The sequence below is a fragment of the Mariprofundus micogutta genome (assembly GCF_001895085.1).
In the GTDB taxonomy this organism is placed as follows: Bacteria; Pseudomonadota; Zetaproteobacteria; order Mariprofundales; family Mariprofundaceae; genus Mariprofundus; species Mariprofundus micogutta.
The window spans coordinates 1-57,671 of the sequence record NZ_BDFD01000016.1; the positions used below are offsets into that span (position 1 = coordinate 1).

Here is a 57,671-nt window from a genome sequence, read left to right on the forward strand (position 1 = left end):
AATGTGCTTCATGGCCTGAGTTCTCCGTTCTGTGAATTTGCTGTCTGGATAACTACAAATTTACCATAATCGTTGGGAATTCAGGCCTGTTTTCTTGCTGCTAATTCCTTAACCGGACAGCAGTGATGAATTCTATTGACCGCGTGCGCTTTTCTGATTCAATCCGCATATATGTCCAAACATCTTCATATTCTCGGCGTCTGCGGTACAGCCATGGCAGCAATCGCGGCTCTGGCCAAGGCACAGGGTTGGATAGTTACAGGTTCTGATGCCGGTGTTTATCCGCCGATGTCCGACTATCTGGCTGAACTGGGTGTGGAGATTGCAGCTTTTTCTGAAGAGAATCTGAATCCGGCCCCTGATCTTTGTGTGATCGGCAATGCCATGAGCCGCGGTAATGTCGAGGTGGAAGCTATCCTCAACAGAGGCCTGGCTTACTGTTCAGGGCCTCAGTTTGTTGGTGATCATGTGTTGCCGGGGCGCCATGCTGTTGTTGTTGCAGGCACACACGGCAAAACCACATCGTCATCACTGATCGCACATGTGCTGGAAGTGGCGGAGCAAAGTCCCGGCTTTCTGATTGGCGGCGTGCCGGAGAATTTTGGTGGTGGTGCGAGAATCGGAAACGCTGCGCCTTTCGTGTTGGAAGGTGATGAATATGATACCGCTTTTTTTGATAAACGAAGCAAGTTTCTGCACTACCATGCCCGTACCCTGATCCTGAATAATCTGGAATATGATCATGCAGATATCTTTCCGGATCTCGATGCGATCAAAACCCAGTTTCATCATCTGATGCGCACCGTGCCAGCTGATGGGGTAGTGATCGCCAACGCCGATGAGGCAGATATTACGGATGTGATTCAGCGCGGCTGCTGGTCGCCGGTTATTAGTTTTGCCCGCTTCGGTCATGCTGAGGCAGAGTGGCAGTGGCAGGTTTTGAGTGAAGATGGATCATTATTCAGATTATATCGGGATGGCAGCCCTGTACTGGAAGCAGCATGGGACATGATAGGTGTTCACAATGTGGCCAATGCCTGTGCGGTTGCAGCAGCAGCCACCTCAATGGGTGTGGAGATTGAGACTATCAAAGAGGCGTTTGAAAGTTTCTCCGGTATTCGTCGGCGTATGACGCTGGTGGGCGAAGCTGGCGGTGTGAAAGTATTTGATGATTTTGCCCATCATCCGACTGCAATTACCGGTATGGTAAGTGCTGCTCGCGCAAGCATGAAAAAGAACGGGGCAGACGGAAAACTGTGGGTGATAGTCGAGCCGCGCTCCAATACCATGCGGACCCGTATCCATCAGGAACGATTGCCACTCTGTTTTGATGCCGCAGATCATGTGGTGTTTGCGGCACCTTCTGACCGTAATCTGCAACCGGAAGAGGTGCTCGACGCTGCTGCTGTTTGTCGGGAAATTGGAAGCAAGGCCTCGCTCATTGAGGATGTAGGTTCCATCGTCGACTTTGTTGCTGATGGCGCAGCATCCGGCGACCATGTGCTGGTGCTTTCCAATGGTGGCTTTGAAGGTATTCATAAGCGTTTGCTGGCAAACTTAAGCTGAACGGCGCATTGAATTTTGTGTTCACGGCCATACTTGGCTAGTATGAGCGCGCTTTTTCGTAATGATTATTCTGGAGGGGATATGCCAACAACATTGAACAAGATAGCCACACAGGGTGACAATGGCTCAGCCATGATGCCGATTATCCAGGGTGTAGGCCGTGCAGCGATTGAAATCGCAGCTGTTCTGCGCGGTGCCGTTTTTCGCGGTGCACTGGGTGAAGCTGGCGGTGAAAATGTACAGGGCGAGCAGCAGCAGGTGCTGGATGTTCTCTCCGATGAAATCTTTCTTGATGAAATGCGCTCCACAGGTTTTGTCTGTGCAGTAGGTTCTGAAGAACAGGAAGAGTTGCTGGTGATCGAAGAGTATTCGCATGCCGATTATCTGGTGTTGGTGGATCCGCTTGATGGTTCATCCAATCTTGATGTTGATGGTCCTGTTGGCACGATCTTCTCCATTGTGAAACGTAAAACGGCTAATTCCGATCGTCCTCATGTGTCTGATACATTGCAGTCCGGTCAGGGTGTGATTGCTGCCGGTTATGTATTGTATGGCCCGTCTTTGATGATGGTTTGCTCAGTAGGTGCCGGTGTGGATGGTTATACATTTAACCCTGCTTCAGCCCGTTTTGAACTGAGTCATGGTGATATTCGTATTCCTGAAACCGGCGGTTACTACTCCGTGAATGAGTCCAACAAAGATAAATGGCTGGATGGCATGGGCGATAATCTGGACCGCATGAAAACAGAAACAGGCCTTGGTATGCGTTACGTGGGCGCGATGGTTGCAGATATGCACCGTACGCTGCTGAAAGGTGGCGTTTTCCTTTACCCTGCTGATGAAAAGAACACGACCGGCAAACTGCGTCTGTTGTACGAAGCAATTCCTATGGGTTTTGTAATGGAGCAGGCTGGTGGTAAAGCGATGAGCAACGGTATTGCAGTTCTGGATATCGAACCTGAAGCGTTGCACCAGCGTGTACCTGTATATTTGGGATCGAATACCAACGTTGATTCTCTGCTTGGCTAATCTTGGCTGAAAGCAAACAATTTGTAGAAACATATTTAAGGGAAATCGGTGTGCAGACACCGGTTTCCCTTTTTACTTCAGAGCAATCTGCTTCTGATCAATCCGCTTCCGGGCAGTCGAATCTCAGGCCTGAGATTTTAGTGCAGCAAACAGATTCGAAAGTACATTCTCCTGCAGCGGATGCTTCCGCTATAACTTCTCCGGCAAAGCAGAATTTCGAGGTCAAGGCCGACGTTCCGGCTGTAGCGAAGTCTGTCTCCGGTGGTCTGTCAGATCTGGCGGTAAAAGCGTCAACATGTCGTCTCTGTAGTTTGAGCCAGGAACGTAATCAGGTGGTCTTTGGCGTGGGTAACCCTGATGCCGATCTGGTGTTTATCGGTGAGGCTCCGGGGCGTGAAGAGGATTTGCAGGGTGAGCCTTTTGTCGGGCGCGCTGGTCAGTTACTTGATCGTATGCTTGCAGCAATGGGGATGGGTCGGAACGAAATTTATATTATGAACACAGTAAAATGCAGGCCGCCAAATAATCGTGACCCTAAACCGGATGAGGTGCAGGCATGCAATTTATGGTTTGAGCAGCAGCTGGATATGCTGCGGCCGAAAATGATTTGTCTGCTTGGCCGTGTTGCGGCACAAACTGTGCTGAAGTCGGATGAACCTCTGGGGGCACTGCGCGGACGCTGGTATGACTACCAGGGGATTCCTGTCTGGGTGACGTACCATCCGGCTTATCTGCTCAGATCACCCGGCCAGAAGCAGAAGTCCTGGCAGGATCTGCAGGCTCTGTTATCCGGTTTTCAAAAGTTGAATTAATACCTGCAGTTTGTTTCCGCAGTCGGTATGGCCAGCGATCCGAGAATCAGTCGCTAACGCATCTCAAAAGTTTAAATCAAAGAACCGGCAACATAGAAACCGGCCAAAGAGATTAAAGAAATAGCGATATCAAGTTCAATCATAGGTTCACCCTCCACAGTGTTAGGGCTGATGCTATGAGGAATCATGGTTTTTGATGTGTCCGAAGTCACATTAGTGATTGTTTTGAATAGAACGTATTGAACTGCGAGCGAGATTGATAACGCTTGAGCTTGCCCCGGACGGGGCGAATAGGGTTCGCTGAATGCCTGTGAGGTTTAAGCTATATTTGAGCCGATATACAGACAGGCCAGAGCCAGAATCGTGTAAGCAATATCAAATTTGATCATCGTTTCCTCCTTGTTGTGACTTGGTCGGCAAACGTTGTGGGCTGCAATAAGGCTGTTCTGTGATCCGGGTCACAAAAACACGGGTTGCCACACTATTTAATGCAGAATCTTAACATTTTCGGGCTATGTGACAGGTTTGTATAGAGAAATCAGGGTCTCAGTGATCTGTTTTCAGCATTAATCAAGTAGAGACTGAATGGCCGCCAGCAGGGCAGGGGCAGCAGTTTCGGTGCGCATGACGCGCGGGCCGAAGGTGAGTGACTGAAAACCTGCGCTTGCAAGTATTTCTATATCACGCGGGCTCCAGCCGCCTTCGGGCCCGATGGCGAGTGTAATATTTGAGGCTGAGGCCATATTGCTGCGTTGTTCCGGCCAACTGGTGTCTGTTTCGGGATGCAGGGTGAAGGCCATGCCTTTGGCATCGACATCACTGAGCTTGTTCAGCCACTGCACTTTCGGAACGCTGGTTCTTTCACTCTGCTCGGCAGCTTCAATAATAATTTTCTGCCAGCGCTCAATGCGTTTGCCCAGCTTGTTGGCATCCAGTTTTAAAGAGCTGCGTTCTGAACGGATAATTGTAAAGCTGGCAGCTCCCAGTTCGGTAGCTTTTTGCAGCACAGTTTCAATTTTTTCGTTGCGGCAGGCAGCCTGAACAATATGTACAGATACAGGCATCTCGCGTGAAATGTCTGCAAAAGATTCCACATGGATGCTTGATTCCTGTTTGGTGAGTATCTCAATCGTACCCTGATATTCACCACCAAAGCCATTGAATAACACCACAGGGCTGCCGGGGCCAAGTCGCATAACCGTGCGCAGGTAATGGCCCTGGTCAGAGGGAAGCCCGATGCTTTCGCCAATGTTGATTTCTTCTTCGATATAAAGCCTGCAATGCATGGGCAAATACGGCCTGATCGGGCCTGGTAAGGCAAGCGCTTTTGATGCGTGTGTCGGCGAACATGAGGCTTGACCCACGCTCTGCTTGCCCCATGATGCGCGCATGTTCTTCGGGTCTCTGGAATCACAAGATTGGCAGTCAGTACGTCACTGGAAAGCAGATGATGCGGGGGTAAGCCGCGATGCTGCCGCAGTTTTAACGACTGCTGGTTCTCTGACGCGTTTCCTGGAGCGCCATTTCGGTATTAAGCTTGAAGTGCGCTTGCATGATCAGTTTGTTGATATGGCACTGCTGGAAGAGGCGCAGCTGCTTGGTTGTGAGCCTGGCGACAGGGCTTTGCGGCGGCAGGTGTCCCTGATGCATCGCGGTTCAGTGCTCTTTGATGCTGAATCAGTATTGCCGCTGGAAGATCTGCCTGCCGATTTGATGCGTGACCTGGAAGAGGGTAAGCGCCCTTTGGGTAATCTGCTGCTGGATCGGGGGTTGTCGCTTTCACGCTCGGATCTCAGTGTTGTTCAGTTGCAGGCCGATGGCGGCATTAACGGCTGCTGGGCGCGCCGCTCTGTTTTGCGTTCGCCATCGGGCACGCGCGCGCTTGTGGTTGAGCTGTTTCACCCTGAAATGTGGAAGCGGCTTGAGTCATCATCTCGCCGTTATAGCGTCAGGGATCGCTAATGATGCAGTTCTCACCGGTTGGTTCGGCTTCTGACTGGTACAGACTGCTTCGTATCGACAAGCCGGTGGGTTACTGGCTGTTGCTCTGGCCTACTTTGTGGGGCTTGTTTGCCGCCTCAGGTGGAATGCCAAGTCTGAAAAACCTGATTATATTTGTTTGCGGTGTGTTATTGATGCGCTCTGCAGGTTGCGTGATCAATGATTTTGCAGATCGTGATTTTGATCCGCACGTGGAGCGTACTAAAACCAGGCCTATCGCCTCCGGAGCTATATCTCCGGCATCAGCCCTTGCCGGCTTTTTGCTGATGATGCTGGTGGCGCTGCTTCTGGTATCCCAGACTTCGATGTTTGTCATTTTGCTGGCTGTGGTGGGGGCCGTACTGGCAAGTTTTTATCCTTTTCTCAAGCGATATACTCACTTTCCGCAGGCTTGGCTTGGCATGGCTTTCGGATGGGGGGCTGTGATGGCCTGGGCTGCTGAAACCGGCTCAGTATTGGATTCTCCTGTGCCGTGGTTACTTTTCGCGGCCAATATCTGCTGGTCACTCTCTTATGATACCGCATACGCATTTGGTGATCGGAAAGATGATATCAATATCGGTGTGAAGTCCACAGCAATCTGGCTCGGTGATCGGGCCGTGGCTGCCGTAGTTGCCCTGGGTGTTATGGTATTGCTGCTGCTTGGATTTGCCGCTATCTCGCTGGGTGGCCTTTGGGTGATGCTTGGCTTGTGTGCAGCGACAGCACTGCAGCTCTATCTCTGCTTGAAATTACTGCGGTTGGGGGAGCCATGGGGATTCAGTTTTTTTCTCCAGTCGCACCGGGTTGGTGCGCTATTTGCGACAGGTTTAATACTGCAAGGCTTGTTAGCTTGAAGGCATAGTGTAGAATTGCTCCTGTTCGCCGATATGGTCGGTGTTCGCATATGGGGGCGATTTGGCTTCGACGAAGATGCTGAACCCTGTAGGGCATGTCGGGATTGCACTCTCGTTAAAAAGGCAACTTGCAATAATTGCAAACGACGACGTAGAACTAGCTTACGCTGCGTAAGTTACCCCGCTCTTGAGGTGTCCATCCATTGAGAAATCGGGGCCATTTAGATGGAATCGCTACTACAGAACGGAGACTCGTGGTCTGTAGAGTTAAATAGCTACGAATCGACCCCTTGGGCATTTTGTCCGTTTGGTTCTCAAGGGGTGCTGTTCAAATGGACTAAACATGTAGAACTGCAGGCTGATGGTTTTCGGACGCGGGTTCGAGCCCCGCCGCCTCCACCAAAAGAGCATCCAAGGATGCACCATAAAGGCCAGTAATCGTTGTGATTGCTGGCTTTTTTCTTTTTCAGTAGTCCGGCAATGTGCAGCAACATCCCATGGTAGTCGACATTTTATGCAGTAACTGCTACAGTAACAGGCGTGTTGTAGCTGTTTTTGTAGAAAAGTTACTGCATCTGGTTGGAGGTTACTGCGATGGCAAAGCACATGATCGCATCAGACATCAGCATTCGCACTGCCAAACCAAAGGATAAGGCATACCGCATTTCAGATGGTGGAGGCCTGTATATGCTGGTTCAGACCAGTGGTGCGAAATGGTGGCGGTTGGATTATTCAATTGCAGGTAAGCGCAAAACATTATCTCTAGGTGTGTATGATAAGGTGACGCTGAAAAAAGCCCGTGCTGAGGCGGATAGGGCAGGTAAATTGATCGCTGACGGCATTGACCCTAGTGATAAGCGTAAGGCGAAGAAGAAAGCTGAAGCGGCTGCAATAGACCGAGAGCAGCGCATTAAATATGGGGTTCCTCTTCAAGACTCTTTTGAAGAAGTTGCCCGCGAGTGGCACGAGAATCGAAGCGTAAAGCTTTCAGAAAAGCACGCCGACAGAATACTACTGCAATTTGTTAAAGACGTGTTCCCTTGGCTGGGTCACCTCACAATTGGCGAGATTGAAGCCCCTGAAGTGTTAGAAATGTTACGTAGGGTTGAGGCACGAGGTGCAATAGAGACTACGCACAGAATCAAGGCTAATTGCTCCAGAGTATTCAGTTATGCCATTGCCATTGGAAAGGCGAAGCGTAACCCATGTGAAGATATAAAAAGTGAGGATGTGCTGACACCTGTAGTGCATAAGCGCATGGCAACAATTACTGACCCTAAAAGGGTGGGCGAGTTGCTGCGCGCAATCACTGGCTATTCAGGTTCATTTATTACCCGCTGTGCTTTGCAGTTTGCACCTTATGTGTTTGTACGGCCTGGTGAGTTGCGTCATGCCGAATGGGCTGAGTTTGATCTTGAAGCTGCTGAGTGGCGTATTCCTGCCCATAAGATGAAGGTGAAGGAAAAGCATATTGTACCATTATCGTTGCAGGCTGTGGCTGTGTTGCGCGAAATACAGGTGCTTACTGGAAACGGAAAATATGTATTTCCCAGTGTGCGCAGTGATAGCCGCCCAATGAGTGAAAATACCGTGAATGCTGCATTGAGACGTATGGGTTATGAAAAATCAGATATATGTGGACATGGTTTTAGGGCGATGGCTTCTACACTATTACATGAACGAGGTTGGGAATCAGATGTTATTGAGCGACAACTTGCTCATCGTGAAACTAACAAGGTTAAGGCTGCGTACAATCACGCTCAACATCTGCCTAGGCGTAAGAAGATGATGCAACACTGGGCAGACTATCTGGACGGGCTACGCGATGGCGCTGACGTGGTACCAATAGGTCGTGCCAATGCATCATTGAGTGTATGAAATGAAAACTTTTCTATTCATCCTCTTTTGCCTCGCCGCACCATTCATCATATTTTACCTAATGGTTACTCAGGGCTTGATTTATCTTGTATTTGGCTATGCCGTCCTGTTTACCATGCTCATCTTTACCCTTATAGACGGCCCTGATGAGAATGAGAGCTAGAAATACGCCCCACCTCCTACACCACATAGGAATAACTAAAAAAACATTGAGGTAGTAATCATGAAACAAGAAAATGTATTTATAGTTAATCCACTCGCAAGGATTGATGAAATCAGAGATGCGCTGAATGAACGGCTGGCACATGCAAAGGCCATAGCAGACTATATTCGCTGTGATGGAAGCCAACCAGATGGTACTGACATGCAAATGGGCGATTCTGTTGTACGCGAGGCTGCATGGGCCATTTCAACATTGATTGATGATGCAATGACACTTGAATCAGCCATGATTGATAAAGTTAATCAGCCACGGTTAAAGGCAGCTTAGTTAAAAGCTGGCTGGGCGGATAGGCGGGGCCTGATCACCCTGCTGAAAAGGTTGCACACCCCTTCCGCCCAGCTTAATAATTACTGTGTGCGAGGTGTGCTAGTGGAAGATGAAATCAAACTTTCAGGCTTTGTTCGCCATCCAACTGGTGATGATTTAGAGGTTGATGACCTTCATAATTTAAAGCTTTGCATAACAGAACTGGATGATCTTGGAAGCTATAAGCTTGATGAGGATGATGCTTGTGATGTGCGCATGTTGCTGATCACGAAAAAGGATGAATTTGATCGCACAAAAAACCCAATTATAGCCATGGAGGCTTTTGTCATTTCACACAAAGTTGGATTGTTTCCGCCGATGTGGGTTCTTAACTTTTTCGCCAATGGTTTTGAAGAATACCATGAAGCTCTCGGCAAGATTTCACTTGATAGGGTGCTTGGGCTTGTAAGAGGAAAGGGTCAGACAAATGCATTCAAAGAGCTAATAAATAAAGATCGGAATGAAAATGTTGCATTAGAGGCTTATCGGCTTCGTCATCTCTTTAATATTTCCATAGAAGAGGCTGCTTTCATGGTGTTTAGAAGAATTGAACATATGGATGGTCAAAATAATTGGGACTTGACCGGCTTAAATATCAGAGCTATTTCTGAGGAGACAATAAAAGATATCTGTAATAGAGGCATAGACCCCTTCCGACAATCCGACCATCCCTATGACCTTTCAGATTTATCACTAGAGGACAAACTGAAATGGCTAGAGCCCTATCGAGGTCGCTTAGATAGTTACGAGTTCCCAGATAAAATAAAAAGCTTGGTGTGAAATGGCTTATTTCATACCTACGACGCCTTAAGCTTCCACTGATGTAGTTCGGGTTACGACGCACGCCAATGGCGTAAATCAGTCGTAGAGGTGCTACATTGTACGAGAACCCAGAACCAGAAGGCTTTATGCGGCTGCCAGAAGTGCTGCGTATTATCCCAGTATCTAAAACCCAGTGGTACGAAGGGGTAAGGAACGGCCGCTACCCAAAAGGCATAAGTCTTGGCCCGAGAACTACTGCTTACCGAGTATCTGATATTAGAAAATTAGTTGATGAGCTAGGCGGTGCATCATGAGTGCATCCACTTCTCAGCAGCGAAATGAAATCATACGTATGATTCGCAGTAAGGGCCGCATGTCCACTCTGGACGCCCGAAATAACGGCATCATGCATCCTGCAATGCGTGTGAAAGAGCTACGCAATCAGGGTCATAAGATCGTAACCAATTGGATAAACCAAACAGACCATGCAGGTATAGGCCATCGGATAGCTGTCTATACGATTGATGGAGGCAGCCATGCTTAATAAGCGAATCATCGGAAAACGAATCGATCTGGATGACTTACATTATGAAATCGAACAGCTAAAAGCTGCACTTATGGGGGTTTATGACTTTATAATCTTGTTCGAGAAGATTTATGAAGACGCTGGTCACCATTCGACTATAAGAAGCCTTGCAAATTTAGGCAGGTGCGCAGCTTCCAATATTGCTGACAAATTAGAGTTCAACCTGCGCCAGCTTGAGAGAAGGAAAGGGGATTATTTAAAGAGTGCAGCTACCCCTAACACAGGAGGTGCTACATGATGTACCCTTGGAGGACGAGCGCAGAGGTCGCTCCCAAGGTGCCGGATAAGGCTGAGTGGCATATATTCCCGCTCACTGCCGGTACTAAAATACCTATCAAAGACGTTTCATTCAAAGATGCACTACCACAATCCGAGGCCGTGAAAAGATGGCCAACAATCCTTAATGGCAACTATGGCGTAGTGGTCGGAAAGTCAGGCTATATCGTCATAGATATTGACGTTAAGGATGGGAAAGTCGGCAGGGAAACCTTCGCAAAGCTGCAGGAAAAATACGGTCGGCCAGACGATACATACATGGTCACTACACCGTCAGGAGGGTTCCATGCCTATTTCAAACGCCCTGCAGGGTGTGACTTCATCGGAAACATTGATATTGGCAAAGACATTGATATTCGATGTGATGCCGGTTACGTCCTTCCAGCCGGTGCCAAAGCAGACGGTGGCGAGTACAAAGTCATGCGTGGCGATGAGTCAGGCATTATCGAGCTACCTGAGACTTGGCAAAAATTTATCAAAGGAATCATTGAGCAGAAATCCAAGCCTGCCGCTCATGTGAGTCAGCCGGTCAGTAGCGGCCCGATACCTGATAATCAGGTAACAGATATTCGCAATGCACTTGCCTATATCTCACCGGATGATTACGACACATGGCTACAGATCGGCATGGCTTTGAAATCTACCGGTGCAGGCGAGCAAGCCTATACGCTATGGGCTGAGTGGAGTGCAAGATCACCCAAGTTTGATGCAGAGGCCCAGGTTAAGAAATGGGCGAGTATCACACCGGAAGGCGGTATCAATGTTGAGTCGATTTTTGCAATGGCAACTGACCGAGGATGGGTGAATATACCCACGCCGTCTAATGAGCCTTTTGATCTATCTGGATTGATAGCTGCAAGCAATGACGATGGTGTAACACCAGAAAGATGGGATGCTAAAAAAGAGGATGAGATCGAGCGCATACCTGATCGCCTCCAGACTACGCCATGCGACTTTGTGAATGAAACAGCTAACTACCTCAATGGTATGTCGCGTAAGGCAGTAAGGGCTGCTGCAGTAAGCACGGCAGTTTCGGTTGCGTGCGCTATCACTTCGCGCCGGTTTTACTCTGAAAATAAAAACGTCACATCCATTTACCAGAAACTCATCATGCCGTCCGGTGCAGGTAAGAATTTCACCAAAAAAGGAGTTTCATCACTGCTTGCCGATGCCGGATTAGATCAAATGTATGGAGCTACTGATTACAGTAGTGATTCAGCTATTAGGTCAGAGTTGCTTGGCTATCCGCGCCAGTTCTCAGTGATAGATGAATTTGGTGATAAGATGGGTAATGCATTCCGTGCCAAGGGCGATAGTCAAAAGAAGTCTGCCTTCATGTTATTTAAGGAGGCATATTCAGATGCAGACTCACGGACAATGCCAAAGGCCATGTCACAGCTTGGGATAGAGAAGTGCAAAAGGCAGTCATCCAGCGATAACACAGTCCATTGGCCAGCACTGAATTTACTCTGTCTGACTACGCCTGGTCAGTATCTCGATGCAATGGAGGGTTCACATATTGAGGGTGGTTTTCTAAACCGTTTTATTGGCATCGTGCTTCACTCTGAACCGGTAATAAAAAACCGTACGCCATCTGATGAAGTACCCCAGTCACTCATTGATAAGATCATTGAGGTAAACGCAGTCTATTCACCAGATGCTGAATTAACCCTTGATAGCGCTCTCATGAAACCAGTGCCTAATATTGTTGCTTTCAGTCAGGAAGCAAAAGACCTGTTTGATGCCTTCGATGATGAAATTGACACATGGGAGCATGACGAGTGGAAATCTAATTTCTCCCGCCGATGGCTTGAAAATGCCATGCGAATCAGTACCGGCTTTGCAGCCTGCAATAACCCACATGCGCCAGTGGTGACACGGAGAATCGCTGAGTGGTGTATTGATTATGTTCGGTTTCATGGTGAGCGGTTTATGAGGTTTGTTAAGGAAGGGATGTATGAAAGCCCCTACGACAAAAGGTATGCAAAGGCTCTGAAGACTCTGCGTGAAAATGGTCGAGTGAATCTAACTAGATTAGCTGGCCTTGCTGGTTTTCGCGGATTGAATCAACGAGAACGCGCAGCCCTTATTACTGACATGGAAGAAAGAGGCGATGCGGCCAAAGAGGTGGAAGCAACCAAGGGTAGAGCGAAGACCTATGTTTATCCTACCAAGACGCCCAAGTGGTCATAATGACTTTTCCAGCATAAAGAATAATGGAATTGAGAGTTTATAGCGCATGAAATAGGTGAGTATGTTTGGAAAAGATGCGGGAAAAGAATAGAGGCTGTATGTGTTGGTATATATAGATTTTTTTATTATAAATATACTTATCCAGTCATTCAAACACCCACCTCCTCTACCCCTGCCAATCACCCATTTCAGGGTGTCTTACTACACCCCCTCTGCATAAAAAGTTTGAAAAGCATAAAAAGATTCTTATGTGCCTTTCATGATGACGACATGGTTGAAAAATTTTTCATAAACGCCGAACCATTGCGGCGCGAATTACCCACGGCGCACCGATTCTTACAGTACCTTGTGATTTTATATCACAGCAAATAAAAGGAGATCAGATTGAGCTCATACAGTATAAACAAACTTGCAGAAATGACGGGGAAGGCTCCCCGCACAATTAAAAAGCGATTGACTGAAGCCAAGCTTGAGCCCGTTCGACAGGAGGGTAGGACAGCCCTGTATGGCTCAGTGGATGCCCTTGCAGCCTTATACCCGCAGGAGGCGGCCAAGCGCCCTACGGGCTCGTCTGACATTGATATTGATGTAGAGAAAGCCCGTGAGACTAAAGCCCGTGCTGATGGCCTTGAGATTAAAAATGCTGTATCGCGCCGTGAGCTTGTTCCGGTGGGTGTGGTTGAATGGCTGGTCGGTGGCGTATGCGCGAAGCTGGCAAGTGGCCTTGAGTCTCTGCCGGTGAAGTTGAAGCGCCGTTGCCCGAAACTAAACGCAACAGACCTTCACCTGATTGACTCTGAAATTACCAAGTGGCGAAACGAAATGGCCGACATGGACTTGGACTTTGATGAGTATGAAGGAAAGTAAGCTGCTTGTGCTTGCCCTCATCAGAGGTCCAATACTGAAATAAAAAACTATATTAAAACGGAGAAATTAATTTGAAAGTACAAGTAAATAATAAAACTGAGCCTCTAAGCCTTGCTCATGAACAGAAGCGATTGGCCAAAGCTAGGGCTGAGAGCATGGCTATTGAGGGTGTAAAGAAATATCAGGCAATCAAACCTGAACTAAAGAACAAGTTGGATGCAATTCTCACGGATGAAGATATGGCTAAAGTTGAACCGGTAATTGATGAGGCGCTTTTTAAGCTTGCGGCTGAAGCAGCCATGTATCAAAAGTTATTGGAGGATTGAAGGGGGGGCAAGGAATGGTTATCAATCATCCTTCTGATTTATACATTCAGCGATGGAAGTCATAGCAGATTGTAGGTGCTAAATCACATGGAATATATTCTATCAATTTTAATCCCAGGCTAATATTTATGTGCTACATTTCATAGGAGATGATTAATGATACCGATGTTATTGTCGACATATTACCTATGATGCGTAACCAAAAATTTGCATTTTTTGCTAATCAAGCATTAAGATTGCGGAATCTTATGGGGGAAAATCATGTTTAGTGAGCATAAAGTTTCTCAGATGGCGGGCTACTTTCTGTCATTGTGTGAAGGAAATAGCATGCCTCATTTGAAGTTGATGAAGCTCTTATATCTTGCTGATCGCAAATCCTTGGATGAGTATGGTTTTCCAATTTCAGGGGATAGCGTTGTTGCTATGCCCCATGGCCCAGTTCTCTCTATGACACTAGATTTCATTAATGGTGCAGCCAAATCATCATCAGGCGGATGGGAGTCGTGGATTTCAGACAGATCGAACCACAGGGTCTCGTTGCGCAGCAGTAGTCACACTCGTGGCGATTTTGATGAGTTAAGTGATATTGATATAGACATTCTTGATGAGATTTGGATTCAATTTAAAGATATGGGACGTTGGGATATTAGGGACTACACTCATGACAATTGTCCTGAGTGGGAGGACCCTAAAGGTTCATCTATGCCGATTCCTTTTCGCAAGATTTTTGAGGCACTAGGGAAGAGTAGACAAGAGGCTGTTGCTCTGGAGGCCCGCATTGAAGATGAGGTCGCAATTGAAGGTGTCTTTGCTCGATTGTGAGTCTATTTTTTCCGGTACAGCAAGCCACCCTTCTTATTCCCTCTGGCCCAAGTGATGACCCTGATAGAAAGCATCTTTTTATTTTATTAACAAACCCACATGGTGAGCCACCAAAAGCCTTAATGGTCAGTATATCTACAATTCGTGATGGGAAGTATTATGATAACAGTTGTGTTTTAAAGGCTGGTGAGCATGACTTTATCAAGCGTGATAGTTTCGTGCTGTATAGTCGAGCGCGTATCGAGCCTGCTGAAAAAATAATGAAGGGCGTTGAGTGCAATGAATTTATTTATAAGGGAATCATGAATGCCAATTCATTTCAGTCTATTTGTGACGGATTGATGAAGTCACATCACGCATCACCAAAGGTGAAAAAGTTTTTTTCTGACTCTGTGGGTTAATTAGACCCCCTAATTATTGGATGGTATTTTTTATATCTCCATCATCTATTATATACTATATAAGCGAAGCTATTATGCAGTAACTCCCACAGTAACTTTGACCACATGCACCCTAATCCGTTGTTGTTAAAGCCTATTCGAGTGACGCCGCCACCAAATACAAAGGGTCGCCCAATCGGGCGGCCCTTTGTATTTGGTGAGCGTGTTAGGGATGAGTGCCCACGGTTCGACAATTCGGCATGACAGCCGAATTGGACGGCCAAAGGCCGCCCGCAGGGCAAGGGCAGGATGCCCGTAGTCAACCCCGCCCATTCATTGAGCCGAGTTTTGATTGGGGGTATCCCCAACCAATCGGGCGGCCCTTTGTATTTGGTGGTTCTGTTGGGGTAAGCATCCTCAGTCAGCTTCGACGGGATGCTGTTTTAATGTCTGGTGTATTAAGTGTAACTGAAAGGTTTGAGCCCAATCTGCATCAAGGATGCACTGCGCTCGCCTATGCTGATTACTGTTGAATCAGGGCCGATACTGTCCCGTAGAATGCGACAATCAGTCCGATTGCAACGAGAATCGTAATATTATTTAAATGAATGGATTGATCGCGTGACTTGGACATGGCTGCCTCCGCAGGGCTGAAGTATTGGGCGTTTGTATCACTTCTGGCGGCAAGTGATGTGACAGGCGTCACAGGGGGGCAGTATTTCTTAAAGCTAGTGTGGTGGGCAGGCCCTGAAGCGCTGTTGCAAGCCATGTGATGTCATGTATTTGTAATCTATCTCACATTAACCGGAGCGATGCGCCAATAGGCTTCGCCTCAAGTCAATGCCAAGGAGGCTGATATGAATAAGCGAATGACTCAGGACGCATAAATGTAGAGCTTGATGAGCAGAGCAATGTAGCAACGGTTGCTATTGTTGTAGTGGCCCTCGGTGCATTGGGTATTATTTCAACCATTTTTTAAGCGCCTGCTGATTCACATGATGCCTGGCTTTGCCGGCTTGTAATTACCAAGGTTTTTTTGTTTCTTCTACCGATCGCTTGAAGCCTAAGGGTTCAATGGGTTTATCCTTGTCAGACCTCTTTTCGATTTATGTTTTTGCATGGGTTTGCCGCCCATGTTTTTTTACATTGTATTTCAACCGCGCTGTTTAAAGAAAATCGCTTAAGTTGTGAAATAACCTACAAATTATTGTGGTTGAAAATACCACTGTTTATGTTATTTTTCCGTAGTTTTCTTAGGGAGAAACCACCTTATATGCTTGACCGGACATAGGGCCGATGGTAGCAAGCACGTCCTTTTTTTCGGGAGAGGAACGGGGAGTTTCATAAAGTTTTAGGAGGGGAGATTCATGGGCGCGACTTATCTCGCGAATGAATATGCACCAATCTTTATCTTTATTTTGATAGCGATTGGCATGGGCGCTGCACCACTTGTACTGACAGCCCTTCTTGCTGAGCAGAAGCCGGATGCGGAAAAGCTTTCCGCTTATGAGTGTGGCTTCGAAGCTTTCGAAGATGCCCGCCTGCAATTCGACGTTCGTTTTTATCTATTAGCCATCCTGTTTGTTATCTTCGATCTGGAGAGTGCGTTCCTGTTTCCGTGGGCGATAGTGCTTGATCAAATCGGCCTGTTCGGCTTTGTTGAGATGGTGCTGTTCCTGGTGATTCTTCTGGTTGGATATATTTATGCGTGGAAGAAGGGAGCCTTGCAATGGGAATAGAGGGCGTACTTGAAAAGGGCTTTATCACCACGACGGCTGATAAGCTCATTAATGGTGCTCGTGCCGGTTCGCTGTGGCCTATGACTTTCGGTCTGGCCTGCTGTGCGGTGGAAATGATGCATGCCGGTGCTTCACGTTATGATCTTGACCGTTTCGGTATTGTGTTTCGTCCGTCTCCGCGTCAAGCGGATGTGATGGTGGTGGCTGGCACGCTGTGTAATAAAATGGCGCCGGCATTGCGCAAGGTGTACGACCAGATGTCAGAGCCTCGCTGGGTAATCTCTATGGGCTCATGTGCCAATGGTGGCGGTTATTATCATTATTCCTATTCGGTGACGCGAGGCTGTGATCGCATTGTTCCTGTGGATATCTATGTTCCGGGTTGCCCTCCAACTGCAGAGGCGCTGATTTACGGTTTTATTCAGCTGCAGGAAAAAATCAAACGTACCAATACGATTGCCCGGTAGGTTAAGATGACAGAAGAGAAGTTACAGGATGATATCGGAGTGACACAATCTGCCAGCGTTTCGGCTGAAGTGGCAGGTTTGCGTGAGAAGTTCGGCGACCAGGTTCTCTCGGCTACAGCAGGGCTTGACTGTGAGGTTGTTGTTCTGGCGCGTGAATGCATTGTGGAAGCGTGCCATTACCTGAAAAACGCACATGGCTTTGAGCAGATGATGGATCTTTGTGGTGTGGATAAACTGGCGTATCCGGGACACGCTGAAGACGCTCCGCGTTTTGAAGTTGTATATAATATATTGTCAGTCTCCCGAAACAAACGTCTTCGTTTGAAGGTCGGTGCCAATGAGCGCGACCTGGTGGATTCTGTGACTGAAGTGTGGCCAACAGCAAACTGGTTTGAACGTGAGTGTTTTGATATGTACGGCGTGATATTCAATCATCATCCTGATTTGCGTCGCCTGTTGACTGATTATGGCTTTGAAGGTTATCCGTTGCGTAAAGACTTCCCGTTGACCGGGCGAGTCGAAATGTTCTTTGATGAATCCCAGTGGCGTTGTGTTTATCGGCCGAATCAACTGGAAGAACGTGTGCTTGTTGAGCGCACATGGCCGGGGGTAGACCGTGGCTGAGATTAAAAACTATACGCTAAACTTTGGTCCTCAGCATCCTGCCGCACATGGTGTGTTGCGTCTTGTGCTTGAGCTTGATGGTGAGGTGGTTGAAAAGGCTGATCCGCACATTGGCTTGTTGCATCGTGGTACGGAAAAGCTTTTTGAATATAAGACCTATTTGCAGAACGTGCCTTATTTTGACCGTTTTGATTATGTGTCAATGATGGCCAATGAGCATGCTTATGCATTGGCGGTTGAAAAACTGCTCGGCATCGAGGCGCCTGAGCGCGCCCAGTATACCCGTGTGATGTATGCCGAGCTGACTCGTATTTTGAATCACTGCATGTGGCTGGGCGCTGTTGCACTCGATATCGGTGCGATGACCGTTTTCCTGTACTGCTTCCGTGAACGTGAAGATATTTTTGATTATTATGAAGAGGTGAGTGGCGCGCGCATGCATGCTGCTTATTTCCGTCCGGGTGGCGTATCCAAGGATCTGCCTGATGGTCTGCTGGATAAGATTAAAGGTTTTACCGAGCGTTTCCCGACCTATGTCGATGAATATGAAACCTTGCTGACTGAGAATCGCATCTGGAAACAGCGCAATGTGGATATTGCTGTGGTGGATCAGGATACTGCACTGGGCATGGGCTTTACCGGGCCGATGATCCGTGGTTCCGGCATTGCATGGGATCTTCGTAAAACGCAGCCTTATGACGTCTACGATAAGATGGAGTTTGATGTTCCTGTGGGTGCAACCGGTGATTGTTATGACCGTTATCTGGTGCGCGTGGAAGAGATGCGCGAATCCAATCGCATCATCAGCCAGTGTGTTGAATGGCTGGAGAAGAACCCGGGTCCTGTAAAGGTTGAAGATTACAAGCTGACAAACCCGAGTCGTGGTGAAATGAAGGGTGATATGGAAGCCCTGATTCATCATTTCAAATATTTCCAGGAAGGTTTCCATGTGCCTGCAGGTGATGTGTATCAGGCTGTTGAACATCCGAAGGGTGAGTTTGCTGTATATATTGTTTCTGATGGCTCAAACAAGCCATACCGTATGAAAGTGCGTGCCCCTGGCTTTGCTCATCTGGAAGCACTGGATTACATGTGTCGTGGTCACATGATTGCCGATGTTGTGGCGATCCTGGGGACACAGGATATCGTATTTGGGGAGGTTGACCGATGAGTGCGGATGCAGTTCGCTTCAGCGATGAACGGTTGGCTGAAATTGAGGCGCTGGTAAAGCGCTATCCCGGAGCGCAGTCGGCTCTGATGCCTGTCTTGTATATGGCGCAGGAAGATTTCGGTTATATTTCCATGGATGCTCAGAAGATGATTGCTGAAGTATTGGGTCTGCGTCTGATGCAGGTTCGTGAAGTGGTTACTTTTTATACCATGTTCAAAGAGCAGCCTACCGGCAAATATCTGCTGGAAGTGTGTACCAATGCAGGCTGCATGCTCAATGGTGCCTATGAGTTGGCTGATCACATGTGTGAAACACTGGGCATCAATATGGGTGAGACTACGCCGGATGGCATGTTTACCATTGCTGAAGTGGAGTGTGCCGGTGCCTGTGGCGGTGCGCCGGTTGTGCAGGTGAATAACATTTATCATGAGAAGGCAACACCTGAGTCGATGGATGCACTGATCACGCAAGTGCGTGCAGACGGAGGTGTGGCATGACCATTTCCTCTGATCCAAAACAGGTAACCCAGATCTGTTTCGACCGCATTAATATCCCTGATCAGCATAAATTATCTGTGGCACGTGAAAATGGTGCTTATAAGTTTTTGCCGACTGTCTTGAATGAGATGGATTCAGCTAAAATTATCGACGAGGTGAAAACCTCAGGTATTCGCGGCCGTGGCGGCGCGGGTTTCCCGACTGGTCTTAAGTGGTCATTTGTACCGCGCAATACAGGCAAACCTACCTATCTGCTGTGTAATGCGGATGAGGGTGAGCCCGGTACGTTTAAAGATCGCGATATTATGCGCTTTGATCCACACCTGCTGATTGAAGGCATGATCATGGCCGGTTTTGCACTCGATGTGCACGATGCCTATATTTATATCCGTGGTGAATTCCTGCATGAAGCGAAAGTGCTGAATGAGGCAATTGCTGAAGCGTATGAAGCAAATCTGTTGGGCGACAATATTCTTGGCACTGGTTATTCCATGAATCTGACAGTGCATCGCGGTGCCGGCGCCTATGTGTGCGGTGAAGAAACAGCCCTGATCGAGTCGCTGGAAGGTAAAGCAGGTCGTCCTCGCTTTAAGCCGCCGTTCCCTGCTGTGGAAGGCTTCTATCAGTGTCCGACCGTGGTGAATAATGTGGAAACGCTGGCGACAGTTCCTGCCATTCTTGAGTTTGGCGGCCAGTGGCATGCATCAATCGGTATTCCTAATAATACAGGTTGCAAAATTTTCTCGGTTTCCGGTCATGTGAATAAACCCGGAAATTATGAAGTTCCGATGGGTACATCATTAAGGTCGCTGATCGAAAATCAGTGCGGCGGTTTGCAGCACGGCACTGTGCCAAAGGTGATTATTCCGGGCGGTTCGTCCACACCGTGGTTAACCGCTGAACATTATGATGTGCCGCTAACTTATGATGATATTATGAAAGCTGGTTCATTCCTTGGTTCTGGTGCGATTATCGTGATGGATGAGACTGCTGACCTGGTGGCGCTGACCCGTCGTCTGGCACATTTCTATGCGCATGAGTCGTGCGGCCAGTGTACACCTTGCCGTGAAGGTACGGGTTGGTTGGAGCGCGTGGTTAAGCGTGTGGAAAATGGTCAGGGTAATGCGGATGATGTGACTGTACTTCAAGATGCTGCAACACATATGGCCGGGCGTACAATCTGTGCGTTGGCGGAGGGTGCGGCAGCTCCTGTCTTGTCGCTGCTCAAGTTCTTCCCTGAAGATGTGCAATCCCGTCTGGCGGAGAAAGCAGAATGACACAGTTGTTTATTAATGACAAAGAAGTCGAAGTAGCACCAGGCACCAGTATTCTGGAGGCCTGTCGTGAGCATGGGGCTGACGTCCCGTATTTTTGTTACCACCCGGAACTGTCTGTTGCAGCGAATTGTCGTATGTGTCTGGTTGAAGTTGAAGGTTGGGGTAAACCTGCCGCTTCATGTTGCACGCCTGTTTCCGAGGGTATGAAGGTCATCACTGAATCCGAATCGCTGTCAAAAGATCGCGAGATGGTGATGGAGTATCTGTTGATTCATCACCCACTGGATTGTCCTGTATGTGATCAGGGTGGTAGCTGCAAGCTGCAGGACTATGCTGTTGAGCATGGTGCATCCAAGGGTCGCTATGCGGAACACAAGCGTGCAGCTGTGAACTATGAGTTAGGGCCGTTTGTAAATACCTGTATGACCCGCTGTATTCATTGTACCCGTTGTGTGCGTTTCGCTGATGAAGTTGCAGGCACAGGTGATATCGGCATTCTGAACCGTTCAGATCATATGAATATCGCCGGCATTGTTGAAGAGGCGCTGGAATCTGAATTATCAGGTAATCTGCCGGATATCTGCCCTGTTGGTGCACTGCTGGACAAACCTTCACATGATGTTTCCCGTCCATGGGAGATGTCTCATCATAAGAGTACATGTACTCAGTGCCCGAATGGCTGTGATATCAGTATTGAATCACGTGGCGATGAAGTGATGCGCATCCGTCCGATTGAAGATAGCCCTGAACCCTGGATCTGTGACCGTGGACGTTATGTTTATGATGGTTTCCGTTCCGATAATCGTATTTTAAAACCTACTGCGCGCCGTGATGGTGCATTGTCCGAAGTATCCTGGGATGAGGCATTTGAACAGGCCAGTGCTCTGCTGAAAGGCAAGCGTGTTGGCATCCTGTTCTCTCCGGACTGGAGTATTGAAGGGCAGATGGCCATCCGCCTGACGCGTGATGCTCTATTCCCTGATGCCAAGGTCGCGTATGGCCTGCATCGTCGTGACATGCGCTCCTTTGCCTTTGAAGAAGGCTTTTCGATGACTACAGATCAGATCGAAAATGCTGAGCAGGTTGTTGTGCTTGGTTCTGATCTCAGGCAGCGCTTGCCGTTGCTGATGCAGCGTCTGCGTAAGCGCGGTCATGCAGGAAAACCTGTTTCCCGTATTGGCGCAATGAATTATCGCACGAATATGGATATCAACAGTGATGCACTGGTGCGTCCACGCGACTGGCCTGCAGTGATTGCCCGCGCCATGGAGCAGGTCAGTGAAGTGGGCAAAACAGCTGCCGGTTTCGATAGCTGGATGGCTGCGGTGTCGGGTCGTCATGAGGCTGGCAAGGTTCTTGCCGATGCCCTGTTGGCGGACTCCTGTGCGCTGCTGGTGGGTGAAGAAATTCGCGCCCATGAAGATGCAGCGGCCCTGATTCATGGTCTGGACCTGTTGATGCGTGCATGTGGACATGCAGAAGCTGATAATGATGGGCGTAATCTGATTCCTGAAGGCATGAATCGTCAGGTGCTGTCTGCGACGCATGGTGATGTTCGTGTGAGTGCAGGCGATATTTTCGCTGCAGCGTCATCAGGAGAACTGGATGCGTTGATTCTTATCGGTAGTGATCCGATTGGTGATGGTGTGTTCCCGTCAGCGGCCAAGGCTGCGCTTGCCAAGGTTCCGCTGGTTCAGATTGGTTCTATTTCCGGTGAGATGGCTGAATATGCCGCGGTGCAACTGCCTGCGGCTGCTTATTCCGAAATCGAAGGTACCTTCGTGAATATGGAAGGGCGCATTCGTGTGGCGAGCAACCCGATTAAATCTCTGGGTCAGGAGCGTCCACTGTGGAAGGTGATGATGCGTATGATTCAGGTGATGGGTGGCGACGTGCCGGTGGTTAACCTGGATGAGTTGCGTGCAACTGTTGCCGAGCGTTTACCGGAGTTGGCCGATGTATGGGCAGGCGGTGAAACGGATAATGTTCTAATCAAGCCGCGTCGCAATCGTGGTATTGATTTTGTGCCTGTAGAGTGCAGCGATAACTTTGATCTGGATGTGGTGAGCCGCTACTCCATGTACCGTGAAGGTATGTGGGCGCGCGCATCAGAGCTTCTCAGTGAAGCTGGTCGCATTCACGCGCTGGATGATGTGTTGGTGCATCCTGATACCTTGGCTGCTAAAGGTTTGACTGCAGGCGAGCACAAGGTTCGTACTTTCCTGGGTGAATCCACATATCATATTGGTGTGCGCGAAGATGTGAGTCCGGGCGTACTGTTTGTGGGTAAACGTGGTGTTGCAGGTGACCTTTCCGATGTCTCCGGTGCATCTATTGAAGGGGGTGCGTCATAATGAGTATTACTGATATGGCCATTCAGGCCGGTATCTGGGCGCTGGAAATTCTTGCGATTGCTGCCCCTGTGGCGCTTTCAGTTGCCTATATTACCTATTTTGAACGACGCATTATCGGTTGGGTTCAGGTTCGTCAGGGTTGCAACCGTGTCGGTCCCGCAGGTTTGTTGCAGCCACTGGCTGATGGTCTCAAGCTGTTTTTGAAAGAGACCATTATCCCGGCAAGAGCCAATAAAATTCTATTTGTTGCGGCCCCTTTGCTGTCGCTGGTGCCGGCTCTGATTGCATTTGCCGTTGTACCGTTTGGTGAGACTTCATTGTTCGGTATCTGGGAAAAGCCACACATCATGGCTATATCCAATCTTAATGTCGGATTACTGTATGTTATGGCAATCTCATCACTGTCGATTTACGGTGTATTGATGGCAGGCTGGGCATCCAACTCGAAATACCCGATTGTTGGCTCAATCCGTTCTACCTGTCAGATGATCTCTTATGAAATTTCTATGGGTTTTGGTCTGGTGACAGTAATGATGCTGGCTGGTTCTTTGAATCTGGCAGATATCGTGCACGCACAGGCCGGCGGCATTCTGCATTGGTATATGATCCCTCTGTTTCCGATGCTGATCGTGTTCTTTATTTCCGGTTGTGCTGAAACGGGCCGTACCCCGTTTGATTTGACCGAAACCGAAGAGCTGGTTTCCGGCTATCATACTGAATATTCAGGCATGTGGTTCGCCACATTCTCACTGGCTGAATACGGTGCCATGATTCTTATCTCGCTGTTGACCTCGATTCTGTTCCTGGGTGGCTGGTATGCGCCGATTCCGGCTCTTGATGTGATTCCGGGTACGGTATGGCTGCTAGGCAAAACAGCATTCCTGATCTTTGTCTTTATCTGGTTCCGCGCCACTTTCCCGCGTTACCGTTATGACCAGATGATGAGGTTGGGCTGGAAAATTTTCCTGCCGTGGACTCTGGGGTGGATTTTCGTCATTGGCCTGTTTATCTATACACCCGGGTTAGATGGCATCATTAACTTCTGGCTGGCGTGGAGGTAATCGGATGCTGAAACGTGCTTTTAAAACCTGGTTCTTGTGGGAACTGCTGATCGGATTGTCCGTAACCGGCCGTTACCTGTTCAAGAAAAAAATTACTGTATTGTATCCGGAAGAGAAAACACCGCTTTCTCCACGATTCCGTGGACTGCATGCTTTGCGTCGTTATGAGTCCGGCGAAGAGCGTTGTATTGCCTGCAAGCTGTGCGAAGTCGTTTGTCCTGCAACCGCGATCTGGATTGAATCGGAAGAGCGTGATGATGGATCGCGTCGTACGACCCGTTACGACATTGATTTCAGTAAATGTATTTACTGTGGCTTTTGCCAGGAAGCTTGTCCTGTAGATGCAATTGTAGAAACGCAGGAGTTTGAATATGCCTGCGAACAACGCGATGGCTTGTATTACACCAAGGATATGTTGCTGGCCAACGGTGATCGTTTAGAGAAGCAAATCGCAGCGAATCTTGCTGCTGATGCGCGTTACTCTTAAGTGTAGATCAAGGGGGAGAGATGCTCGAAACCGCATTTTTTAATCTGTTTGCTGGCCTGTGTATACTCTCAGGAATAGGCGTGGTGCTATCGAGAAATACCATGCATTCAGTCATGTTCCTGATTCTCTGCTTCTTTAATGCATCAGGTCTCTTTTTCCTGCTCGATGCAGAGTTCCTGGGCATTATTCTGATTCTGATCTACGTCGGTGCCGTGATGGTGCTGTTCATGTTTGTGATCATGATGCTGGAAGTGAATGTGGCTAAGCTGCGTGAGGGTATTACACAGTATTTACCACTGGGTGGCATGATTGCTGTGATTCTGCTGGTTGAATTTGTTGCCGCTGCAAGTTCCGGTGTGTTCGCAGATGGTGCGATGGCGACTGCTGCGCATCTCGGTCAGGAAGTCAATAATACCAAGCAAATTGGTCAGGTGTTGTACACCAAGTATCTGCTGGGTTTTGAGATTGCAGCGATTATTCTGCTGGTGGCACTGATCGGTTCAATCGTGCTGACCTTGCGTGGACGCAAGGATGCCAAGTACCAGAATATGACTGCGCAGGTGAAGGTGCGCAGAGAAGACCGCGTTCGCAAGGTGAGTATGTAATGGTTGGATTATCTCAGTACCTAATTGTCGCTGCCGCTCTATTTTCTCTGGGCGTTATCGGACTATTCCTGAATCGTAAGAATGTAATCTCCATTCTTATGTGCATTGAATTGATGCTGTTGGCTGTAAATATCAATCTGGTGGCCTTTTCACACCATCTTGGTGATCTGGCCGGTCAGATATTTGTGTTCTTCGTGCTGACTGTCGCGGCATGTGAAGTGGCTGTAGGACTGGCGATTCTGGTGTCGTTCTATCGTCTGCGCCGCTCGATTGAAATTGAAGATATCAACACGTTGCAGGGTTAAGGGGGATTAAGTGCAAGAGATGACACTCAATACGACTGAATTACTCGCGATCCCTGCGCTGCCGCTGCTGGGAGCTATGGCGGCCGGCTTGTTCGGCTGGGCCCTGAAAGAGAAATTGTCACACATTGTAACATCCGGATCGGTGATTCTGTCCGCCATACTATCAGTGCATGTGTTTATCCAGGTGCTCAATGGTGCATCTTTCCACGGTAACTTCTGGACCTGGATGATTGCCGGCGACTTCATGGTGCCTGTAGGCATGCTGATTGATCCGCTGACTACGATTATGATGATGACCGTTACGATAGTTTCGGCCTGTGTTCATATCTACACCATCGGTTATATGCACGGTGATCCGGGTTATCCCCGTTTCTTTGCCTATATTTCCGCCTTTACCTTCTCCATGCTGGTGCTGGTAATGGGCAACAACTTCTTCACCCTGTTCTTCGGTTGGGAAGCTGTGGGGCTGTTCTCTTATCTGCTGATTGGTTTCTGGTATCAGCGTGAATCAGCCAACTTTGCTGCGATGAAGGCATTCGTGGTTAACCGCGTTGGCGATTTCGGTTTTGCCATCGGTATTCTGGCAGTCTGGTATTACTTCGGTTCTGTAGAATATAAAACTGTGTTTGCCATGACACCTGATTTTGTCTCCCAGAATATTACACTGGGTTTCATGGGCTGGGAGATCTCAGCAATTACCTTTATCTGTCTTGCACTGTTTGTTGGCGCCATGGGTAAATCCGGTCAGGTACCTCTGCATGTGTGGCTGCCTGATTCCATGGAAGGCCCGACTCCTATTTCCGCACTGATCCATGCTGCAACGATGGTGACTGCGGGTGTGTTCATGGTGGCACGTTTGTCACCTATGTTCGAGTTCTCGGAAGTGGCCCTTGCTGCTGTTGTGATTGTCGGTGCAACAACGGCATGGATGTGCGCAACGATCGGTCTGGTGCAGAATGACATTAAACGAGTGATTGCCTATTCGACCTGTTCGCAGCTTGGTTATATGTTTGTTGCCTGTGGTGTATCGGCTTATTCGGCGGGTATCTTCCATCTGATGACACATGCCTACTTCAAGGCTCTGCTCTTCCTGGCCGCAGGTTCCGTGATTCATGCCGTGATGGCTGAGCAGGATATTCGCAAGATGGGTAAACTTCGGAAATATATGCCAATTACCTATATCACGATGTTATTGGCTGCTCTGGCACTTTCAGGTGTGCCGCCCTTTGCAGGTTTCTTCTCGAAAGACCTTATTATTGAAGCGACGATGATGCGTGAGTTTACTGAATTCGGCTGGGTGGGCACGTTTGCAGCATTTGCGCTTCTGTCCGGTGTATTCATGACAGCCTTCTACACCTTCCGCATGTTCTTCCTGACATTCCATAACTCGGATCGTGTGGATGAACATACCAAAGCTCATCTGCATGAGTCTCCCAAGGTGATTACCGTGCCATTGATGATTCTTGCATTTGGCGCAGTGGTTACAGGTATCTGGGGTGTGACGATGCTTGATGTCGCAAACCCTGAAATCATTAACGGATACTTCCGCGATGCTATATTTGTGCTGGATGAACATAACCCGCTAATGGCTCTGGCTGCTGAGGGGGGTGCTCATGGCGCAATAGCATTGATGCTTCATGCCCCGTTTACCCTGCCGTTCTGGCTGGCGCTTGGCGGCATTGGCCTGGCGTATTTCATGTACTTCCGTGAAACGAAAATGCCAGCGGCTATTGCTCGCGCGGCCGGCCCTGTTTACACCTTCCTGCTGAACAAGTGGTACTGGGATGAACTGTACGACAAGATCATTATTCGTCCGACACGCAATCTCGGCACATTCCTGTGGCAGAAGGGTGATCTGGCCATGATTGATAAGGGTGCAATTCACGGCGGTATTATTGATACCATTAAATCAGGGGCTGCACGTATGCGCATTATGCAGACCGGTATGGTGTTCCATTATGCATTTGCCATGGTAGTGGGTGTCTTCGGACTGCTCACTTACCTGATGCTGTCGGCTTAAGGGGGAGAAGGCGGAAATGGATTTACATAACGTTCTGGATTTTCCAATCCTTTCACTAAGCATTTTCCTGCCACTGGCAGGTGCACTGGTGATCTGGCTGTTTGTGCGTGGTGATAACGCTGTGCGCTGGGCTGCGCTGGCAGTTTCCGTAGTCACATTCCTGGTCACGTTGCCGTTGGCGTTCTCTTTTGATACCACGACATCACATATGCAGTTCGAAGAATTCCACCCGTGGATTGAGGCATTCAACATCAATTATCAGTTGGGTGTGGATGGTATTTCCATGCCATTCATTCTACTGACAAGTTTGCTGACCATTATCTGTATCGTTTCAGCCTGGCAGTGTATTCAGAGTCGTGTGAAAGAATATATGATCGCCTTCCTGGTGCTGGAAACAACGCTGATTGGTGTGTTCGCAGCACTGGATGCCGTGCTGTTCTACTTCTTCTGGGAAGCACTGCTGATTCCAATGTATCTGATTATCGGTATCTGGGGTGGCAAGAATCGTGTTTACGCAACACTGAAGTTCTTCCTGTATACACTGGCCGGTTCCGTATTGATGCTGATTGCATTGTTGGCCATGTATTTCAAGGCAGGCGAAACATTCAGCATGCTGGCCTTCATGGATTATCCGTTTGATCTGGAATGGCAGATCTGGATTTTCATTGCCTTCTTTATTGCTTTTGCAGTGAAGGTGCCGATGTGGCCGGTGCATACATGGCTTCCTGATGCGCATACTGAAGCGCCAACTGCAGGTTCAGTTATTCTGGCCGGTATCCTGCTGAAGATGGGTGCATACGGCTTCCTGCGTTTCTCGTTGCCGATGTTGCCCGATGCTTCACAGTATTTTGTACCGTTCATGGTTTGCCTGTCACTGGTAGCGATTGTTTATATCTCACTGGTTGCCATGATGCAGACAGATATGAAGCGGCTGATTGCCTATTCATCGATTGCACATATGGGTTTTGTAACACTGGGAACATTCATGTTCACGCAGGCCGCCGTTGAAGGTGCTGTGATCGGTATGATCTCTCATGGTTTTGTTGCCGCAGCACTATTCCTTTGTGTCGGTGTCATGTATGACCGATTGCATACACGTGCGATTGGTGATTACGGAGGCGTCGTCAATGTGATGCCGGTGTTTGCCGCTGTCATGCTGTTCTTCTGTATGGCGAATGTGGCACTGCCAGGCGCATCTGCATTTGTCGGTGAAATCATGGTTCTGATCGGCACTTTTGAAGCGAACCCTGTATATATGGACGTATCCACCAAGTGGGTTGCCATTGCAGCTACGACATCAGTGGTATTGTCAGCATGTTATACGCTGTGGATGTACAAGCGCGTGATTATGGGTGATCTGGTCAAAGATTCAGTCAAGTCGATGAAAGATATGACTGTACGCGAATTCGGATTTTTTGTTCCATTGATGGTACTGACCCTGTGGATGGGTTTCTACCCATTACCATTCCTAGATTTTCTGCATGTATCGGTTGCACATCTGATCGAACAGGCAACAACGAGTAAGCTGGATGCGGCTGCAGCACTGGTACAGGCTTTGCCTGCTATCGATGCAGTCCATCATTGAGGAAGTAATTCATGGCTAATGTGACTTTTCCGTTTCCGTTCCCAGAGCATCTGATCACGCTGCTGCCTGAGATGATCGTGGCTGTGCTGGCTATGGCGCTGCTGCTCATCGACGTGTTTATCACCAAGGGAAGTAAAATCACTGCCTATCTGGCAATTCTGACGACAATGATTGCAGCAGTCGCGACATGGAGTCTGCAGAGTTCCGAAGTGCTTGTAGCGTTTTATGGTATGTTTGTCTTCGATGCATTTGCTGTTTATAGCAAGATGCTAATTTTCGCAGGTACAGCTTTCGGTATGATTCTGTCTCTGGAGTACATGAAGAAAGAAGTGAATATCGGTGAATATTACATCCTAATGTTATTTGCCATGCTTGGCATGATGCTGATGGTTTCAGCCAATAACTTTATCATTATGTATCTTGGTCTTGAGTTGATGGCGCTATCTGTATATGTGCTGGTGGCTTATCAGCGAGAGGTATTGCGCTCAAATGAAGCAGCACTGAAATATTTTATTCTTGGTGCACTCTCATCCTGTATGCTGCTTTACGGCATTACCTTCCTGTACGGCGTGACCGGCAGCTTCAACTTCGCTGAAATGGGACATGCACTGCAGAACGCTGACGATAGCAGCCATGCAGCTGTCATGCTTGGTCTGGTGTTCATGATTGCCGGGCTTGGTTTTAAAGTATCCATGGCACCATTCCATATGTGGACACCGGATGCATATGAAGGGGCACCAACACCTGTCACTGCATTTATGTCTGTTGCACCAAAAGTGGCTGGTTTTGCTATCCTGATGCGTGTCGTTGCCGATCTTCTGCCAGCTGTGCAGCACGAATATGAAACAATTCTGACTATTCTGGCTGTATTGACGATTGTCGTCGGTAACCTTGCAGCCATTGCTCAACGCAATATCAAGCGTATGCTGGCTTATTCAACAGTTGGTCATGTCGGTTTCATCATGATGGGTCTGATTGCCGGTACCGCTGACGGTTTTTCCGGCATTCTGATTTATCTATCTATCTACCTGGTTATGACCATGGGTGTCTTTGCGATTATAATTCTGATGAATCGTGAGGGTATTCAAGGTGAGTTACTGGACGATTTTGCCGGCCTGTCAAAAGTACGGCCTGGATACGCACTGGCTATGGGGTTGCTGCTGTTCTCAATGGCGGGCATTCCGTTTCTCGGTGGTTTCTGGGCAAAATATGCAGTATTTATGGCAGCTGTAGAGGCTGGCCACCTGTATCTGGTTCTGTTTGCTTTGCTGTTCTCTGCAGTCGGTGCTTTTTACTACCTTCGCGTTGTGAAATACATCTACTTTGATGATGAGCGTGTGGCATTTAACTTTGTTGAAAGCAAGCCGATTCAGTTCACTGTGATTGTCGCAGCGATCGGAGTTGTCTTGATTGGTGTTTTCCCAAGTCCACTTATGGACCTGTGTAAGCAGGCTCTGGGTGGTTTGGTTTAACTCTTTGTCTCATCACGCTATAGACAAATCGTAGCGAAAATGGTGGAGTGTATTCAAGTATTAACTGACTCGCGGAGTGTATATTGTTCGCTTGTCATGAGGGTGGTCTGTCGTTATAATGCCGCTCGCACGAATCGAGGGGAGAGGGCTCGCATAGTACAAGCGACTCACAACCAAGTTCTTGAGGATATATGGCTCTGGAAGAATCAACTGCATTTGCAACTGTTTTCCGGATTCAGATCATCGCAGGCGCATTCGGTTTAGCATGTCTGGTTTTAACAGGGCAGTCCGAGCATTTTTTATCCATGCTCTATGGTCTGATCCTTATGATCGGAAATGCATGGTGGCTTGCATCCAGGCTTGAGGGGACTCGAGATCTGAGTGTGGAAGCCGGGCAGCGATCTCTGTATGCGGGGGCTGCATTAAGGTTTGTTGCACTGATTGCAGCACTGCTGGTGTCTCAGGTTTTCGGCCTGCACTTGTTAGTGGTTGCGCTTGGTATGTTTGTAGCACAGGCAGCTGTGTTTGTAGCTGCGATGATGAAGTTTAAGAAAGAGAGTAAAGGAGAGGGACTTGGCTGATCAGAGTCACGGCGACGGCGGAATTGCCGGCCATCTGCAGTATTGGACACTCAAAATTGATGAGTCCAATCCATTCATGCAAATTCATCTTGATACCATGCTGGTTACCATTGTGGTTGCTGCTGGTATGTTTATCTTTGCCCTGTGGTTAAAAGGCAGGCTTGTTGAAGGTGCTCCGTCCGGCGCACAGAACTTCATGGAATCAGTTGTAGGTTTTATTGACCAGACCGTGAAGGATAACTTCCCTGTTCATAACCCATTGATTGCTCCGCTGGCATTTACAGTGTTCTGTTTTATTGCCCTGATCAATACGATCGACATTCTGCCGGCCTTCCTGTTGGGCAATATTGCTCACCTGTTCGGTGTTGAGCATTTCCGCCCGGTTCCAACGAACGACTTGAACCTTCCTGCGGCTATGGCTGTGTCTGTATTTGCTCTGGTTCTATACTACGAATTCAAGCTTAAACCGGTTCATTTCTGTAAAGAACTGGTTATGGAGCCATTTACATCACTGGTGCCAGGTTTCCTTAAGCCGATTGTGATGCCGATTAATTTGATTCTGAAGCTCGTTGAAGAGGTGGCTAAGCCATTGTCACTCTCCTTCCGACTGTTCGGTAATATGTTTGCTGGTGAAGTAATCTTCCTGTTGATCGCATTCCTGCTGCTTGGTGGTGGTGCGGTGAGTATGGCAGCAGGTTTCTTTGTTGGCTTGGCATGGACTGCATTCCACCTGTTCATCGGTCTTCTGCAGGCATTCATCTTCATGATTCTCACGGTGGTGTACTTGTCTATTGCACACCAACCGGTAGAACACTAATTTAATTTTCAACAACGATAGGAGTAATAAATATGGACGTTTCAATGATTACAGCTGCAACCGCAATTTCAGTTGGTGTTATTCTAGCCGCTGCAGGCCTAGGCTCTGCAATTGGTTGGGGTCTTATCTGCTCGAAGGCTCTGGAAGGCATCTCTCGCCAGCCAGAAATGCGCCCACAGCTAATGTTTAACATGTTCATCTTTGCAGGTCTGATGGAATCTTTCCCATTCATCATCATGGCATTCGCTCTGTGGTTCCTGTTCGCAAACCCATTCTTGGGCTAATTAAAAAGAACATTGGAATCTAAAGAGGAGGTCATATGAGTTTAGACCTGACATTTATTGGTCAGATTGTTGTATTCCTGACCCTGGTATTTTTGATGAAGAAATACCTGTACGGCCCTATGGCAGAACTTATGGAAGCTCGTTCCAATAAGATTGCACAGGGACTGGCTGCTGCCGATGCGGGCAATGAAGCAAAGGCGAAAGCTGAAGTGGAAATTGCCGAGCAACTGAATGAAGCGCGCAGCAAGGCTGCAGAAATCATCGCTGCTGCTGAGAAGCGTTCAGCTGAGCTTAATGAGGAGTCTGTTATCAAGGCTCGTACTGAAGCACAGCAAATCGTGGACAGTGCTCGCGACGAAGTGAATGCAGAGCTTAACCGTGCACGTCAGACCCTGCGTGGCGAAGTTGCTGATATTGCAATGATAGCTGCTGAGCAGGTTGTAGAAGCCGAGTTGGATGCAAAACGTCATGCCAAGCTGGTTGAAGGAATTGTCAGCAGCGGGTTCGGTAACGCATGAGCACGTCGCAGATTTCCCGCCGCTACGCACGCGCCCTGTTCGACCTGATCTCTGAAGGCACGAATGTGCGTGAAGATCTGGCAGCAGTAGCTGCAGTAGCATCCGAAGCTGAAGTGGCTGCACTTTTGGTTTCACCGGAATATCCGGTGTCACTTAAACAGCAGGTGATCATCAAGGCATCAGGTGGCAAGATTTCTGCTGAAATTGAACGTCTGGTTGCGTTGCTGGCTGAACGGAACAAGGTGGCCCTGCTGCCTGAGATAGCTGACATGGTTGATGAGATGATTCATCAGGCAGAAAGTGAACTTGAAGCTGACGTGACTGTTGCATCTTCCATGGATGAGGCATTGCAGGACAAGTTGTCCAAGGCATTGACTGCATCAACTGGTAAAAAAGTTCGTCTTTCCATCTCTGAGGATAAATCAATCCTTGGCGGGATGGTGGTCCGTATTGGTGACCGTAAAATAGATTATTCGTTGCGTACGAAGCTGGCCGGCCTCCGCCGTGCACTGGCATCCTAAGCAGCAGACTGAGTATTAGAGGAAATATAGTATGAAGCTCGATACCGCAGAAATTAGTTCGATCATTAAAGAACAGATCAAAGGCTTTGAAGCCAGTGCTGCTGACGCAAATGTCGGTCGTATCATCTCCGTTGGTGATGGTGTGGCACTGCTGCACGGTCTTTCCGGCGCAATGGCTGGAGAGATGCTTGAATTCCCGGGTGGCATTATGGGAATGGTGCTCAATCTGGAAGAAGACAGCGTTGGTGCTGTAATCTTCGGTGAGTTCACTGAATTGTCTGAAGGCGACGAAGTAAAATGCACCGGCAAGATCTTTGAAGTGCCTGTAGGCCCTGAACTGAAAGGTCGCGTAGTAAACGCACTGGGCCAGCCAGTAGATGGTAAAGGTCCGATCAACGCTTCTGCTTCTGATGCTGTTGAAAAAATAGCACCGGGCGTTATTGAACGTAAATCTGTAGATCAGCCATTGCAGACCGGTATTAAAGCAATTGACTCGATGGTTCCTGTAGGTCGTGGACAGCGTGAGTTGATCATTGGTGACCGTCAGACTGGTAAGACTGCGATTGCAATCGATACCATCATTAACCAGAAAGACACTGGCGTAACATGCGTATACGTAGCTGTTGGTCAGAAAGCATCAACAGTTGCTTCTGTAGTTCGCACACTGAAAGAACATGGTGCACTGGATAACACTATCATCGTAGCTGCCTCTGCTTCTGAATCTGCTGCGCTGCAGTACATCGCACCATATTCCGGCTGTACCATGGGTGAGTATTTCCGTGACCGTGGTGAAGATGCGCTGATTATTTATGATGACTTGACCAAGCAGGCCTGGGCCTACCGTCAAGTTTCCCTGATTCTGCGTCGTCCTCCGGGCCGTGAAGCATACCCTGGTGATGTTTTCTACCTGCATTCACGTCTGCTTGAGCGTGCTTCCCGTGTTGATGAAACATATGTTGAAAAATTCACCAACGGTGAAGTAACAGGTAAAACAGGTTCTCTGACTGCACTTCCTATTATTGAGACTCAGGAAGGTGACGTATCCGCATTCGTGCCGACCAACGTGATCTCTATTACCGATGGTCAGATCTTCCTGGAAACGAGCCTTTTCAACGCCGGTCAGCGTCCTGCCATTAATGCAGGTCTGTCTGTATCCCGTGTTGGTGGTGCTGCCCAGACTAAAGCCATGAAGAAGGTCGGTGGCGGTCTGCGTCTGGATCTGGCTCAGTATCGTGAACTGGCTGCATTTGCACAGTTTGCATCAGACCTGGATGAAGCAACTCGCATGCAGATTGAACGTGGTAAGCGTGGCATGGAAATCCTCAAGCAGGATGAAAATGCACCTCAGTCAGTCGCTGAGATGACAGCTGTGCTGTATGCACTGAATAACGGTGATCTGGATGATGTTGAAGTATCGAAAGTTGTTTCTTTCGAGAAGGCTTATCTGGCGCACCTGAACTCATCTCACGGAAATCTGGTGGAAGGTTTGAATGCAAACCCTGCATTGAACGAACAGGTTGAAGAGGGCCTGAAAAATGCTGTCGCGGACTTTAAGTCTACCGGCACATACTGAGTTAGGTAGTTAGATATGGCTTCAGCCAAGGAAATTCGCACCCAGATTAAGGCTATCCAGAACACTGGTAAAATTACCAAGGCGATGGAAATGGTTGCCGCATCCAAAATGCGCAAAGCCCAGGATCGCGTGGTTGCAGCCCGTGCTTATGCCGAAGGTGTAAGACGAGTGGTTGCGAACATCGTGAGTGCTCATAACGAGTATCAGCATCCGTTTCTGGTTCAGCGTGAAGAGGTCAAAAAAGTCGGCGTAATTGTTGTTACTACCGATAAAGGCCTCTGTGGTGGCTTGAATACCAATGCGCTGAAAGAAGCTCTGGGCCTGATGAAGGAACAGACTGCTGATATCGAAGTATTCACCATCGGCAAACGTGCGGGCATGTTTATGCGACGTGTTGGCGCCAGCATCAACGGCGTTGCAGAGGATATTTCAGATACACCTGAACTCGCTGATATTCTTGGCTTAGTTACACTTGCTATTGAGAAATATGAGGCTGGTGAACTGGATGCAGTGCATCTTGTATATTCCGAGTTCGTAAACACCATGACTCAGACACCAACGTCGATGCCATTGTTGCCTTGTCCGATTCCGGAAGGAGAGCACAACGGTTACTGGGATTATCTATACGAACCTGAAGCAAAGGATGTTCTTGAAGGTATCCTGCGCCGTTATGTTGAATCACTGGTTTACCATGCAGTGCTGGAAAACAAAGCATGTGAGCAGTCTGCCCGTATGGTGGCAATGAAAGCTGCAACCGATAATGCTAAAGATATCGTTAAGGATCTCAGCATTACATATAACAAGGCCCGTCAGGCCGCCATTACGCAGGAACTGGCAGAAATTTGTGCCGGTGCAGCTGCGGCTGGCTAAAACAGTTTAAAGATTTAGGAGAGGTCAGAAAATGAGTACAGGTACTATTGTTCAGGTGATCGGTCCGGTAGTGGACGTCCGTTTCAATGCAGGCGAACTGCCAAAAATTTACAACGCTCTGGTTATGCAAGATCCAAAGTTGACCATGGAAGTTCAGCAGCATCTTGGTGATAACACCGTGCGTGCGGTTGCCATGGGTGCTACTGATGGTCTGAAGCGCGGCATGCAGTTGGAAGACACCGGTGCAGCAATCAAGGTTCCTGTCGGTAAAGCGACGCTCGGCCGTATCATGAATGTACTCGGCGACGGCATCGACTTTGAAGGTGCTGATGTTCCTTCCGAAGAACGCTGGGAAATTCACCGCGCTGCACCAAGCTTCGACGAGCTGTCTCCTGCAGCAGAAATCCTGGAAACGGGTATTAAAGTAATCGACCTGATGGCGCCAATCGCCAAGGGTGGTAAAGTTGGTCTGTTCGGTGGTGCTGGTGTTGGTAAAACCGTTAACATGATGGAGCTGATCAATAACATTGCGAAAGCTCACGGTGGTTTCTCCGTATTCGCAGGTGTTGGTGAGCGTACCCGTGAAGGAAACGACTTCTACTACGAAATGAAAGAGTCCAACGTGCTGGACAAGGTGGCACTGGTTTACGGTCAGATGAACGAACCTCCAGGCAACCGTCTGCGTGTAGCACTGACTGGTCTGACTATGGCTGAGTACTTCCGTGAAGACGGCCTCGATGTACTGATCTTCATCGATAACATCTACCGTTACTCTCTGGCAGGTGTTGAAGTATCTGCACTGTTGGGTCGTATGCCATCTGCTGTGGGTTATCAGCCTAACCTGGCTGAAGAAATGGGTCGTCTGCAGGAGCGTATTGCTTCTACTAAGACTGGTTCAATCACATCTGTTCAGGCCGTATATGTACCTGCGGATGACTTGACTGACCCGGCACCTGCAACAACCTTCGCACATCTGGATTCAACTATCGTACTGTCTCGTCAGATTGCTGAGCTGGGTATCTACCCTGCGGTGGATCCACTGGATTCCACATCCCGTCAGCTTGATCCGAAGATCATCGGTATTGAACATTATGAAGTTGCTCAGGGCGTACAGCAGACACTGCAGCGTTATAAGGAACTGCAGGACATCATTGCGATTCTGGGTATGGATGAGCTGTCTGATGAAGACAAGCTTGCGGTACAGCGCGCTCGTAAGATTCAGCGCTTCCTGTCACAGCCATTCCACGTTGCTGAAGTATTTACCGGCTCTCCGGGTGTTTACGCCAAGAAAGATGAAACTATCAAGGGCTTCAAAGGCATTCTGGCTGGCGAATACGACCACATGCCTGAGCAGGCTTTCTACATGGTTGGTGACATTGCAGAAGCAGTTACCAAGGCTGAAAAAATGGCGGCTAAAGGCTAATGGCTTCTACCATGCAAGTGCTGGTCGCTACAGCTGAACGCGAAGTCTATCGCGGTGAAGCTGAGTTTCTTGCTGCTCCCGGAGCAGCTGGAGAACTCGGTATTCTGCCCAAGCATAGTCCTTTGCTTTCTGCGTTGACCTCAGGTGAACTCCGCATCACCAATGGTGAAAATGTTGATGAGGTGTTCGTGTCCGGTGGTTTTATGGAAGTTCAACCGGATATGGTTACGATTCTTTCTGATTCAGCTGAACGTGCTACTGATATTGATGAAGCCGCTGCTATCGAAGCTGAACGTAAAGCAAAAGAGGCACTCGATTCAAGCAAAGACGATATCGATTATGCTGCTGCTGAAGCTGAGCTGGCAATGATGACGGCTCGTTTGATCTGGCTCAAAAAGAAAAAGAAATAACAAACAGATATGTTTTAAAAAGGCCGCACTTAGTGCGGCCTTTTTTTTGTTTATAATTTCAATATAGTCACTGCAATCAGAAATAATTAGTCTATAATCAATTCTGAATTCAGATTTCCCACTATCCATTGGAGGATAACTATGAGCAAACTCCATTATCCGGATTTGCAGGTGTGCGTATTGGCTGCAGGTAAAGGCAAACGCATGCGTTCCAATCTGCCCAAGGTTCTGCATAAAGTTCTCGGCAGAGCCATGATTGATCATGTGCTGCACACTGTTGAGGCTCTGCGGCCCAAGGCCATTGCCATGGTTACCGGGCACGCTTCTGAGATGGTTCGCGATCATGTCGGGCAGCCTGTTAATCTTGATTGGGTTATTCAGGATAAACAGTTGGGAACCGGGCATGCGGTTCAGCAATGTGAACAGGTGATCCGTGATGTTCGCGATGTATTGATTGTCTGTGGTGACACGCCTCTACTGAAAGTTGAGACACTGGCCATGCTTGTTGATGAACATCGTGCATCTGATTCTGATGTGACAGTGCTTACTGCCAAACCTGAAAATCCTTTCGGTTATGGCAGGATAGTTCGGGATAGTGAAACTCGAGTATCAAGCATAGTTGAAGAAAAGGATGCAACTGGTGAACAGCGCCTGATTAACGAAGTCAGCAGCGGGATTTACTGTGTTCGCCACGAAGTTCTGTTCGATCTTCTGCATGCGATTGGCAACACCAATGCCCAGAATGAGTATTACCTTCCTGATATTGTACCTCTGGCATTGAAAGCCGGACAAAGCGTAGAAGCTGTGGCGATGGATGATGCTGATGAAATGCTCGGTGTGAATGATCGAGTTCATTTGGCGCATGTTGAAGATCTGATGCAGAAACACATTATTCAGGATTGGCAGCGTCGTGGTGTGACCATTGAAAAGCCGGACACAGTCCGCATTGAAGCCGGTGTAAAAATCGGCATTGATTCCGTTATTCAGGCGGGTTGTTATCTGATCGGTACGACCGAAATCGGTGATGAGTGCAGGGTTGGCCCGAATGCAGTGCTGGTGAATGCCTGGCTGGATGATCGTGTGAACGTTTATGCATTCAGTCATATTCATGGTGCAGCTGTGGGATCAGATGCCGTCGTTGGTCCATATGCACGTCTGCGACCTGAAGCTCGTCTCGACGAAAAAGTTCATATCGGTAATTTTGTTGAGATCAAAAAGTCTGTTATCGGTGAAGGCAGCAAGGTGAATCATCTGAGTTATATCGGTGATACAGTCATGGGATCGAACTGCAATGTTGGTGCTGGCACCATTACATGTAATTACGACGGTGCTAACAAGTTTGTTACCGAGATCGGTGATAATGTATTCATTGGATCTGATACGCAGTTGGTGGCGCCGGTGAGGGTCTCTGATGATGCTACTATTGGTGCCGGCAGTACTATTACCCGTAATGTGCCCGAAGGTGGCTTGACGCTATCAGAGCGCAACCCTCAGAAATATACAGTGAATTGGAAGCGCCCGCAGAAGGATAACGGCTAATGTGTGGAATCGTTGGCGCGATCGGAGACAGGAACGTGCTTCCTGTACTGCTTGATGGGCTTCAGAAGCTGGAGTACCGGGGTTATGATTCAGCCGGAGTGGCTGTCAGAGATGGCTCAGGAGAGCTGAAAAGGTTCAGATCCCTGGGCAAGGTGGCTGCCCTTAAAGGATTGGTAGAACAGTCTGATATTACCGGTGATCTGGGAATTGCTCATACCCGTTGGGCTACACACGGGGTTCCGGCAGAGCGCAATGCTCACCCCCATATGTCCGGCGTCAGGGTTGCAGTTGTTCATAACGGCATTATCGAAAATCATAAAGAACTTCGCGATCAGTTAATTGCCAAAGGGTATTCTTTCACATCTGAAACTGATACTGAAGTGATTGCACATCTTATGGCTGACAAACTGGAGACAGGTCAGAGTTTGCGAGAAGCTACGATCAATACTGCTGCTGAACTTGATGGTGCTTATGCGCTGGCAGCTTCCAGCCCTGAAGATGCGGACCGAATTATCGTGACACGTGAGGGAAGCCCTTTAGTGATTGGCCTTGGTGAAGGTGAAAATTTCATCGCCTCTGATGTTGCAGCGCTGCTCTCGGTTACGCGCAACTTTATCTTTCTTGAAGAGGGGGATGTTGCAGAAGTTCGTCGTGATGGCGTAATCATATACGATGCATCCGGTGATGAAGTTGACCGGCCAGTGAAGGAATCAGTACTTTCCAATTCAAGCATCGATAAAGGTCCGTATGAGCATTATATGCTCAAAGAGATTTATGAGCAGCCCGGTGTGATCTCGGAAACCCTGGAGGGGCGTATTCACAATGGGCGTCTGCTAGAAGCGAGTTTCGGGCATGAGACAACAGCGCTGCTGGATAAGGCTAAACATGTACAGATTATTGCCTGTGGCACCAGTTATCATGCAGGTCTTGTGGCTAAATACTGGTTCGAGGAAGCAGGGATTTCCTGTAATGTAGAAGTGGCCAGTGAATACCGTTACCGCAAGGCCGTTGTGCCGCAAGGCTCTTTGTTAATGACAATTTCTCAGTCGGGTGAAACGGCGGATACGCTGGCTGCACTGAAAGGTAGCCGTTCGCAAGGCTACATCGGCAGTCTGACTGTATGTAACGTTCCTGAAAGCTCTCTGGTCAGGGAGTCTGATGTATCTTTGATGACGCGTGCGGGTACCGAGATCGGTGTTGCCTCTACCAAGGCATTCACCACTCAGTTGGTGGCACTGCGGCTACTTACCATTGCCCTGGCTCGCCGAAACGGACTGACCTCTGAACAGGAAGAGGTGATGGTCAACGAACTGGATGCATTACCGAGGCAGGTTGAGGTTGTGCTGCAGTTGGCAGATGAGATCCAGATGATGGCGGGTGATTTCTCAGATAAGCAGAATGCACTGTTCCTTGGCCGTGGGCCCTTTTATCCGGTTGCCATGGAGGGGGCGTTGAAGCTCAAGGAGATTTCCTATATTCATGCTGAGGCATATCCTGCTGGCGAACTTAAACATGGACCTTTGGCGCTTGTGGATGAATCCATGCCGGTAGTCTGTGCCTTGCCGGATGACCCGTTGCTTGAGAAGGTGCTTTCCAATTTGCAGGAAGTACGTGCCCGTGGTGGTGAACTATTTCTCTTTTCTGATCATAAGGTGGAGATTGATCTGGATCGTTATCAGAATCTGATGTTGTCGGATATCTATCCTGGCACAGCGCCGATTGTTTATAGCATTCCGCTACAGCTTTTGGCTTATCATGTTGCCCTGATCAAAGGCACGGATGTGGATCAACCACGAAATCTCGCAAAATCTGTGACAGTCGAATAGGGATCAGGACTCTAACCCTTTGAGTTGTTTCACTTCCTGCTGTAGTTGAGCAACTGTTTCTTCAAGGCGGGTAATACGAGTCAGTGCGTTGTCAGGCAGGGGTGATGCGGTTGATGGCGCTTTTACTGTTACAGTTTCAATGTCAGGCATGCCGCAGAGCAGGTGAGTATAACGATCCTCGCGCTGACCGTGGGCCCTGGGGATAAGAACGACCATGGGCTCATCTCGTTCCATCAGCTTGTTCAAGCTTTGCAGGATTTCGTCATGGTTTGCGAACTCGACCATGCGGTTGGTGTTCACTTTGATCTCGTTTAATGTATGTGCGCCGCGCAGCAGCATGACGCAGACAATAGCCCGCTCTTTTGAGGAGAGGTTGAGTTTGCGAGAGAAGAATTGCTCATAACGATCTGCTCTGGCCAGGGTATTGGCGGTGACTAAACCTTCATGCCGGAGTTCATTGATGACAGTTCCAACCTGTTGGGGCGTTAGGCTCATGACCGGATTGCGGCTGCTTTTCTGATTGCACGCGGCTACCAGCGCATTGAGCGTCAGCGGGTAATAATCTGGTGTAGTCATCTGCTTTTCCATCAGACTGCCCAGCACACGCGCTTGTAGCTCACTCAGCATGGCATCGGAATCGATAGTGGTGTCGGACATGTTGGGCTCCTTGCGCTTTGTCGAAGCAGAATACACCTCCCGCACAAGCCAGGCTATTACCAGTTGAGTTTATAGCGGCTTTCGAATGACAGGAATTCACCTGAATTCGGATCGGTAAAATTCAGTTTTTTAGCCAGCAGTTGCAGGGGCCTGTCGTAGCGGGGCGGATTCTCGGGCGGATTGAATTCGGGGTAGAGTCGGTCGCCTATAATGTGGGAACCGATCAGTCCCAGATGCAGGCGCAGCTGATGTGTTTTGCCGGTGATGGGCTCAAGTTCAAGTTTTGCCAGTTTGCCACGCGTTTCCATTAAACGGATCCGGGAACGGGCATTGATTTCGCCCTCTGTATTCCGGAATCGCAGCCTTGGTTCACCGCGTTCTATGCGGCTTTCGATCAACCAATATCGCTGGTCGGAATGCGCCGGCAATGTGGCAACCGCTTCATAGCACTTGTTGATTTTCCTGTGACGGAACAGCTCGAACCACTGGCGACGGTTATGCTCCTTGCAAGTGAACAGGACAAGTCCTGCTGTTTCACGATCCAGTCGATGTACAGGCACGAGGTGGTTAAGGCCTGTTTTGCGGCGCAGGCGATGCAGGAGGCACTCATTTACATAGCTGCCGGATGGTGTGACAGGAAGAAAATGGGGTTTGTCTGCAACGAGTATGTTTTCGTTGTGGAACACGATCTGTTCTTCAAACGGGATGGGGTGTTCATTTCGAACTTCTCGGTAATAGCGCAGGCGCGCATTCACACGATATGGGGTGTCTGCATGAACAGTCCTATCTGTTTCATCATGAATTTTTCCATGATCAAGCCTGTGTTTCCAAATGTCCCGCCCCACAAAAGGGAAACGCTGGTCCAGAAAGTCGAGCAGGCACGGATAGGGCATAGCAAGATTGGGTAGCGTAATATAAGAGGGTGTAGGTGCAGTGCTGAACATGGACTGTGAATTCTGCTGTTTAGCCGGAAAAAAACCATATGACAATCTTTGACACCTGCACTTACTGTTTCTAGGCTGACATACATGAAAATTGATGGTACGACAAAGACTTATGGCATTATCGGTTGGCCAGTGAAACACTCACTATCGCCACTATTCCAGACGACATTTTTGCAGCAGAACGACATCAATGCCGCATACCTTCCATTCGCAGTGGCACCTGATTTGCTGGCAGATGCTATGAGTGGACTCTGGGCTCTCGGTATTGAGGGATTCAATGTGACAGTGCCGCACAAAGAAACGGTGTTTCAGATGGTATCGGCTGATGCGGATGCCATGCTGATTGGTGCTGTAAACACTGTAAAACGAAGTGAAGAGAAATGGGTGGCCACTAATACTGATTGGCGTGGTTTTTTGGCTGTAATCGAAGGCCTGGAGTTTGCATCAGCTGGTCAATCTGCTCTGCTGTTCGGGGCAGGAGGCACCGCCCGCGCTGTATTGCATGCATTGGCACAGAGTGAGCTGGAAACCGTATATATTTGTAATCGCAATCCTGATCGATTAGCCGGATTTATCGCATTTGCGAAAGAAAATTATCCCCACCTGAATTGCCATGAAATTGCCTGGCAGCAGGATGCTGTAACGACAGCTTGCCGGGATTCAGCGCTGCTGGTGAATACGACCAGTATTGGTTTGCAGGATGGACACAGGTTTCCGTTTGATCTTTCTGCAGGTGCCGGTGTGGCTATTGATGCGGTGTATAAACCGGATGGTCAGACCGCATTTGTGCATGCGGCTTCTGTTGCCAGAGAAGTGGTTGACGGGTTGCCGATGTTGATTGCCCAGGGGGCTGAAGCCTTTGCCTGGTGGCATGATTGCAACAGGCCCGACTGTTCGGCGGCTCTGGCACAAATAGAAACGTTTCTGGGACGTGAATCGTTGCAACTGCCGGGATGGAGTCGAAGCTGATGACGCGTTCCCGACTGGGTGACATTCTGCTGCGTCAGCGTCGAATTTCGCGTGAGCAGTTTGAGCATGTGTTGCGTGAGGCTCAACTCAATGGTGACACACTGACCGGACAGCTGGTGAAACAACATATCTTTACCGAAAATGAACTGGTCGCATTTGTGGCCAGATCATTCGGTGCACCAGTCATAGATCTGGAGCGGGTCGAGATTAAGGCGGACGTTACTAAGATACCGCTTGATATATTAAGGAAAAATATGTCATTACCACTGGTTCGCACAGGTAATGTGTTGAAACTGGCTGTGGCGGACCCATATGACATTAACAGTCATGACGAAATTGCATTTATAAGTGGCTGCAAGGTTGAACTGGTGATTGCACCGGAAAGTCAGCTGGTGAAAAAACTTGATGAGCTGAGTCAGAGTGATTCACACCTTCAGGATGTAATGGATGATCTTGGCGCTGCAGAAATTGAGGTGGTTGAGGCACTTGATGAGAAGGTGGATGAATATTCGCTGACTGCCGAAACGGAAGCTGCTCCGGTGGTGAAGCTGGTTAATCTGATGCTGCTCGATGCCATCAAACGCGGTGCCTCAGATATTCATCTGGAACCTTACGAAAAGGTGATGCGTGTGCGCTACCGTATTGATGGTGTACTGCATGAGATTATGCGGCCACGCATGAGTATGCGGGATGCGATGATTTCAAGAATAAAGATCCTTGCCAGGCTAGATATTGCCGAGCGCAGGGTGCCTCAGGATGGACGTATCAAACTACGGCTGTCACGTGCTAAAACGGTTGATTTTCGCGTCTCCGTATTGCCGACTCTGTTTGGTGAAAAAGTGGTGATGCGTCTGCTGGATCCAACCAGTCTGCAACTGGATATGACCAAACTTGGATATGAGTCGCAAGCGCTTTCCTGGCTGAAGGACGCGATTAACAGGCCTTATGGCATGATACTTGTCACCGGTCCGACGGGTTCGGGTAAAACCGTTAGCCTCTATTCTGCAGTGTCCGAATTGAACCAGCCCGGTGTGAATATCTCTACGGCAGAAGATCCGGTTGAGTTTAATTTCATGGGTATCAATCAGGTGAACGTAAATCCCGATATAGGCCTTGATTTTCCATCGGCCCTGCGCTCTTTTTTGCGACAGGATCCGGATATCATTCTGATTGGCGAAATTCGTGACCATGAAACGGCAGAGATTGGTATTAAGGCTGCCCTGACCGGTCATCTGGTACTGGCAACATTGCATACCAATGATGCGCCATCGACAATGACACGCTTGGTGAATATGGGCGTGGAATCATTTCTTGTCGGTTCAGCCGTGAATCTGGTGTCCGCGCAGCGCCTGGCCAGAAAAATTTGCCCGGACTGCAAAGAAGAAGAACGCATTCCTGATGCTGCATTGCTTGAAGCCGGTGTTGCTGTCGACAGCTTAATAGATTTCCAACCCATGGTGGGTAAAGGTTGCCCGAACTGTAATGGTACCGGATATAAGGGCAGAAGTGGTATTTATCAGGTGATGCCGGTTTTTGAAGAAATCCGCGAGGCGGTATATGCTGGCGAGAACAGTGATAGAATAAATGAGATTGCAATTGCAAAAGGAGTGAAATCCCTGCGCATGGCAGCATTGGAAAAGGTGAAAAAAGGCGAGATATCTCTTGAAGAGTGTCTCAGGGTAACGGTGGCTGACTGATGGCGACAACATTTGTTTGGCAGGCAAAGAATAAACAGGGTGTAGCGCAGTCCGGTGAGCTTGATGCTGCCAACAAGGATGTCGTTATCGCAATTCTGCGCCGTCAGGGCCTGTCCGAGATCAAGGCAAAGAAGAAGCCGGTTGAAATTCACCTGTTCCCTGAGAAAGTGGTAGAGAAAGATATTTCAATATTCTTTCGCCAGCTTGCGACCATGATCAATGCAGGCCTGCCCCTGGTACAGTGCTTTGAGTTGGCTGAGCGCGGTTCAGAGAAGAAGGCGATGACCAGGTTGCTCAAAGATGTACGGCAAAATCTGGAGGGGGGTAACCCCCTAGGTGAAACCATGCGCAAATTTCCGGATGAGTTTGATCGTCTGACCTGTGCGCTTATCGAAGCAGGAGAACAGGGCGGTATACTTGACTCTATTCTGCTGCGTTTGTGTGCCTATAAAGAGAAGGCGCTTAGCCTGAAAGGCAAAATTAAATCGGCCATGGTGTACCCAATCGCGATTCTCGTGGTTTCATTTATTGTGACCTCAATTCTGATGATTTTCGTGATTCCTATCTTTGCCGAGATGTTTGCCGATTTCGGAGCGGATCTACCGGCTCCAACCCAGCTTGCTATGGCCATATCCGATATCTTTGTTGAATACTGGTATGTGGTTATATTTTCTCCGATTCTGCTGGTTATGCTGATCAAGGCCTTGTACAAAACGCCCAAGGGACATTATCAACTCGATAAATTGATGTTGGCGCTGCCTATTCTGGGCGATGTGTTGCGTAAAGCATCAGTTGCCCGCTTCTGCCGTACTTTCTCTACTCTTTCAGCCGCTGGGGTGCCGATTCTGGAGGCGCTGGATACTGTCGCGGAGACATCCGGAAATGTGGTGATTGAAGAGGTAATTCTGCACTCCAAAGATTCGATCTCACAGGGTCAGACTCTGACTGCTCCGCTTGAAGCCAGTAAAATCTTTCCGGTGATGGTGACGCAAATGATCTCCATCGGTGAGCAAACCGGTAGTCTTGAAGAGATGCTAAGCAAGATTGCCGATTTTTATGAAGAAGAAGTGGACACAGCTGTAGATAATATGCAGCAGTTGATGGAACCCTTGATTATGGCATTCCTGGGCGTCGTTATTGGTGGCCTGGTGATTGCGATGTATCTGCCAATCTTCCAGATGGCTGCCATTGTTTGATTACTTTGGAGTGTGCTCCGGATGACAGGTATGAAACCTGTGTAATCCGCTTTCTGCAAACTTTTTAATCTGATGTATCTGATTGTATATAGAGCTATTGCCGGTGCGGTCATCGCAGTGGTTACTGCCAGTTGGTTTTATCCGACAGCTGCAGCTCAGCAAACGTTGCTGTTGGCTACAGGCGTCCTGTTTCTGCTATGGCTGGCCATTGAGTCGGCTCTGACCTATAGCGAGTTGTCCGAGCCTTCGCAGAGGGGTATCGGCTATATGGTTGATATCATATTGGCGGGTATATTGATTTATGCCACAGGGGGTATCAATAGTCCGTTTTCCCTGCTGCTTGGCCTGATTATTATCGCATCGGGTACACATGCTTACCGCATGCTTCCGCTGCTTACGACCATCGTTACCTGTGTCACGTATCTGATCGCAGTATATGGCGAAGCCACGTTTGTGAGTTATACACTGCCGGACGCACAGCAGGCATTACATATCCTGTTTCAGGCTTCCACGCTGATGCTGGTCGGGGGGGTGATGGCATATATTGCCCGCCGCCACGCAAGTTTGCGTGCCAGTAGTGATAAGGCAGTCAGGCAACACCGACAACTGAAGGACTTGCATGATAGAATCATGCTATCCATGCGAGAGGGTGTGATTGTGCTGGATAATCAACTGCAGGCCAGTGATATGAATGACGCAGCTCGCGAACTGTTGGGTGAATATTGCATCGAACAACTTATCGAAAACTCCGCATTGAATGATTTTTTTCAGACATCAAAGGCCTCGATGTTTCAAACTGAACAGCGGCTGAATGACATAACGTTGTTATTGGCAGTAACCAGATTATCTGCAGATGAAGATGCAGCCTGGCTGCTGACTCTGGTTGATATTAGTGATCTCAGGACTCTGGAGCATCAGCTGATTCAGAAAGAAAAGTTGGCGGCTATGGGGCAGATGTCTGCCATGCTGGCCCATGAAATCCGCAACCCGATTCAGACTATGACCCAGGGGCTGGAAATTATGGCGGCCAATAAATCGGTGGGAGTGGATATTCATGGGATTATTCATGATGAAATGTTGCGCCTGAACAGGCTGGTCTCCACCATGCTCGATTATTCAAAACCTCTGCTGCCAAATAAATTACCGATTCTGATGCCACAACTTTTGCAAGCTGCAGTGAATAAGGTGGAGATGGTAGAGCAGGGAGTCATTGACTGGAGCTGTGAAGTGAATGAGTTGTTTATTGATGGTGACCATTTTCGACTGGTGCTGGATAATCTGCTCTCCAATGCACTTGCAAACAGTCCTGATGGCAGCAAAGTTAATGTTTGTCTGGGTGCTGAAGAGCATAGCTGGTGTCTGTTTGTCAGTAATCAGGGAGAGATTCCCGATGTTTTGCGCGGCTCACTTTTCGAACCATTCACAACTGGTCGCTCCAGAGGCATAGGACTGGGGCTGGCCACAGTCAAACAGGTGTGTGATGTCAATGGATGGACTGTGCATCTGGAGAGCAGTACGGGGCAAACCTGCTTTGCAGTCAGCGGGCCGATATTAACGGACAAGGTTCTGTCAGATGCGACAGATCAGATGATTGATACGAGGGAGAGACAGCATGGCTGAAATACTGCTCGTTGAAGATGAGGCGAATGCACGCAAAATTTTATCTCTGGGGCTTGAGTTGCAGGGGCATCAGGTGGTTGCCTGCGCTTCTCCTGAAGATGCTGAACAGCGAATGAAGGAAAAATCGTTTGATGTTGTGCTAACGGATCTTCGCATGCAGGGGCGTGATGCAGGACTCGAGGTTATCAAAACAAGTCAACAGCTTCAGCCACAGGCAAGGGTGCTGTTGCTGACGGCTTATGCCAGTGCTGAAACGGCTGTAACTGCAATGAAAGAGGGCGCGTTTGATTATCTGACTAAACCCGTTTCCGGTGAAGAGTTGGCTGCAGCAGTCGAGCGCGCGCTATTTAATGCGGCATCATCAAGCGAGCATAAAGCGGAAGTTATGCCGGAAAGATCAGAGGACAAAGAGATGCTGATCGGTGAGTCGGAATTGATGCAGCGAGTCAGACAGCGACTGGGCAGGGCTGCAAAATCAGATTTCACTGTTTTGATTACAGGAGAATCGGGTACAGGAAAAGAGCTGGCTGCCCGTTTTGTGCATGCTTATTCAGCACGCAGCAAAGCCATGTTTGTACCGGTACATTGTGCTGCTATTCCGGAAGGTTTGTTTGAATCTGAGTTATTCGGGCATCGTAAGGGCTCTTTTACCGGTGCAGATTTTGACAGGGTCGGGCTGATTGAATCTGCCGATGGAGGGACTCTGTTCCTTGATGAGGTGGGCGAAATGCCTCTCTCGGTGCAGGTTAAACTACTCAGGGTTTTGCAGGAGAGACGTATTCGCAGGGTTGGAGATGATCGTGAGCGCGATGTGAATGTGCGCATTATCGCAGCCACTAATCGGGATCTGGATACTGAAGTGTCTCAGGGGCATTTTAGAGAGGATCTGTTCTTCCGGCTCAACGTAGTGCCTGTACATCTGCCGCCGCTCAGGCAAAGGCGCGAAGATATACCACAGCTGGCTCAGGCTATTGTGCGTCAGTGGAGTGAGGGACGGGCACGTATTTCCGAAGCATGCATGAAACGCCTGTGCGAACTGCCATTCATGGGGAATGTGCGGGAGCTGGAAAATATTCTGCAGCGCATGCTGGCTTTGAGTGAGACAGGGGACCTTGATCTGCAACTGCTCAGTGAACTCTACTCCACGGCACACAGCGAGCCACAGCTCTCTTTATCATCACTGCAGCAGGATGAGCATGGCCTGGATGAGTGGATGGAAGGCATTGAGAAGCAGGTGATTGATGAGGCGCTGGCCAAAACCGGTGGTAATATTACGCGTGCGGCCGAGGAGTTGGGTATCAGTTTCCGGTCATTACGTTATAGACTGAAAAAGCTCGGCTTTTCCGGAGATGATACGTGATTTCTGTTGTGCTGCTGGCCATTGTCGTCGGTATGATCTTTGGCAGTTTTGCCAATGTTTGCGTGCATCGCATTCCTCAGGGGGAGTCAATTGCTTTTCCCGGCAGTCACTGTCCTGAGTGTCATCATGCCATCGCCTTTTATGACAATATCCCACTGATCTCCTGGTTACTGCTCGCAGGCCATTGCCGTCATTGTAAGGGTTCCATTTCATGGCGGTATCCGCTACTTGAACTGCTGATGGGGATGAGCTGGGGATTACTCGCGTGGCATTATGGCCCCACCCCGATGCTGGCCGAGGCGCTATGCCTGTTTTCACTGCTCTGGATATTAACCTTTATTGATCTGGAAACCTTCCTGTTGCCGAATGTGCTGACCTTTCCCGGCATCGCAATGGGACTGGCTTTTTCATGGTGGTTCGGTGATTGGCAGAATGCTCTGATCGGAGCAATCGCCGGTTATGCTGTTCTATGGCTGGTGGCCCGGTTGTTTTTGAAAATGACAGGTCAGGAAGGCATGGGTTACGGCGATTTCAAACTGCTCGCCATGCTCGGAGCATTTATGGGGTGGCAAGCCTTGCCATTTATCATCTTTGCATCTTCTGTAGCAGGTACAGTGATAGGGTCTGTGATGTTGAAGTTGTCTAATCGCGGGTTTCGCACTGAAATTCCATTCGGTCCTTATATCGCGGTGGCTGGCATGTGTTGGTATATCTGGCATGAACAGATCCTGAACTGGTATCTGGGAATATCGGGGATCAACCCGTGAGCAAGCTGCAGAGAATCGGTCTGACTGGCGGTATAGGTAGTGGTAAATCAACTGCGGCATCGATGTTTGCTGAACAGGGGATCCCTGTCCTTGATCTCGATCAGGTGGGGCGCGACCTGCTAGCTCCCGGCTCTGCTGCTGTGCAGCAGATTCAAGATGCATTTGGAATTACATTTGTACTAGCTGATGGTCCTACGGACCGAAAGGCGCTGGCAGCCCACTGCTTTGCTGATGCAGCAAAAACCGCGCGACTTAACGCCATTATGCACCCTTTAATCTGGCAGGCTGAGGAGCAGTGGCTAGACAGACAACAGGGGGAGATGGCTATTATTGAAGCATCTGTTTTGCTGGAGTCAGGTGGTGCCGGGCGAATGGATGCGGTGATAGTCGTCATGGCTGAAGAGCGTCTTCGCTTGCAGCGAGTTTTACGACGAGGACTGCAGGATGAACATCAGTTTCATGTGATTCTGAAACGCCAGTGTGATGATCAACAGCGGGTAGAGCAGGCAGATTATCTTATCAATAATAATGGTTCTCTGTCAGCACTGCGGGATCAGGTGGTTTCGCTATATGAGAAATTACAGCGAAATTCATAAGCATGAGCAGATGAGAGGGCACAGTCGAAGGTTGACAGCGTAAGCCTGCACATTAACAATGCATGCGTCGGGTTTCTCCGGCGTTCCGTTTATCCGCAAGGATTTGTCGTAGTTAAGTTCATTGATGACACATCAGACCAAAGATCCGACCCGTGTCCACTTTTGGAGTATTTTAATGTCTAAAGAAAACGAAACCGCACAGGAAGTGGCTGATTCCTCAGCATCAGCAAAACCTGAAGCAGCAAAACCTCGTCCTCGTGGCCGTCCACGCAAAGTGGAAAAAGAGGTTGAGGCTAAAAGTGCGGAAACCGTTTCGGATGTGGTTGAAGAGAAACCCCGTCGCCGTGGGCGCCCGCGCAAGGCAGATAAAGAGGCTGTAGCAGAAGCAGCTGTGCCGGTAGCAGAATCTGGCGAAGTGAGTGAAGAAAAACCTCGCCGTCGTGTTCGTCCCAAGAAGACTGATACTAAAACTGTGAATGAGTCTGCTGAAAGTACTAAAGAAAATGAGAGTGGCGAAGCAGCATCTGATAATAGCAGTGGTAAATCCGATGCCAGGTCTAAAGGCGATACAGCGGATACAGTCGCGGAAAACCCGCGTCGCAATCGTTGGAAGAAGGGAGGCAATGGCGGCAAACGCTCTCGCAGAGATGAGGTAGAAGAGAAAATTTCTACTGAAATGGAAGGTGTAACCCTGAACCTGAAAGAGGTTTCATCCAAATCTCCGACTGAGTTGCTGGAACTGGCTGACGAGTACGATATTGATAATGCTGCAGGTATGCGCAAGCAGGAGCAGGTGTCTGCTATTTTGCGTGCCCATGGTCTGCGCTCTGGAACAATCTATAGCGAAGGTGTGCTGGAGATCCTGCCGGATGGTTTCGGTTTCCTGCGTTCCCCTGATGCAAACTATCTTTCAGGTCCGGACGATGTGTACGTTTCCTCGCATCAGATTCGCCGCTTTTTTCTGCGTAAGGGTGATACCGTAGCCGGCGAAATCCGCTCTCCTCGCAGAGGTGAGAAGTATTTTGCTCTGAAAACAGTTGATACCACCAATGGTCAATCACCTGAGCAGGCACGTACCAAGGTACTGTTCGATAACCTGACGCCGCTCTATCCGGATGAACGTCTGACCATGGAAGTTGAGAATCCGACTCGTAAAGATATTACCGGTCGTATTATCGATATTGTATCTCCGATCGGTAAAGGCCAGCGTGCTCTGCTGGTGGCGCCGCCGCGTACCGGTAAAACAGTGATGATGCAGTCCATCGCCCATTCTATTGAAGCCAATCATCCGGATGTGGAACTGATTGTGCTGCTGATTGATGAGCGCCCTGAAGAAGTGACCGATATGAAACGCTCTGTGCGGGGCGAAGTGGTTTCTTCCACCTTTGATGAACCTGCACAGCGCCATGTACAGGTTTCCGAGATGGTGATTGAGAAGGCCAAACGTCTGGTTGAGACAGGCAAGGATGTTGTCATCCTTCTTGATTCGATCACGCGCCTTGCTCGTGCTTATAATACTGTTGTCCCATCCTCAGGTAAGATTCTTACCGGTGGTGTGGATGCCAATGCACTGCATAGGCCGAAGCGTTTCTTTGGTGCGGCACGTAATATTGAAGGTGGTGGTTCTTTGACGATTATCGCTACGGCTCTGGTTGAGACCGGCTCCAAGATGGATGAAGTGATCTTCGAAGAGTTCAAGGGAACCGGTAATATGGAGATTAAGCTGGAGCGTAAGCTCTCTGATAAACGCGTGTTTCCGTCCATCGATATTGCGCCATCCGGCACACGTAAGGAAGATCTGCTTACACCTGCAGATGATCTGCAGAAGGTATGGATTCTGCGTAAGATTCTTTCGCCAATGGGCTCAATTGATGCGATGGAGTTTCTGCTCGATAAGCTTGGTACCACCAAGAACAATGCAGAATTCTTCGACCGCATGAATCAGTAGAGAAACGCAGTGTGAGATGTTAGGTGGGTTCAGCAGCCACATCTCACAGCTATTCTCTCAGACCTTATGGCAGATGGTATTTGCCAAATTAGCAACAGGACAACGGGTCGGGCAGTCGTCACAGGCGATGACTTTGCCTACGAGGCTGCTCAACTCGTTGATGTTAAATGGCTTATCGAGGAAATAGCAGCTGTTGTGATGACATAGCTCATGTCTATCGTGAAAGCCACTCATGATGATGACTTTAGCTTTCAAGCCGTTTCTTTGCAGGGTTCTGATCAATTCAAACCCATCCATGCCTCCCATCCTGACATCAGAGATAAGCAGTTTTGGTTCAAAATACGTTTCAGACTGCGTATGTGCTAGATACTCTTCAGCGCTGTAGAAGCAGGCGATTTGCTCACTGTGTGCTTCTAGCGCCAGAGATAAAACTTCAGAAATTTCAGGTTTATCATCGATAATGTGTATTGGCATGTAAATCCCCCTGGCGAAGGAACCTCCCTGTCCCAAATTCATAATCTAGAATAGAAGCAATAGAATGGAATAAGCTTGAGGTCGTACGACCTGTATTAGGTTGCTTTGGCTAAGTATTAGATGTGAAATGAGCAGATGCATATTCTTGTTGTGGATGATAATGATGAATTCAGGCAGGGATTGGTTCAGGTATTACAGGAGGATCTTCAGGCAACTCATATTATAGAAGCACGTTCGGTGGCTGATGCGCGTGACCTCACGGGGCAGCACCATCGTTCTTTTAACCTAATGCTTTTTGATCATGGCCTTCCCGATGGAGAAGGGGTGGTACTGCTGGAAGAGATATTAAATCAATATCCTTACCTAAAGATTGTGATGTTATCCGGCTGGGAGGATCCCGGACTGATGCGGCAGGCTTTGGAAGTCGGAGCTTTGGGTTATATTCCGAAAAGCACAAAAACATCCGTGATGATCACTGCCATTCAGCTTGTGCTTGCCGGTGGCACCTATATACCCACCCATCTGCTAGCGTATCTTTCAAAAGAAGGGTCCCCGGCAGCCAAGGCCTTTACAAGGGACTCCTTAACGAAGCGACAGCTTGAAGTATATGATTTGCTTCGGGCCGATTTGTCGAATAAGGAGATAGCCAGACGGTTGAATATTACTGAGGCAACCGTAAAGGCTCACGTTACAGCGATTTTGAGATCTCAGGGCGTTACTTCACGCACCCAGTTGCTTCCATAATATGAAACGATTTCTGTTATTTACAGTTTTAATGAATCGGGAAGGTGATGGAATCTCGGCATGTGATAATCCCAATTACCATCCGGTTCATGCGTAATCCAGACAGTTTTGCAGCCCAGTTCCCGGGCCACTTTCAGATTGTCCGCCATATCATCCACTACCAGTGTCCGCTCAGCTGTGCAGCCCTCAGCCTTAATTAACATAGCCAGCGTCTCTTTGCATGGTTTGGGAATGTAGTTGTTAAAGCGGATATCATAGATTGCGGCAAAGTGATGGGCGATACCCAGAACATCCAGAATACGTTCAGCATGTTCGAGAATACCGTTGGTATGGATGACCTTGCGTCCGGGCAGTCGAGCCAGGGCTGCATCCAGTTCATCGTCGCGCTTAAGTATCTGATGTGCATCAATGTCATGTACATCGTGCAGAAAGGTTTCAGCTTCCATGCCGTGGTGTAACATCATGCCGCGCAGGGTGGTGCCGTATTCTTTCCAGTACTTCACCCGTAGCCGGTCCGCCTCTTTGTGATCCACATCCAGTTCCTTGGCAACAAATGCGGTCATGCGTTTGTCCATGCGGGCAAATACGCCGTTATCTGCGGCGTACAATGTGTTGTCGAGATCAATTACTGCTAAATCGAATGGCATTGCGGGTGTTATCAGTTGAGGTTTAATTCCATACGGCGGGAATACTCAGGCCTTTCCTGTCCTGTGGCTTGCTCGTGCCAGAATCTCAATATAAAACGATTCCAGTTGCCGCTCTTCGGCAGTGTTGATGGCTGTGCCAATTTCAGCCACTGAAATCACTTCGGCTGCTTCGGCTGAGGGCCCGAATTTACAGTCGAAATCCCAGATGTCGAAGCCTTCCGGCAGTTCTTTACTGCGCTCTCTCTTCAGGTACCGTTTAACGTCGCGTCTTACTGTATCGACAAGTCTGGCGTATTTGATTTTCGGGTGGGTTAATTTAAATGTCTTTTTCATCTGACCCGAAGCCTGTTCCAAGCCGGCATAATCTGCAATCAGAGTATATAATCAGTGTAACAGCTGAAAAACCCTTTATTGCGTGAGTTGCAGCAGCAAGTTTGATTCTGCACGCTTAGGCTTATGGATCATTGGCATTTCGATAATCGTTTTACCCGGCTGCTTCCAGCTGACCCGGAAGATGAGAATTATCGGCGACAGGTTTTTCAGGCCTGTTATTCACGGGTGAAACCGATTCGGGTCTCAAGTCCTGCACTTGTCGCTTACGCTCCTGAAGTTGCAGAACTACTCAACCTGACTGAATCAGATTGCCGAACGGAGGCCTTTAAAGAGGTTTTTTCAGGCAACCGGCTGCTTCATGGCATGGACCCGCATGCGACCTGTTATGGTGGACACCAGTTCGGTAGCTGGGCCGGTCAACTGGGAGATGGACGTGCCATTAATCTGGGTGAACTGATTAATGATGCTGGTGAGTCCTGGATGCTGCAACTTAAAGGGGCCGGACCAACGCCCTATTCTCGTAATGCTGATGGTTTGGCCGTATTGCGTTCCTCAGTGCGAGAATTTCTCTGTAGTGAGGCGATGTTTCATCTGGGGGTGCCGACTACGCGAGCCTTAAGTCTCTTATTAACCGGCGATCAGGTGATGCGGGATATGTTTTATGATGGACGCCCGGCACTGGAGCCCGGCGCAATTGTCTGTCGTGTTGCCCCCTCATTTACCCGCTTTGGCAGTCTGCAGCTTTTTTCTGCCCGCAAGGATGTGGATACATTGCAGGCTCTGCTTGATCACACCATCAGCCATGATTTCCCCCATTTGGGTGAGCCGGACAGGGATTGTTATCTACAATGGTTTGAAGAGGTGTGTCAGAGCACTGCAAGGCTGATGGTGCACTGGATGCGAGTCGGTTTTGTACATGGGGTCATGAATACCGACAATATGTCAGTACTCGGTCTGACTATTGATTATGGGCCTTATGGCTGGCTGGAAGGCTTTGACCCCGACTGGACGCCGAATACTACGGACAGGGAAATGCGCAGATACAGCTTTGGCAGGCAGCCTGCGATTGCGGGCTGGAACCTGGCTAGACTCGGTGATGCGATGATTCCGCTGCTTGGTGATGCGCAGCCATTACAGCTGGCTCTGGATCGGTATAAGGTAAGTTATCAATCCGGGTGGCAGCATATGATGGCAAGCAAGTTGGGGCTGAAATCATTTGTTGAACAAACCGATATGGCTCTGCTGGAGGAGTTGCAGAGCATCCTGAGGCTGACGGAAACAGATATGACTATCTTTTATCGTAAGCTGGCTAAACTGGATATCTCAATCGATTCGGACAGGGCACAGAATGCTGAAATCATACAGCCACTGCTTGATGCCTATTATATGCCGGAAGAGCTTGAAGGCGAGACACTGCAGCAGATATCCAACTGGTTGCGTCGTTATATCAAACGCCTGCAACTCGATGGGTGCAGTAACGAAGAGCGTAAGGCTTTAATGAATCGAAGCAATCCCAAGTATGTGCTGAGAAACTATCTGGCTCAGGTCGCCATTGATAAGGCAGAAGGTGGCGACTACAGTGAAATTCATCAGCTTTATGCGTTATTGAAACACCCTTATGATGAACAACCTGAATTTGAAGCTTATGCAGCCAAACGTCCTGACTGGGCCAGAGCGCGTGCGGGTTGTTCCATGTTGTCCTGTAGCTCCTGATGAAAGAGTGGTGAAGCTAGAGTCTAGCTGTGAACCGGCACTAGCTTGTTGGTGAGAACCACAGTGAACTCATCGAGCGTTCTGCTTTTGAACATGGCGGCAATCAGCCAGAGCATCAACAGTGGCAACAGCAGAACCTGAACCACAAAGATCGTCAGGTAGGCAGTCATCAGTTGCAATAGTGAGTTGATGATATGTTCAGCATTTTCCACCATGGTCAGGAATGCTTTGCGTGTATTCTCAACTTTATCGGCTGCGCTGGCTGTCATGGAAGAGAAGAAGCCCTGACTCTGCTCCGGCGGCATATTGCTCATCTTGTCATAGCTTTCGGAAATGATGGAAAGTTTTTGCATGGAATCGGCAATGCCCGGTTGTAGCCAGTTGGCATATAGGGAGTGACTGATCAATGCGGAGGCTGGCAGCATGAATCGTAATAACAGCAGGATCAGGCAGAATTTGATCGCCAGTTTTAGTAAAGGCATTGCCAGACCTGTCTTATTCAGCCAGATCATCGGAACCGATAGCAGCAAAATGATGGCAATTACTTTGAATGAAATGACTTCGGATATTTCAAAGCCGATTTTCTGGATACCCAGCGAGGCAATCGCTGCAACCAGTACAGATGAGAGGCGTTCGGTCATGTCATCTATCGGATCAAGAATCTGACCCGCTGCGATGGTAATGCCTACGCCAGCTGGCGCTAATTCCAGATGTGATTCCTTGACCACAGAGACCACGGCATTGACTCCGCGTGTTGTGGCATAAGCGATGGTGGCTGCCTGAATGGATTCACTGAAATAGTTGTCTGCGAGCTTATCTGCGACCGGTATTTTGACGAAAGAGGCAGCAAACAAGAGCGCACTGATCAGGGTGATCAGCAGTGTGTGTTTGACTTGGGCTGCAGGCTCTGGCATTTGCTCGAGTGTTAGCCTTTCTGGTTGCTTGCCACCAGCCAAACAGCGTGAACAACCCCGGGAAGTATACCCAGCAGTGTGAGCACAATGTTGATAAAGAAATGCTTTGAGGCACCCACCTGTAAAAACGCACCAACAGGTGGAATAAAAATAGCCAGGATAAGATTAACAATGTTCATGTGTATTCCTCATTATTATATGGA

The 57,671-nt window shown here is 48.7% G+C and carries 59 protein-coding genes and 1 other RNA gene; 52 read left to right on the top strand and 8 right to left on the bottom strand.

Features of this window, described 5'->3' with window-relative positions; translation table 11 throughout:
• The first annotated feature begins 171 nt into the window (after window positions 1–171).
• From mpl to MMIC_RS08915, 3 genes are all read left to right on the top strand, one after another.
• Window positions 172–1,566, top strand: coding sequence for a UDP-N-acetylmuramate:L-alanyl-gamma-D-glutamyl-meso-diaminopimelate ligase (mpl, locus tag MMIC_RS08905; RefSeq protein ID WP_072660180.1), 1,395 nt, complete (start codon window positions 172–174; stop codon window positions 1,564–1,566).
• Between the two features lie 81 nt (window positions 1,567–1,647).
• A complete protein-coding gene (locus MMIC_RS08910) occupies window positions 1,648–2,595 on the top strand; it encodes a class 1 fructose-bisphosphatase (protein ID WP_072660123.1) in 948 nt (315 codons plus the stop codon).
• A gap of 140 nt (window positions 2,596–2,735) precedes the next feature.
• Window positions 2,736–3,407: a uracil-DNA glycosylase gene (locus MMIC_RS08915; RefSeq protein WP_227819446.1), complete on the top strand. Its 672-nt coding sequence runs from the start codon at window positions 2,736–2,738 to the stop codon at window positions 3,405–3,407.
• A gap of 566 nt (window positions 3,408–3,973) precedes the next feature.
• Here the strand turns inward: MMIC_RS08915 and MMIC_RS08920 are convergent.
• The gene (locus MMIC_RS08920) at window positions 3,974–4,798 is read right to left on the bottom strand and encodes a 16S rRNA (uracil(1498)-N(3))-methyltransferase (RefSeq protein WP_227819447.1); all 825 of its coding nucleotides are present in this window, start codon (window positions 4,796–4,798) and stop codon (window positions 3,974–3,976) included.
• Between MMIC_RS08920 and MMIC_RS08925 the strand changes: the two genes are divergently transcribed.
• From MMIC_RS08925 to glmS, 39 genes are all read left to right on the top strand, one after another.
• Entirely contained in the window at window positions 4,797–5,369 is a 573-nt protein-coding gene (locus tag MMIC_RS08925; RefSeq protein WP_072660125.1) for a chorismate--pyruvate lyase family protein, read from the top strand. The genes MMIC_RS08920 and MMIC_RS08925 overlap by 2 nt on opposite strands.
• Window positions 5,369–6,244, top strand: a complete 876-nt coding sequence (gene ubiA / locus MMIC_RS08930; protein WP_227819448.1) for a 4-hydroxybenzoate octaprenyltransferase — start codon at window positions 5,369–5,371, stop codon at window positions 6,242–6,244. The genes MMIC_RS08925 and ubiA overlap by 1 nt, the downstream gene beginning before the upstream one ends.
• A gap of 52 nt (window positions 6,245–6,296) precedes the next feature.
• Window positions 6,297–6,646, top strand: a transfer-messenger RNA (tmRNA) gene (gene ssrA / locus MMIC_RS08935).
• A gap of 192 nt (window positions 6,647–6,838) precedes the next feature.
• The gene (locus MMIC_RS08940) at window positions 6,839–8,122 is read left to right on the top strand and encodes a tyrosine-type recombinase/integrase (RefSeq protein WP_227819449.1); all 1,284 of its coding nucleotides are present in this window, start codon (window positions 6,839–6,841) and stop codon (window positions 8,120–8,122) included.
• Window positions 8,123–8,345: 223 nt separating this feature from the next.
• On the top strand, window positions 8,346–8,612 hold the full coding sequence (locus MMIC_RS08945; protein ID WP_072660126.1) for a hypothetical protein: 267 nt from the start codon (window positions 8,346–8,348) through the stop codon (window positions 8,610–8,612).
• Window positions 8,613–8,714: 102 nt separating this feature from the next.
• Window positions 8,715–9,431 (top strand): hypothetical protein, encoded by a 717-nt coding sequence (locus MMIC_RS08950; RefSeq protein ID WP_072660127.1) that lies wholly within the window; start codon window positions 8,715–8,717, stop codon window positions 9,429–9,431.
• A 128-nt stretch (window positions 9,432–9,559) separates the two neighbouring features.
• Window positions 9,560–9,727, top strand: a complete 168-nt coding sequence (locus tag MMIC_RS12985; protein WP_072660184.1) for a helix-turn-helix transcriptional regulator — start codon at window positions 9,560–9,562, stop codon at window positions 9,725–9,727.
• Entirely contained in the window at window positions 9,724–9,957 is a 234-nt protein-coding gene (locus tag MMIC_RS08960) for a helix-turn-helix domain-containing protein (RefSeq protein ID WP_072660128.1), read from the top strand. Before MMIC_RS12985 ends, MMIC_RS08960 begins: the two co-directional genes overlap by 4 nt.
• Complete coding sequence (locus MMIC_RS08965) at window positions 9,950–10,237, top strand: hypothetical protein (protein WP_072660129.1); 288 nt, start codon at window positions 9,950–9,952, stop codon at window positions 10,235–10,237. The genes MMIC_RS08960 and MMIC_RS08965 overlap by 8 nt, the downstream gene beginning before the upstream one ends.
• Window positions 10,234–12,468, top strand: coding sequence for a bifunctional DNA primase/polymerase (locus MMIC_RS08970; protein WP_072660130.1), 2,235 nt, complete (start codon window positions 10,234–10,236; stop codon window positions 12,466–12,468). The genes MMIC_RS08965 and MMIC_RS08970 overlap by 4 nt, the downstream gene beginning before the upstream one ends.
• A 384-nt stretch (window positions 12,469–12,852) precedes the next feature.
• The gene (locus tag MMIC_RS08975) at window positions 12,853–13,335 is read left to right on the top strand and encodes a DUF1441 family protein (RefSeq protein WP_072660131.1); all 483 of its coding nucleotides are present in this window, start codon (window positions 12,853–12,855) and stop codon (window positions 13,333–13,335) included.
• A 71-nt stretch (window positions 13,336–13,406) separates the two neighbouring features.
• Window positions 13,407–13,661 (top strand): hypothetical protein, encoded by a 255-nt coding sequence (locus tag MMIC_RS08980; RefSeq protein WP_072660132.1) that lies wholly within the window; start codon window positions 13,407–13,409, stop codon window positions 13,659–13,661.
• Window positions 13,662–13,922: 261 nt separating this feature from the next.
• Window positions 13,923–14,483 (top strand): Panacea domain-containing protein, encoded by a 561-nt coding sequence (locus MMIC_RS08985; RefSeq protein WP_072660133.1) that lies wholly within the window; start codon window positions 13,923–13,925, stop codon window positions 14,481–14,483.
• Window positions 14,480–14,884: a hypothetical protein gene (locus MMIC_RS08990; RefSeq protein WP_072660134.1), complete on the top strand. Its 405-nt coding sequence runs from the start codon at window positions 14,480–14,482 to the stop codon at window positions 14,882–14,884. Before MMIC_RS08985 ends, MMIC_RS08990 begins: the two co-directional genes overlap by 4 nt.
• Before the next feature lie 1,346 nt (window positions 14,885–16,230).
• Window positions 16,231–16,602, top strand: coding sequence for an NADH-quinone oxidoreductase subunit A (locus tag MMIC_RS08995; RefSeq protein WP_072660135.1), 372 nt, complete (start codon window positions 16,231–16,233; stop codon window positions 16,600–16,602).
• A complete protein-coding gene (locus MMIC_RS09000; RefSeq protein WP_072660136.1) occupies window positions 16,593–17,069 on the top strand; it encodes a NuoB/complex I 20 kDa subunit family protein in 477 nt (158 codons plus the stop codon). The genes MMIC_RS08995 and MMIC_RS09000 overlap by 10 nt, the downstream gene beginning before the upstream one ends.
• Before the next feature lie 6 nt (window positions 17,070–17,075).
• Window positions 17,076–17,693, top strand: coding sequence for a complex I 30 kDa subunit family protein (locus tag MMIC_RS09005; protein ID WP_072660137.1), 618 nt, complete (start codon window positions 17,076–17,078; stop codon window positions 17,691–17,693).
• Window positions 17,686–18,864 (top strand): NADH-quinone oxidoreductase subunit D, encoded by a 1,179-nt coding sequence (locus MMIC_RS09010; protein ID WP_072660138.1) that lies wholly within the window; start codon window positions 17,686–17,688, stop codon window positions 18,862–18,864. The genes MMIC_RS09005 and MMIC_RS09010 overlap by 8 nt, the downstream gene beginning before the upstream one ends.
• Window positions 18,861–19,361, top strand: a complete 501-nt coding sequence (locus MMIC_RS09015; protein WP_072660139.1) for an NADH-quinone oxidoreductase subunit NuoE family protein — start codon at window positions 18,861–18,863, stop codon at window positions 19,359–19,361. The genes MMIC_RS09010 and MMIC_RS09015 overlap by 4 nt, the downstream gene beginning before the upstream one ends.
• Window positions 19,358–20,638 (top strand): NADH-quinone oxidoreductase subunit NuoF, encoded by a 1,281-nt coding sequence (gene nuoF / locus MMIC_RS09020; RefSeq protein WP_072660140.1) that lies wholly within the window; start codon window positions 19,358–19,360, stop codon window positions 20,636–20,638. Before MMIC_RS09015 ends, nuoF begins: the two co-directional genes overlap by 4 nt.
• Window positions 20,635–22,992: an NADH-quinone oxidoreductase subunit NuoG gene (gene nuoG, locus MMIC_RS09025; protein ID WP_072660141.1), complete on the top strand. Its 2,358-nt coding sequence runs from the start codon at window positions 20,635–20,637 to the stop codon at window positions 22,990–22,992. The genes nuoF and nuoG overlap by 4 nt, the downstream gene beginning before the upstream one ends.
• Window positions 22,992–24,053: an NADH-quinone oxidoreductase subunit NuoH gene (gene nuoH / locus MMIC_RS09030; RefSeq protein WP_072660142.1), complete on the top strand. Its 1,062-nt coding sequence runs from the start codon at window positions 22,992–22,994 to the stop codon at window positions 24,051–24,053. Before nuoG ends, nuoH begins: the two co-directional genes overlap by 1 nt.
• A gap of 4 nt (window positions 24,054–24,057) precedes the next feature.
• Complete coding sequence (gene nuoI, locus MMIC_RS09035) at window positions 24,058–24,540, top strand: NADH-quinone oxidoreductase subunit NuoI (protein WP_072660143.1); 483 nt, start codon at window positions 24,058–24,060, stop codon at window positions 24,538–24,540.
• A 20-nt stretch (window positions 24,541–24,560) separates the two neighbouring features.
• Window positions 24,561–25,145 carry an NADH-quinone oxidoreductase subunit J gene (locus MMIC_RS09040; protein ID WP_072660144.1) on the top strand — a complete coding sequence of 195 codons (585 nt, stop codon included), beginning with the start codon at window positions 24,561–24,563 and terminating at the stop codon, window positions 25,143–25,145.
• Complete coding sequence (gene nuoK / locus MMIC_RS09045; protein WP_072660145.1) at window positions 25,145–25,450, top strand: NADH-quinone oxidoreductase subunit NuoK; 306 nt, start codon at window positions 25,145–25,147, stop codon at window positions 25,448–25,450. Before MMIC_RS09040 ends, nuoK begins: the two co-directional genes overlap by 1 nt.
• Window positions 25,451–25,469: 19 nt before the next feature.
• Complete coding sequence (gene nuoL / locus MMIC_RS09050) at window positions 25,470–27,470, top strand: NADH-quinone oxidoreductase subunit L (RefSeq protein WP_072660146.1); 2,001 nt, start codon at window positions 25,470–25,472, stop codon at window positions 27,468–27,470.
• A gap of 16 nt (window positions 27,471–27,486) precedes the next feature.
• Window positions 27,487–29,055 carry an NADH-quinone oxidoreductase subunit M gene (locus MMIC_RS09055; RefSeq protein WP_072660147.1) on the top strand — a complete coding sequence of 523 codons (1,569 nt, stop codon included), beginning with the start codon at window positions 27,487–27,489 and terminating at the stop codon, window positions 29,053–29,055.
• Between the two features lie 11 nt (window positions 29,056–29,066).
• On the top strand, window positions 29,067–30,527 hold the full coding sequence (locus tag MMIC_RS09060) for an NADH-quinone oxidoreductase subunit N (RefSeq protein ID WP_072660148.1): 1,461 nt from the start codon (window positions 29,067–29,069) through the stop codon (window positions 30,525–30,527).
• 191 nt (window positions 30,528–30,718) lie between these two features.
• Complete coding sequence (locus MMIC_RS09065; RefSeq protein ID WP_072660149.1) at window positions 30,719–31,108, top strand: ATP synthase subunit I; 390 nt, start codon at window positions 30,719–30,721, stop codon at window positions 31,106–31,108.
• Window positions 31,101–31,925, top strand: a complete 825-nt coding sequence (gene atpB, locus MMIC_RS09070) for a F0F1 ATP synthase subunit A (protein ID WP_072660150.1) — start codon at window positions 31,101–31,103, stop codon at window positions 31,923–31,925. The genes MMIC_RS09065 and atpB overlap by 8 nt, the downstream gene beginning before the upstream one ends.
• 32 nt (window positions 31,926–31,957) lie before the next feature.
• Window positions 31,958–32,209, top strand: coding sequence for a F0F1 ATP synthase subunit C (gene atpE / locus MMIC_RS09075; protein ID WP_018289036.1), 252 nt, complete (start codon window positions 31,958–31,960; stop codon window positions 32,207–32,209).
• A gap of 35 nt (window positions 32,210–32,244) precedes the next feature.
• Window positions 32,245–32,727 (top strand): F0F1 ATP synthase subunit B, encoded by a 483-nt coding sequence (locus tag MMIC_RS09080; RefSeq protein ID WP_072660151.1) that lies wholly within the window; start codon window positions 32,245–32,247, stop codon window positions 32,725–32,727.
• Window positions 32,724–33,248, top strand: a complete 525-nt coding sequence (locus tag MMIC_RS09085) for a F0F1 ATP synthase subunit delta (RefSeq protein ID WP_072660152.1) — start codon at window positions 32,724–32,726, stop codon at window positions 33,246–33,248. Before MMIC_RS09080 ends, MMIC_RS09085 begins: the two co-directional genes overlap by 4 nt.
• Window positions 33,249–33,279: 31 nt before the next feature.
• A complete protein-coding gene (atpA, locus tag MMIC_RS09090) occupies window positions 33,280–34,821 on the top strand; it encodes a F0F1 ATP synthase subunit alpha (RefSeq protein WP_072660153.1) in 1,542 nt (513 codons plus the stop codon).
• A gap of 15 nt (window positions 34,822–34,836) precedes the next feature.
• Window positions 34,837–35,691: a F0F1 ATP synthase subunit gamma gene (gene atpG / locus MMIC_RS09095; RefSeq protein WP_072660154.1), complete on the top strand. Its 855-nt coding sequence runs from the start codon at window positions 34,837–34,839 to the stop codon at window positions 35,689–35,691.
• A gap of 31 nt (window positions 35,692–35,722) precedes the next feature.
• On the top strand, window positions 35,723–37,114 hold the full coding sequence (atpD, locus tag MMIC_RS09100; RefSeq protein ID WP_072660155.1) for a F0F1 ATP synthase subunit beta: 1,392 nt from the start codon (window positions 35,723–35,725) through the stop codon (window positions 37,112–37,114).
• Complete coding sequence (locus MMIC_RS09105; protein ID WP_072660156.1) at window positions 37,114–37,524, top strand: F0F1 ATP synthase subunit epsilon; 411 nt, start codon at window positions 37,114–37,116, stop codon at window positions 37,522–37,524. Before atpD ends, MMIC_RS09105 begins: the two co-directional genes overlap by 1 nt.
• Window positions 37,525–37,665: 141 nt before the next feature.
• On the top strand, window positions 37,666–39,063 hold the full coding sequence (glmU, locus tag MMIC_RS09110; protein WP_072660157.1) for a bifunctional UDP-N-acetylglucosamine diphosphorylase/glucosamine-1-phosphate N-acetyltransferase GlmU: 1,398 nt from the start codon (window positions 37,666–37,668) through the stop codon (window positions 39,061–39,063).
• Window positions 39,063–40,889, top strand: a complete 1,827-nt coding sequence (gene glmS / locus MMIC_RS09115) for a glutamine--fructose-6-phosphate transaminase (isomerizing) (RefSeq protein ID WP_072660158.1) — start codon at window positions 39,063–39,065, stop codon at window positions 40,887–40,889. The genes glmU and glmS overlap by 1 nt, the downstream gene beginning before the upstream one ends.
• Window positions 40,890–40,892: 3 nt before the next feature.
• Here glmS and MMIC_RS09120 read toward each other — a convergent pair whose 3' ends face one another.
• A complete protein-coding gene (locus MMIC_RS09120) occupies window positions 40,893–41,546 on the bottom strand; it encodes a YceH family protein (protein WP_083530543.1) in 654 nt (217 codons plus the stop codon).
• Between the two features lie 56 nt (window positions 41,547–41,602).
• Entirely contained in the window at window positions 41,603–42,490 is an 888-nt protein-coding gene (locus tag MMIC_RS09125; protein ID WP_072660186.1) for a pseudouridine synthase, read from the bottom strand.
• Between the two features lie 84 nt (window positions 42,491–42,574).
• On the opposite strand from MMIC_RS09125, the gene MMIC_RS09130 reads away from it, so the two are divergent.
• From MMIC_RS09130 to rho, 8 genes are all read left to right on the top strand, one after another.
• On the top strand, window positions 42,575–43,459 hold the full coding sequence (locus MMIC_RS09130; protein ID WP_072660159.1) for a shikimate dehydrogenase family protein: 885 nt from the start codon (window positions 42,575–42,577) through the stop codon (window positions 43,457–43,459).
• The gene (gene pilB / locus MMIC_RS09135) at window positions 43,459–45,156 is read left to right on the top strand and encodes a type IV-A pilus assembly ATPase PilB (protein WP_072660160.1); all 1,698 of its coding nucleotides are present in this window, start codon (window positions 43,459–43,461) and stop codon (window positions 45,154–45,156) included. The genes MMIC_RS09130 and pilB overlap by 1 nt, the downstream gene beginning before the upstream one ends.
• On the top strand, window positions 45,156–46,352 hold the full coding sequence (locus MMIC_RS09140) for a type II secretion system F family protein (RefSeq protein ID WP_072660161.1): 1,197 nt from the start codon (window positions 45,156–45,158) through the stop codon (window positions 46,350–46,352). Before pilB ends, MMIC_RS09140 begins: the two co-directional genes overlap by 1 nt.
• 72 nt (window positions 46,353–46,424) lie before the next feature.
• Window positions 46,425–47,972, top strand: coding sequence for a sensor histidine kinase (locus MMIC_RS09145; RefSeq protein ID WP_072660162.1), 1,548 nt, complete (start codon window positions 46,425–46,427; stop codon window positions 47,970–47,972).
• Entirely contained in the window at window positions 47,965–49,332 is a 1,368-nt protein-coding gene (locus tag MMIC_RS09150) for a sigma-54-dependent transcriptional regulator (protein WP_072660163.1), read from the top strand. Before MMIC_RS09145 ends, MMIC_RS09150 begins: the two co-directional genes overlap by 8 nt.
• On the top strand, window positions 49,329–50,099 hold the full coding sequence (locus MMIC_RS09155) for a prepilin peptidase (RefSeq protein ID WP_072660164.1): 771 nt from the start codon (window positions 49,329–49,331) through the stop codon (window positions 50,097–50,099). Before MMIC_RS09150 ends, MMIC_RS09155 begins: the two co-directional genes overlap by 4 nt.
• On the top strand, window positions 50,096–50,695 hold the full coding sequence (gene coaE, locus MMIC_RS09160) for a dephospho-CoA kinase (RefSeq protein ID WP_083530544.1): 600 nt from the start codon (window positions 50,096–50,098) through the stop codon (window positions 50,693–50,695). The genes MMIC_RS09155 and coaE overlap by 4 nt, the downstream gene beginning before the upstream one ends.
• A gap of 676 nt (window positions 50,696–51,371) precedes the next feature.
• A complete protein-coding gene (gene rho / locus MMIC_RS09165; protein ID WP_373855355.1) occupies window positions 51,372–52,643 on the top strand; it encodes a transcription termination factor Rho in 1,272 nt (423 codons plus the stop codon).
• Window positions 52,644–52,700: 57 nt separating this feature from the next.
• Here rho and MMIC_RS09170 read toward each other — a convergent pair whose 3' ends face one another.
• Complete coding sequence (locus tag MMIC_RS09170) at window positions 52,701–53,117, bottom strand: response regulator (protein ID WP_072660166.1); 417 nt, start codon at window positions 53,115–53,117, stop codon at window positions 52,701–52,703.
• Window positions 53,118–53,267: 150 nt separating this feature from the next.
• Between MMIC_RS09170 and MMIC_RS09175 the strand changes: the two genes are divergently transcribed.
• Complete coding sequence (locus tag MMIC_RS09175) at window positions 53,268–53,861, top strand: response regulator (protein ID WP_171966495.1); 594 nt, start codon at window positions 53,268–53,270, stop codon at window positions 53,859–53,861.
• Between the two features lie 20 nt (window positions 53,862–53,881).
• Here MMIC_RS09175 and MMIC_RS09180 read toward each other — a convergent pair whose 3' ends face one another.
• On the bottom strand, window positions 53,882–54,508 hold the full coding sequence (locus tag MMIC_RS09180) for a pyrimidine 5'-nucleotidase (protein ID WP_072660168.1): 627 nt from the start codon (window positions 54,506–54,508) through the stop codon (window positions 53,882–53,884).
• 45 nt (window positions 54,509–54,553) lie between these two features.
• Complete coding sequence (locus tag MMIC_RS09185; protein WP_072660188.1) at window positions 54,554–54,841, bottom strand: DUF6172 family protein; 288 nt, start codon at window positions 54,839–54,841, stop codon at window positions 54,554–54,556.
• Window positions 54,842–54,964: 123 nt separating this feature from the next.
• On the opposite strand from MMIC_RS09185, the gene MMIC_RS09190 reads away from it, so the two are divergent.
• Window positions 54,965–56,554: a protein adenylyltransferase SelO gene (locus MMIC_RS09190; RefSeq protein ID WP_072660169.1), complete on the top strand. Its 1,590-nt coding sequence runs from the start codon at window positions 54,965–54,967 to the stop codon at window positions 56,552–56,554.
• A 23-nt stretch (window positions 56,555–56,577) separates the two neighbouring features.
• On the opposite strand, the gene MMIC_RS09195 is transcribed toward MMIC_RS09190, so the two are convergent.
• Complete coding sequence (locus MMIC_RS09195; protein WP_072660170.1) at window positions 56,578–57,468, bottom strand: hypothetical protein; 891 nt, start codon at window positions 57,466–57,468, stop codon at window positions 56,578–56,580.
• 11 nt (window positions 57,469–57,479) lie between these two features.
• Window positions 57,480–57,647, bottom strand: coding sequence for a YqaE/Pmp3 family membrane protein (locus tag MMIC_RS09200; RefSeq protein WP_072660171.1), 168 nt, complete (start codon window positions 57,645–57,647; stop codon window positions 57,480–57,482).
• Window positions 57,648–57,671 lie beyond the last annotated feature (24 nt).

Coding starts and splice junctions, on each gene's coding strand:
- mpl (WP_072660180.1), top strand. CDS start 172: ATGTCCAAACATCTTCATATTCTCGGCGTCTGCGGTACAGCCATGGCA.
- MMIC_RS08910 (WP_072660123.1), top strand. CDS start 1,648: ATGCCAACAACATTGAACAAGATAGCCACACAGGGTGACAATGGCTCA.
- MMIC_RS08925 (WP_072660125.1), top strand. CDS start 4,797: ATGTTCTTCGGGTCTCTGGAATCACAAGATTGGCAGTCAGTACGTCAC.
- MMIC_RS08920 (WP_227819447.1), bottom strand. CDS start 4,798: ATGCGCGCATCATGGGGCAAGCAGAGCGTGGGTCAAGCCTCATGTTCG.
- ubiA (WP_227819448.1), top strand. CDS start 5,369: ATGATGCAGTTCTCACCGGTTGGTTCGGCTTCTGACTGGTACAGACTG.
- MMIC_RS08940 (WP_227819449.1), top strand. CDS start 6,839: ATGGCAAAGCACATGATCGCATCAGACATCAGCATTCGCACTGCCAAA.
- MMIC_RS08945 (WP_072660126.1), top strand. CDS start 8,346: ATGAAACAAGAAAATGTATTTATAGTTAATCCACTCGCAAGGATTGAT.
- MMIC_RS12985 (WP_072660184.1), top strand. CDS start 9,560: ATGCGGCTGCCAGAAGTGCTGCGTATTATCCCAGTATCTAAAACCCAG.
- MMIC_RS08960 (WP_072660128.1), top strand. CDS start 9,724: ATGAGTGCATCCACTTCTCAGCAGCGAAATGAAATCATACGTATGATT.
- MMIC_RS08965 (WP_072660129.1), top strand. CDS start 9,950: ATGCTTAATAAGCGAATCATCGGAAAACGAATCGATCTGGATGACTTA.
- MMIC_RS08970 (WP_072660130.1), top strand. CDS start 10,234: ATGATGTACCCTTGGAGGACGAGCGCAGAGGTCGCTCCCAAGGTGCCG.
- MMIC_RS08985 (WP_072660133.1), top strand. CDS start 13,923: ATGTTTAGTGAGCATAAAGTTTCTCAGATGGCGGGCTACTTTCTGTCA.
- MMIC_RS08995 (WP_072660135.1), top strand. CDS start 16,231: ATGGGCGCGACTTATCTCGCGAATGAATATGCACCAATCTTTATCTTT.
- MMIC_RS09000 (WP_072660136.1), top strand. CDS start 16,593: ATGGGAATAGAGGGCGTACTTGAAAAGGGCTTTATCACCACGACGGCT.
- MMIC_RS09005 (WP_072660137.1), top strand. CDS start 17,076: ATGACAGAAGAGAAGTTACAGGATGATATCGGAGTGACACAATCTGCC.
- MMIC_RS09015 (WP_072660139.1), top strand. CDS start 18,861: ATGAGTGCGGATGCAGTTCGCTTCAGCGATGAACGGTTGGCTGAAATT.
- nuoF (WP_072660140.1), top strand. CDS start 19,358: ATGACCATTTCCTCTGATCCAAAACAGGTAACCCAGATCTGTTTCGAC.
- nuoG (WP_072660141.1), top strand. CDS start 20,635: ATGACACAGTTGTTTATTAATGACAAAGAAGTCGAAGTAGCACCAGGC.
- nuoH (WP_072660142.1), top strand. CDS start 22,992: ATGAGTATTACTGATATGGCCATTCAGGCCGGTATCTGGGCGCTGGAA.
- nuoI (WP_072660143.1), top strand. CDS start 24,058: ATGCTGAAACGTGCTTTTAAAACCTGGTTCTTGTGGGAACTGCTGATC.
- MMIC_RS09040 (WP_072660144.1), top strand. CDS start 24,561: ATGCTCGAAACCGCATTTTTTAATCTGTTTGCTGGCCTGTGTATACTC.
- nuoK (WP_072660145.1), top strand. CDS start 25,145: ATGGTTGGATTATCTCAGTACCTAATTGTCGCTGCCGCTCTATTTTCT.
- nuoL (WP_072660146.1), top strand. CDS start 25,470: ATGACACTCAATACGACTGAATTACTCGCGATCCCTGCGCTGCCGCTG.
- MMIC_RS09055 (WP_072660147.1), top strand. CDS start 27,487: ATGGATTTACATAACGTTCTGGATTTTCCAATCCTTTCACTAAGCATT.
- MMIC_RS09060 (WP_072660148.1), top strand. CDS start 29,067: ATGGCTAATGTGACTTTTCCGTTTCCGTTCCCAGAGCATCTGATCACG.
- MMIC_RS09065 (WP_072660149.1), top strand. CDS start 30,719: ATGGCTCTGGAAGAATCAACTGCATTTGCAACTGTTTTCCGGATTCAG.
- atpE (WP_018289036.1), top strand. CDS start 31,958: ATGGACGTTTCAATGATTACAGCTGCAACCGCAATTTCAGTTGGTGTT.
- MMIC_RS09080 (WP_072660151.1), top strand. CDS start 32,245: ATGAGTTTAGACCTGACATTTATTGGTCAGATTGTTGTATTCCTGACC.
- MMIC_RS09085 (WP_072660152.1), top strand. CDS start 32,724: ATGAGCACGTCGCAGATTTCCCGCCGCTACGCACGCGCCCTGTTCGAC.
- atpA (WP_072660153.1), top strand. CDS start 33,280: ATGAAGCTCGATACCGCAGAAATTAGTTCGATCATTAAAGAACAGATC.
- atpG (WP_072660154.1), top strand. CDS start 34,837: ATGGCTTCAGCCAAGGAAATTCGCACCCAGATTAAGGCTATCCAGAAC.
- atpD (WP_072660155.1), top strand. CDS start 35,723: ATGAGTACAGGTACTATTGTTCAGGTGATCGGTCCGGTAGTGGACGTC.
- MMIC_RS09105 (WP_072660156.1), top strand. CDS start 37,114: ATGGCTTCTACCATGCAAGTGCTGGTCGCTACAGCTGAACGCGAAGTC.
- glmU (WP_072660157.1), top strand. CDS start 37,666: ATGAGCAAACTCCATTATCCGGATTTGCAGGTGTGCGTATTGGCTGCA.
- glmS (WP_072660158.1), top strand. CDS start 39,063: ATGTGTGGAATCGTTGGCGCGATCGGAGACAGGAACGTGCTTCCTGTA.
- MMIC_RS09120 (WP_083530543.1), bottom strand. CDS start 41,546: ATGTCCGACACCACTATCGATTCCGATGCCATGCTGAGTGAGCTACAA.
- MMIC_RS09125 (WP_072660186.1), bottom strand. CDS start 42,490: ATGTTCAGCACTGCACCTACACCCTCTTATATTACGCTACCCAATCTT.
- MMIC_RS09130 (WP_072660159.1), top strand. CDS start 42,575: ATGAAAATTGATGGTACGACAAAGACTTATGGCATTATCGGTTGGCCA.
- pilB (WP_072660160.1), top strand. CDS start 43,459: ATGACGCGTTCCCGACTGGGTGACATTCTGCTGCGTCAGCGTCGAATT.
- MMIC_RS09140 (WP_072660161.1), top strand. CDS start 45,156: ATGGCGACAACATTTGTTTGGCAGGCAAAGAATAAACAGGGTGTAGCG.
- MMIC_RS09145 (WP_072660162.1), top strand. CDS start 46,425: ATGTATCTGATTGTATATAGAGCTATTGCCGGTGCGGTCATCGCAGTG.
- MMIC_RS09150 (WP_072660163.1), top strand. CDS start 47,965: ATGGCTGAAATACTGCTCGTTGAAGATGAGGCGAATGCACGCAAAATT.
- rho (WP_373855355.1), top strand. CDS start 51,372: ATGGAAGGTGTAACCCTGAACCTGAAAGAGGTTTCATCCAAATCTCCG.
- MMIC_RS09170 (WP_072660166.1), bottom strand. CDS start 53,117: ATGCCAATACACATTATCGATGATAAACCTGAAATTTCTGAAGTTTTA.
- MMIC_RS09180 (WP_072660168.1), bottom strand. CDS start 54,508: ATGCCATTCGATTTAGCAGTAATTGATCTCGACAACACATTGTACGCC.
- MMIC_RS09185 (WP_072660188.1), bottom strand. CDS start 54,841: ATGAAAAAGACATTTAAATTAACCCACCCGAAAATCAAATACGCCAGA.
- MMIC_RS09190 (WP_072660169.1), top strand. CDS start 54,965: ATGGATCATTGGCATTTCGATAATCGTTTTACCCGGCTGCTTCCAGCT.
- MMIC_RS09195 (WP_072660170.1), bottom strand. CDS start 57,468: ATGCCAGAGCCTGCAGCCCAAGTCAAACACACACTGCTGATCACCCTG.
- MMIC_RS09200 (WP_072660171.1), bottom strand. CDS start 57,647: ATGAACATTGTTAATCTTATCCTGGCTATTTTTATTCCACCTGTTGGT.